Here is a 57212-nt window from a genome sequence, read left to right on the forward strand (position 1 = left end):
GTTATGTAACGGGCACTTCCATTCACAAAAAGGGCTACCACAAGCGAGGCAGCGGCTCGCTTGCTGTTGTACATCAACGGCATTATCGGACTCATAGATTTCAGTAAACGCTATTTTGCGGATTGCCAGCGCTTTTTTGAGCGGTTCGCGACGTTGGTGACCGAAAATATTCGAACTCATGGTATTCCTTACTGAATTTTGTCTGATTTTACTTGAGATAGCTTGGGCTTTTACTGTGATTTTAGCGGCCTTACCCAAGGAACAATAGTGCTATTATTTTGATTTTTATGTGATTATGATTAAAAGTTATCCGAAATGAACTTTTACTTTATCTAATAGAAAGAAAATACCTGATTGTTTTTTATCATTAATCGTAAAAAATGGCTATTGAATGAGCAGGATCGACATTTCGAGTGAATAATCATCCGAAACTGCCTTGTTTGATATATGATTCAAAGAGAATTTAACTAAGGGGTGGTTATGAAAGTACTTCGCGGCCTGGCGCAATACTATGTCGATTTAATGATGAAGCTCGGTCTAGTGCGTTTTTCTCTGTTACTTGCAGCTGCATTGGTTGTTCTCGCCATGATAATGCAAATGGCAGTGACAATTGTTTTAAGAGGGCATGTTGATAGCCTCGACATGGTGGGGTCAATTTTCTTTGGGTTAATCATTACTCCATTGGCCGTCTATTTTTTGTCGGTGGTGGTTGAGCAACTCGAAGAGTCTCGGCAGCGTTTATCGCGAATGGTTGATAAACTTGAAGTTATGCGAAAGCGTGATGCGGATTTAAACATTCAATTGCAGGGAAATATTGAACAACTTAACCTTGAGATTCTCGAACGAGAAAAGGCCGAGCGCGCTCACTTAGAGCTCCTTGAGCAATTAAAACAAGAAATGAAATACCGTGAGCAGACACAGATTGAACTTGAGCAGCAATCTGTATTACTTCGTTCATTCTTAGATGCTTCTCCTGACTTAGTCTATTACCGCAATGAAAATAATGAGTTTTCGGGATGTAACCGAGCAATGGAACTGTTGACTGGGAAAAGTGAAAAACACTTAGTTGGGTTAACGCCATTAGATATTTATGATGTTGAAATTGCCTCCAAGGTTATGGAAACCGATGAAAAAGTTTTTCGTCATAATGTTTCTCTCACTTATGAACAATGGCTGGTATATCCAGATGGCCGTAAAGCCTGTTTTGAGCTCCGTAAAGTGCCTTTTTATGACCGAGTTGGCAAACGACATGGCCTGATGGGATTTGGGCGTGACATAACGGAGCGTAAACGCTATCAGGAAGCGTTAGAGAACGCGAGTAGGGAGAAAACTACCTTTATTTCTACAATCAGCCACGAGCTTCGTACACCCCTTAACGGCATTGTTGGTTTGAGTCGAATTTTATTAGACACCGATTTAACTTCGGAACAATCTAGCTATTTGAAAACTATTCATGTTAGTGCCGTCACTTTGGGTAATATATTCAATGATATTATTGAGATGGATAAAATTGAACGCCGTAAAGTTCAGTTAGATAACCAGCCAATTACATTATCTGAATTTGTGAATGACTTAGAGAATTTAAGTGGGTTATTGGTACAGCCAAAAGGGCTTAAATTTGTCATGGACGTTGCGCCTGCATTACCCAAAACGGTTTTAACCGATGGGACTCGTTTACGGCAAGTCCTATGGAATTTAATTGGTAATGCAGTTAAGTTCACGCAGAAAGGTGAAGTGAAGCTTAGTATTTGGCAAGAAGCTGAAAATAAATTGTTTTTTAGAGTTCAGGATAGCGGCATAGGCATACCGAAAGATGAGTTAGATAAAATCTTTGCAATGTATTATCAAGTAACAGATTCTGCTGGTGGTAAACCCGCTACGGGGACGGGGATTGGGCTTTCTGTATCTCGTCGCTTAGCACAAAATATGGGAGGCGATATACAAGTTGAAAGTGAAATAGGCCAAGGTTCCACTTTTACTTTATCCATTACAGCGCCAGTTGTTGAAAATAATGTTATTGAACAGCAAGATCCTGAAGACGATTACCCATTGCCAGCATTGCATATTCTACTCGTAGAAGATATTGAACTGAATATTGTTGTTGCTTGTTCTGTATTAGAAAATTTAGGCAACACGGTCGACGTGGCAATGAATGGTAAAGATGCCCTCGAGATGTTTGCCCCTGGGGAATATGACTTAGTTTTATTGGATATTCAATTACCTGATATGACAGGCTTAGATATCTCAAGGCAACTAAAACAGCAGTATGATAAGCAAGACCTGCCACCATTAATTGCATTAACTGCAAATGTTCTCAAAGATAAGAAAGAATACTTTGATGCAGGTATGGATGGCGTATTGAGTAAACCATTATCAGTTCCTGCATTGACCCAAGTTATTGAGCAATTTTGGGGTGAGCAATCTGTTCAACCTGAAGAAGCATCGAATGACCGTGAGGCTTCAAGTGTTGATGAGTCAATATTAGATTGCGATATGCTAGAGCAGTATATTGAATTAGTTGGCCCTAAGCTTATTTATGATGGGCTAGATGTCTTTGAAAAAATGCTTCCAGGCTACTTAGCTATTCTTGACTCGAACATGGTGGCTAAAGACCAAAAAGGCATTGTTGAGGAAGCCCACAAAATCAAAGGAGCGGCAGGCTCTGTTGGCTTAAAGAACTTACAGAAAATAGCACAACAGATTCAATCTCCTGAATTACCAGCATGGTGGGACAATGTACAGGAATGGGTGGATGAACTAAAACAAGATTGGAAAGCAGATATAGAAACTTTGAGAAACTGGGTTGATGAACGTACAAAAAAATAACCCCAACCGAAGTTGGGGTGCGCGAATACTGCGCCAACACCAGGGAAATCGTTGATCTGCATGTGTTTTTTGTTTTTTGCAAATCATTAAATTAGGTATATCACTGTAAAGGGCAACATCAAGATACCAAAATTTAGCGAATCTGTTACAAGATTCATTAAAATCTGTGATGAAGATTGATGTTTATGCACCTTAGCGCTTGAGAGATAATTTACTACAAATGGAGGAAGATATGAAATCAATTGCGGTTATTTTAAGTGGCTGTGGTGTTTTTGATGGAAGTGAGATCCATGAGTCAGTGCTAACTATGTTAGCTTTGAGTCAAAATAATGCTGAAATTCACTTTTTTGCACCTGATGAGCTACAACCTACTGTTATTAATCATATGACTGGGGAGTCTAAATCAGAAAAACGCAATCAAATGGAAGAATCTTCACGTATTACACGTGGGAAAATATCGCCTTTGTCATCAGCTGATGCTTCAACGCTAGATGCCCTCATAATTCCTGGTGGTTTTGGTGCCGCAAAAAATTTATGTGATTTTGCAGTTAAAGGAAGTGAGTGTGTAATTAATAAAGAACTATTAAGTTTAGTACGCCAAATGCACCAACAGAAAAAGCCGCTAGGGCTGATGTGTATTGCTCCTGTGATGCTTCCTAAAATGTTAAATACATCAGTAGTACTAACTATTGGTAATGATAGTGAAACGATTGCTCAAATAGAAATTATGGGAGGAAAGCATATTGAATGTGCTGTTGATGACATTGTAATTGATGAAGTTAACCGAGTTGTTACAACACCTGCTTATATGCTGGCTCAATCAATTTCTGAAGCAAATACGGGCATTAATAAGCTTGTTAAGAAAGTATTGGAAATGGCGTGATTATTTGAATGCGAACTATTGTTTCTAAATTATGGCACTGGTTAAAGAAGATCACATTTTCATTACTTGTGGTGTGGATTTGTTCAGTCGTTTTATTTAAATACATACCAGTGCCTTTTTCTGCGGTGATGATCGAACGACAAATTACCGCATGGGTAAACTTAAATTTTTCTTACGTATCTCGTTCTGAATGGGTAGACGAAAATCACATTTCTCCGTATGTTTATTTAGCGGTAATTGCTGCAGAAGATCAAAATTTTCCTCATCACTGGGGTTTCGACCTTGATGCAATCGAGCGTGCTTACAAACACAACTTGAGCAATAAACAAACAATTAGAGGGGCTTCAACTATCTCCCAGCAAACAGTAAAAAACTTGTGGTTATGGGATGGGAGAAGCTGGCTAAGAAAGGGCCTAGAGACAGTAATGACTCCTGTTATGGAGCTGTTGTGGTCAAAGCAAAGGGTTTTGACTGTTTATCTTAATATAGTTGAGTTTGGTGATGGAGTTTTTGGGGTTGAAGAGGCTGCAAATAAATTCTTTAATAAGCCTGCTAGCAAGCTCTCAATGAGTGAGGCTGCGCTATTAGCTGCAGTTCTTCCTAATCCTCATAGATATAGCGTAAAAAAACCATCTTCTTACGTCCTCAAAAGGCAAGCTTGGATCTTGAATCAAATGCACTTATTAGGAGGTAAGAATTATCTGAAAATAAACCAATTGATGGATGAATAAGAAAAAAGCCATGGTTTTTCTCTCACGGCTTTTGTATTTATAACAATATATTATTGTTTATGATTAATTAAGATAAGTGAAAGCAGTCGTTACTCGACGAACACCATCTGTTTCACTGGCGATTTTAGCCGCCGCATCACCTTCTTGCCTTGTTAAAACACCTAGCAAGAAAACCTCACCATTTTCAGTAATAACTTTTACACTACCAGATTTAACACTATCACTAGCAAGGATTTTAGATTTCACTTTGGTTGTTAACCAAGTGTCTTTTGAAGCAGTACCCAAATCAACGGGCTCTCCACTACGGACTTCATTATAAACTGCGATGGTGCCATCAACGTTAGAGGCTATTTGTTTTGCTCGTTCAGCCCAAGCCATATCAGGGCTTTGGCCAGTTAACAGCACATTACCTTTATAAGCGGTCGCAATGATACGAGCCTTACCTGTGATATCCTTATCTTTATTCAGTTGTCCACTAACCCTAGCTTCTAAGGTCCCATCGTCAACTTGTTGACCAACTGTACGAGGGTCTGTGGCACTTTTCGTTGCAACGGCCGCAGAACCTACGACGGCAGCCCCTATACAGCCTTGTAATAGAACAGTACTGATGACTATGGCAAAAATTGGTATTAATCGCATTTTGTCTCCTTAATCGTCCTGATGTGGGAAAAGAGTATTATCTATGAGGTCACACAGACAATTTACAGTAAGAAGATGAACTTCTTGAATTCGAACACTTCGTTGGGATGGAATACGAATTTCAACATCTTGGGGGCCAAGTAAACCCGCGAGTTCCCCTCCGTCATAGCCTGTTAAGGCGACAATTGTCATGTCTCTAGTGACTGCAGCTTCAACAGCTTTAATAATATCACTGCTATTACCATGGGTTGAAATTGCCATCAAAACATCGCCATGCTGGCCTAATGCTCTAACTTGTTTCGCATAAATTTCAGAAGGTTGCTTACTACCCGAAATGGCAGTTAACACGGCATTATCGGTATTAAGTGCTAAAGCGGGTAAGCTAGGGCGCTCGGTTTCAAAGCGATGGATCATACTCGCAGCAAAACGTTGTGCGGTAGCAGCGGAAGCGCCATTACCACAACATAAAATTTTGTTGCCATTGAGTAAAGACTGAACCATCATCATCGCGGCTCTTGAAATGGCATCAGGCAGCGCTTCAGCGGCTGCTATTTGAGTTTGGATGCTTTCAGTAAAGCAAACTTTTATTCGGTCTAGCACGAGTTTTTCCTTTGTCGCCTCGATATAATTCAAATCATTTTGTGTATTACCATTATATTTGAATTATAGCGTTGTTGACTGCATGAACAGTGTATAAAGCTGACTATCTTATCTGTTAATAAACATCATTTTCGTTGAATGCATTTTGTACCCAGTCAAACCGGTTTCCCGTGATGGCACAGATATCAAAACGGCATGCGCTAGTTTCAAAACTTTCTTGTCTTTTTGAGAGCCAAATTTTAGCAGCAGCTAATAGTTTTCGACGTTTGTGCCAGTTTACTGATAAAAGTGCATCTCCATAGTCACAATTTTTGCGAAAACGAACTTCAACAAATACCCAACCTGTATTATCTCGCATGATGAGGTCGATTTCTCCGCCTCGGTTCCTTGCATTACGTTCGACAAATGTTAATCCCTGTTGTTGCAGGAAAGCGAGTACTTGGTTCTCATAGTACCGGCCTGTTAACCATTGTATGGCTTTTGGCATAATTTTCATGACGTCCTTGTCTGAAAAAAAGTGAAGTATTGAATGATGCTATTGCGCCGAAACCACTTTACCTTGTTTAAATTGCAGCCAAGGTAATTCTCGGTACACCACACAGTTTGGTGTTGTGCTTAAGATCCCGGATGCGCCATTGATACGAAATTGCCCAGATTGTTGCAGCTTGTCGTAATTGTTGGCTAAAGACCATGCATCAATACCCATGGCATATAAACGGAATAAAGAGTAATCATTACTCAGCTTTTGTTGAGCTTGTTTACGTAAGTTATTGTTTGCGCCTGCGAGTAAAGGGATTTCGCTAAATTTAACGCCATCCATTTCAAAGCGATAGTCTGCACCAGACCCTGCTTGGTTACTACGGGAGCTTGTATAAAGCGCAGGACGAGAGCGGGAGCTAATCGCCATTTCAATCATTGGTTTGATTAAGGTGAGCTCATCACGAGTAGCAACAATATAAACGCTGTCAATCGCCCCTGTTGAATCGATATATTGTGGATCTATTGATTGTGTATCTATCGACTGTGTACCCGCATTCACTGGCGTTCCAGTCATACGGATCCCTGTACCACGATTAATTGACTCTTTTAAAGAAGGGACTGAGCCAAAGGTTTGCATTAGAACGGTCCCGCCGCCTTTTTCTTGCCACCCTTGGGCAAAGGCTTTGGCTATCCTATCACCGAAAGCATTAGCGGGAACTAATACCAATGGCATTTGCTTGCCCTCAGCTTTCATGTAAGCCGCTGCATTTTGTGCTTCATCTTCTGGCGATAATGAAAAATAGCAAAGATTTGGTCGAGGCTGTAATTGGTTCGCATCAAGTTCATTGAGCGCGAGCACACTGACAGGTGCCCCCATTTGGGTAATGGTTTGAACATCACTTTTTAATAATGGCCCAACAATGAGATTAAAGCCTTCATTTTTTGCTTGTTCAATGAGCTCAGGCATTTGCTTGTTTGTCGTATCAAACACCTTGACGCTTTGGGTGTTCACAGGGGCGGCATCGATACGCAAAGCGGATGTCACTACATCGCTATCGCTAGTAGTAGGGGCATTACCTGTGGTTGCCGCAACTTGTTCATAGATTTGGTCGAGGACATCATTTCCACTACTCGCTGGTGTTACGGCAGCTTGAGGGGCAGACCCTTGAGGTAGGCCTTTTTGCGCATCCATAAAGCCTTGCATGATCGCTTGGCCAAATACTTGCCCTTGGCCACTCATGGGTAAAAATAAAGCAATCTTAGGGGTTTTACCCACTTGAGGTATCATGGCTTGCTGCAAAAGAGTCGGCGTTGTCGTTACTGCTGGGTTATTTGAATAACGCATTTTCCAATCGTTATAGCCAGCGAGTAAGGCATCTGTGTCATCTCGGTTATTTTGATAAATATCTAAAAGATCGACCCAGCCTTGGAGAATATTTTCATCGGCACCAACGCCATGAATTTGTTCTGGCGTTAACTGTGTTAACATCTGCCATAACCCATCAATATTAGCTTGGCGTTCAGCGGCTGTTTTTAATAAAGGTTCTTGGCTAATGTAGGCGCGTATCGCCTCCATTGAAGGCTTACCTTGTGCAGCATCGATGATTGCTTGGTAATGGCTAGCATTATCAGATGTGCTTTGCTCAGGCGTTTTTTGGGTTGACGGAAAATATTCCGAGACAATTTGGCACCCTGACAGTGCAAATGTGGACAGCATTGCTGTGCACATTAACCCTTTTTTCAAATGCAAAAAAATTGAAGGACGCATACTGTATCCAATGGTGTATTTTTCAATTGCTTAATTTTAAACCGGCTATTTGGATGAAACAATGAACCAACCTAATCAAGCTGTGGTTATGGCATCCACGCTGTATATCGTTCCTACCCCAATTGGTAATATGAAGGATATCACGCAACGCGCGTTGGATGTTCTTAAACATGTTGACCTTATTGCTGCAGAGGACACTCGGCATTCAGGCATTCTATTACAGAATTTTGCGATAAATGCACGGTTGTTTGCTCTGCATGATCATAATGAACAGCAAAAGGCAGATCAATTAATTAGTCGACTTCAACAAGGCGATAGTATCGCATTAGTCTCCGATGCTGGTACACCTTTAATTAATGATCCGGGTTATCATCTCGTCAATCGTTGCCGCGAAGCGGGTATTCGAGTTGTACCTTTACCGGGGCCTTGTGCCGCTATCACTGCGTTATCTGCCGCAGGTTTGCCCTCAGACCGTTTTTGTTATGAAGGATTTTTACCCGCAAAAACAAAAGGCCGTAAAGATGTTTTACAATCACTCGAACAAGAAACTCGCACGCTGATTTTCTATGAATCAACCCACCGTTTGTTAGACAGTTTAGCAGATATGGTGGAAGTCTGGGGACCGGAGCGCCATGTTGTTTTAGCGCGAGAAATCACTAAGACGTGGGAGTCCATTGAAGGCCGCCCCGTAGGGGAGTTGCTCGCTTGGGTAAAAGAAGATGAGAATCGTCACCGCGGCGAAATGGTGTTAATTGTTGAAGGATATAAGAAGCCTGAAGATGATTCAGCAATTTCACCGGATGTAGTTCGTACCTTGAATTTATTACAAAAAGAGTTACCACCGAAAAAAGCGGCTGCAATCACGGCTGAAATTTATGGCCTCAAGAAAAATATGTTGTATAAATTGATGCTTGATAATCAAGCTGATGAATGATTCTTGAGCAAATAGACGAGTTCATTTATATAAGTGGTAAATGAAAGTCGTTAGAGTCTGTACAAGACACAGTAAAGTGCCTATAATTCGCCGCGGAGTTGGCCAGACAACCGCTGCTTTATCGTAGTCCCTTCGGGAGACGGGGAGAGGGGAGGAAAGTCCGGGCTCCATAGGGCAGGGTGCCAGATAACGTCTGGGAGGCGCGAGCCTACGACTAGTGCAACAGAGAGCAAACCGCCGATGGCCTGTTTACAGGATCAGGTAAGGGTGAAAGGGTGCGGTAAGAGCGCACCGCGCGACTGGTAACAGTTCGTGGCACGGTAAACTCCACCCGGAGCAAGACCAAATAGGGGTTCATATGGTGCGGCCCGCATTGAACTCGGGTAGGTTGCTGGAGCCAGTGCGCAAGTGCTGGCCTAGATGAATGGTTGTCCATGACAGAACCCGGCTTATCGGCCAACTCCCTTTTTTCTTCATATTTCGCGCTGTACCTTTGTTGGCTGCATTTAGCAACTCGAGTCACATACTGGTGTATGCTCCTTTTTTTCGTCATACTTCAAGCTGTGCCTGTGTTGGCTTCATTCGTCAACCCTAGTCACATACTGGTGTATGCTCCTAGGGATTTCCTCATTTTGCCGCCGTGGCACAACTCGAATTATTTAGAAAAAATCATAATCTTTTTATTTAATATCAAAATACTTATCTTGTTTGTCTTCACCATTCGCTGTATCAAAGTATCAAAGTATCAAAGTATCAAAGTATCAAAGTATCAAAGTATCAAAGTATCAAAGTATCAAAGTATCAAAGTATCAAAGTATCAAAGTATCAAAGCATCAAATCATCAAATCATCAAGATCATAACCCTCTGATGCAAATCAATACGCTCTCTGAATATGTAAATAGAATAGTGGTATTTATAATGCATGTTAAAGAGATGTGCGGACATGATAGAAAAACCACGTATAAGGTACCAACGTCGCCCCGGTACAACAGGAGGAAAGCTCCCTTGGAATGATTGGCGAAACGCGTCAACTTGGCGTAAATTTGTACAGGTAACACTGTTAGCAATTAACCTTTATATCGGTATTACTTTCTATTACTGGGTTCGTTACTATGAAACGGGTGGGGCAACCCTTTATCTTCCTCGCCCTGGTGGAATTGAAGGCTGGCTGCCGATTGCTGGGCTAATGAATTTAAAATATACGTTGGAAACGGGCAGCTTTCCTGTCATTCATGCGGCCTCAATGTTTCTTTTAGTTTCTTTTATCGTGATTAGCTTGCTGTTCAAAAAAGCATTCTGTTCATGGATGTGCCCGATTGGCACAATATCAGAGTACACAGGTAAGTTAGGGAAAAAACTCTTTCGTTATCAAAACCAAATCAGTTTACCTAAATGGCTCGATATCCCTTTAAGAGGCCTAAAATATTTATTATTAGGTTTCTTTCTTTATATTGCATTTTCCATGTCTGCGCAGATGATCCAATATTTTATGATGTCCCCTTATGGGATCATTATTGACGTAAAAATGTTGGATTTCTTTCGCTATATTAGCTTATTTGCGCTTATCACTGTGGTCGTTTTAGTGGTGGCAAGCTTGTTTATTCGTAACGCTTGGTGCCGTTATTTATGTCCTTATGGTGCATTATTAGGGCTATTTTCGTTATTTTCACCGTTTAAAATTCGCAGAAATAGGGAAAGCTGCATTGATTGTGGAAAATGTGCGAAAAATTGCCCGTCACGGATCCCTGTCGACAAGTTAATTACGGTAAAAACAGTGGAGTGCACGGGATGTATGACGTGCGTGGAATCTTGCCCTGTTGCATCAACGCTAGATTTTTCATTGCAAGTGCCAACAAAAAAACGTCAGTTTCGGTTATCGGGTATGCTGATGGCCATTTTAACCTTAGCAATTTTATTTATAACCATTGGAATTGCCATGTATTTTGGCGTTTGGGGTAGCCCAGTGCCTGATAATTATTGGTTTCATATTATACCGAATGCAAGAACGATAGGTCATTAACTCATAGTAAAAAATCCCCCGCTCATATTTGATGAGTGGGGGATTTATTGTTTCGTCATTGTGACAATGACTTATATTATAACGTCTCGCTTATATTTATTTTCTTACTTACTACTCACTACCGCATCAATTAACCGCTTGCTTAACCATCTGCAATAATTGACGCACATCTTCTGGACGAGTATTGCCCGATTCTTTATCAATGATTGAACTATAAATATGAGGAATGATTTTCTTCACGCCAGCATCGAGGGCAATTTGCAAAATTTCGGCAAAATTATCTAAATCAATACCGCCTGTAGGCTCTAAAGAAAAATCAAATTCAGCACACGCTTTGGCGATGGCTTTATATTCTTCAATATAAGTTAGCCCTTTCATATTAAAGAATTTAACAGAGTCAGCTCCCATGTCTTTAAGCATCATAATGGCAGTTTCAATCGGCACAATGCCATCTGGCGCTTGAGAACTTAGTGGGCCAGTTGAAATTTTAACCATACCAACGGTACCTGTTGGTGAAATCAATGCGTTAACGAAGGTTTCATTTTGGCCTAACAATGCACGGCTAATCGGTGCACCAGTAAAGACTTGGTTTACGTGCTGTGGCTGAACTTCTTTTGAAATCAACGATACCATAGTGGATTGGTTTGGATCGCCAGCACCAAGGCCAACAGATAACGCATTATCCGTTTCTTGTGCATAAATGCGCATATCAGCAATCGCGCTTTCTAAGTCAGGGTAATTTTTAGATAAAACACCAACAACAACAAAGGTTTCTGCTGCGGCATAGATATCTTTTGCATTTTGATGGCTGCCCGCCAAAACGTTTAAACAGACACGGTCACGATAAAAATTCGGTGACAATTTCATCTTAAATTCCTTCTACTAACAAACGAATATTCTTTGAAATAACATTAAGTTGCTCAGTACTGACACTACGAATGTCAGCTTCTACTTTTCCTTCGTTGGCTTTGTATTCACGGAAGTAAATCGCGGTATCACCTTGCTTTAATTCAGCCATGATTTGGTAAGTGGTTTTGCCTATCGTTTTTTCATCAAAGCTAATTTCAGTGCGAGCAATATCACGTCCCGCAGCATCCCAGACGATTTGGGCGGAGATACCTTTAATCGCATTTAAATCGCTGATGAATTGACTCATTCGATTGACCATCTCTGCGCCCGTCTCTTTTGTCGCAGTGAGATACTGTTCGATAGCAAGGGTGAGGCCCAAAATACCTTCTTTGCCCACTTTCATCGCACGGCCAATACCTTGGCTTTGGCGCTTTACCCACTCAACATACTGTTTTTTACCGATAACAAGGCCGCTTGTTGGGCCTTCAATCGCTTTTGCGCCACTGTAAATCACAATATCACCACCAGCTTGGTAGTAAGCCGTGAGCTCTTCTTCAGCAGCAGCATCAACAATCAGAGGGAGCTGGTGGTCATGAGCCACTTTGGCGGCTTGTTCAACTGTCAACATGCTTTTTTGTACGGTATGGTGCGATTTGATATACAAAATAGCAGCGGTATTGGGGGTGATTTTTGCAGCTAATTGAGCAGCGTTGCACTCATTAGCAAAACCCGCTTCTACCACTTTACCACCACCTAAGCTCACCATTGTGTCGACAGGGGCTCCAAAGTTAACGTTATGGCCTTTAGGTAAAATAATTTCACGTGGAACCACTTTGTCGGATGAATGCAAATTGAGCAGTAAATCATCGTCATCTTGTACAATGACTGCCGCAACCGCTTGTGCAATACCAGCAGATGCACAGGAAACAACAACTGCAGCTTCAACGTTTAATAGACTAGCAATGTATTCGCCAGTTTTGTTAACTAAGTCTTTAATTTCAAAATAATTATTTAGGCCGTAAGCAACACGTTCGACAACTTCTGGCGTTGGCGTTGAAACACCAAGGATTGTCATGCGGCCAGAAGCATTAATAACGTGTTTTAACTGATATTTATCATAAATCGATTGCATGTTCGGATTCACCTTGTGCATGAATAATGTGTTTTCCACCGACGATAGCGGCCAACGGTACGAAGCGGTGTGTGCCTATACGCTGTTCGCCTTCTGCATCGGTGAGCTCAGTTTGCTCTTCTTTGAGGTCAAAAAGGGTAATGTCGGCATCAAAGCCTGGCCTTAAATACCCTTTCGCTGGCAAAGATAAGAAATTGGCCGCTTTTTCGGTCACACAGCGAAGCACTTGTTCCGCACTAAAACCCATACACAGGAATTTAGTCATCACAAAAGCGAGACTATAAACTGGGCCATTAACGCGGTTGCGGTGGTAAATATCTGAACTGATGATGTCAGGGTAAGTGCCGATACGCATTGCTTGTTCGGCAACTTTAAAGCTGAAACTTTCACCACCATGGCCAACATCCAATATGACACCGCGCGCTAAAGCGCGAGCAATTGACGGTTTTAGATAGCCATCTTCGCCTAAAATTTTATTGGGTTTACCGTTAAAGCAGTGAGTGATGATATCGCCGCGCGTCAGTAAGTCAGCGACTTCATCGATATCCGGTGGGTTGTTGCCAATGTGTACCATGAGTGGAAGATGATGTTTTTTTTGCATTTCTTTGGCTTTAACCAGTGGGGCAATGCCATTTTCACCCACCACGCTTTTACTCATACGGGCTTTCATACCAACGACAAAGCCTGAGTGGCGTTCGATAGCGTCTTGAAAGCAGGTTTCATTGATGTTGTTCATATCGGACAGTTCATTTTGTGCAATGATGCCAATACGCGAAATATTCAGTAGAGAAAAGACATTCGTTTTTGATTTCTGGGTGAGCTGATAAAATTTATCAATATCATCAGCACCGACACTACCTGCATCAACCAGTGAGGTAACTCCGCCAGCGGCTCCTGCTAAATCAGGGTCATCGAAGTAAATAGGTGACTCAACAAAGCAATGAGCATGAGAGTCAATCCACCCAGCACTGACATAAGTTTTTCCTTGTAGGTCAATGACTTTTTCGGCTTGCTGATTATTCGCTAATTCAGGGCCTGCCGCTTCGATTTTTCCATCTCTAATAAGAATGTCGATTATGGTGCCATCGATACATTTGCCATGCTTGATGATTAGGGTGTACATAGTTGTCCTCTTTATGATGTCAACCGCAGCGTTGTTGGTTACTCTTATGCTACTCTTTGAACTATTTCGAGCCTGTTTTTAATGATGTTATTTAGTAACCCGGAGCAGATGCTCCGGGAGGATACGAGTTAGGCGACGATTGGGAAGAAATAACCGAACAACATCGCCCCTAAAATTGCCCCGCCGGCAACGGGTTTTTGCCATACATAGAAAATCAATGCGCCAATTAAAGAGCCAATTCCGATTGGAATGGATGCGGCCATCGCGGCTAAAATAATTAGTGGACCTAAGAAACGGCCGGAGGTATTACCCGCACCCATCATGACGTCAGCACCAAAGGTTGAGTTAGCCTGAGCAATCGTGAATTTACGTGCAAATACAATCAGTAAGCCGATTAATACGCCAAGAAATAAGCCAGTTAGTAACGACATCCAGAAGTTAGTGACTAAAAAATCCCAACCCGCGGCTAAAAATAAGGCGGGAACACCGAGGCCAATACCGGTTTGTAGCGCGCCACCGATATCTAAAATACCTACCAGTGAGCCTTCGATAATCCGAGCAAATAGGAAACTCGCACCAAATGCGGCAACCGCACCATAAACTCCGGTATCTAAGCCCGCACGTAACATGGCGACGAACGCCACTTCGTTAAATGCTCCAAAGCCGTAGACGACATACATGTGGGTACCTGCGAAGATCCCCGCTGATAACAGCCCAACAAAAATCGGGAAGGACCATTCTGCATACCAAAAATCTTGTTTGTTAATTTCAGTTGTCATGATTATTTCCCGCTCAGCAGACCGTGGACGTATTCAAGCCACAATGGTTTATCTAGGTTGAAAGAGGTGATCATCTTCAGGTCGAATTCACGGAAGAAGCCGCTAAGAACAAACAGCAGAACGACTGTTACCATCATTGTGCGAGTGATACGGTTCCAGCCGTTGTCATCAACGCCTTTACCGATCAAGATACCTAAAACTAAACCAGGGATGGCATTACCCATGATTAATTGGGCACAACCACCAAATAGCGTTGCCCAGAAACCTGAACGGCGGCCTGCATCCATAGCGGCTAACCAGAAGATAACTGGCATCACTGTGTTAACGAGCAAGTTTGCGGCAGGCACTAGTACGTTAATGGCTGTTGTTTGCAGAGCAGCCGGAACTGCAGAAGCGGTAGTGTTCAAGAAGGCAACAACGAGTGCCCCGATGATGGCACAAGCGATAGCCATTTTTTTCGGGTTATGCAGTGTGTCAGCAACGCTACGGTTTTTGGTTAGTAACGCTGCGGCCCCCCAGTTTGGGATGATGCGGTGGTCAACGTCTTGTGTAAATGCCCCTGCAGCAACTGACGATGCCCATGCGTTAAAGAAGAACCCTAAGCCGAAAGAAAAGTGAGATGCGGGATCTCCTTCACAAGCGTTCAGCTCACCCAATGTACGGAATGCCCCCATGCCCTGTATGGTTGGCGCGTGGAACATACGCGCAGCCCCTGCGCCTAAGCCAAAGCCGCAGAGCCCACCGATGATTAGGGATATACCCAATATTTCTAAAAAAGATGCAGTTTCACTCATGGAATTAACTCCAGACCTGATTGCTATTATTGTTCTGTAAATGGTATTTCGTTGACAGAAAGTAAAGTGACATCCAGCGAAACGTCGAGTACAACACGAAAATGTTCACGTTTGCGTGGCAAAAAGAGAAAGAGAAATTTTTCTGTCCGCGAATGAGAGTGAGCACTAATCACTTCAACATCCTTTGGTTCTATCCGTAGGATGATGTCTGTGCTGTTTTTAAGTACGGTTTTTTGAATTGAATTTAAGGCGTCAGCTATCGCTTTTTGCTTAGTGTCGCCTTGCCGTATTTTTTATTGAATGCTTTTACCAAGCGCTCGCCTAACTCTTCCTTGTCCATAAAACCGAAACCTAATACATTGCAACCGTCTGCAATCGCGGTTTCTCCCTCTTCAATAGAGCGCATCCCATAGCGAGCTTTATAGCCATATTTCGTTTGAGCGGTAATTGCGCCAGCGCCACCACTACCACAAAATGAGATACCTAAATCAGCTTGCTCTGCGTTCATGACATCACCGAGTTTCATGTCAGCAGCGACACCCGGAACAACAACAGCTTTACCACCGGCAGCTTCAACACCTGCAGCCACTTTTTGGCCTTTACCTAAACGGTCACCGATAACAACAACTATCTGTTTCATAAAATATTCTCCAAATCCTACAAAATTAGTAATTAATCATTTGAACGTGCGACTTCAAAGTGAACAGAGAGTAAATAGGTCTCTTCAGGTGCTAAACCGGGAAGTGTGTCAACGACCCGTTGTGCGAGCGTAATCGAATGTTCAGAAATTTCATCGAATAGGCTGATATCGACTTCTGGTAAGGCTTCACCCGTTTTTGCTCTACCGACCATGGCACGTAAATGAGACTCCAACATTTGTTGTTGTACATCTGTGGTATAGCAGCCCTCCTGCTTGAGCCAGTCAGTAATCACTGCTAGCAGTTTTTGTGTCACCTCATCAATATCAAGGTTATGTTCTAACATTTTAAAAACGACAACTGATTCACTCATAACTATTTAAAATCCAAAGTAATATTGCAAGTTAGACTACTCTGTTCCTTCATGTCTTATACATTAGACGCTTATTCGTATTTTTTGCAGGCAGGGAATTTCCACTTGTAAGTGGAAATTGTTTGGAAGCTAACGAGTGTATATTTGGTGTGTTTTTTGTTCTATTTGGAAATTAAGTGGAAAAATTGACATTAATCAACTCTCTAAAAAGGATAAAAATAACAATACTGTGAATAAAATATGTTATTTATCAATTGATTATTTTTTTAACTAAAAAATGGAAATAAAAAAATGAACTGGAAAGGAAAGTGGAAATTATAAATGGAAATTATTTTACATTAGTTGTAATTGCTTCCACTTAGTCGTTTTGTGTGTAAAACAGGCCGTTTAGGATAGGAAAATATTTGTGAGAGTTGTGCTTAGGATCACGTAAAAATCAGCAACCTCCTCTTTTCCGCTAAAAAGTGGAAGTTGCTATCAAATTAAAGGATACGCGCTAAGCTATCTTTAGCTATCACCTGGAATTCATTGAAATTTTTGACACTGACTAAGCGACGAGTCGTTTTTTCTTTTACAAAGGTAACGAATAAATCATAAATAGCCATTGCTTCTTCATAGTCTGTTTTACTTATCGCGAGTAAGAAAATGACATAAGCGTTCTCTTTGGTTTCTTTATTCCACTCAATGCCTTTGGGGGCGACAACGGTTGCAACTACCGTTTTATTGGCAAGTAGCCCTAAAGAGTGGGGCAATGCAATGCCTTCCCCGAGCAATGTGGAAACAATTGACTCACGCTCTTGCAGTGAAGGGTAAAAATCGGGTGTGACATAGCCTTCTTGCTGTAATTTATGGCAAACCATTTGAAAGAGCGCTTCTTGGCTAATTTTTTCATTAATGACCATGAAGAACCGTTCATCAAAAAAACGCTCAATAATGTAAGGGCGGGTTTGGTCAACCATCGCTAGGCGGCCAACTTGCTCTAGCTGATAGGGGGTCGGAAAAGGCGCGATTTTAATGACAGGCTTGTTTTTCTCTGAAATTCGCACCGTGGTAATGACGAAATCTTCAGAGACTTCATCCAAGGACTCGTACTCTTGTAACGTTAACCCTCTGCTAAATTTGAGCTGTGGAAATTCACGCATGATTTTAGATTCAACCACGCGAAACGTGGAGTTTCCTGCATCTGTTACCACCAGTACTTCCGTTTGTCGTATTGAGCCTGCGCCATAATTTCTTTCAAGACTGACACCGATATGCACCGCTAAATAACCTAATTCGTCCTCGCTGATTGGATGAGGGAGTAACTGCTTGCTGGCACTGGTCAATGCGCTTAGTGTGACGTCATAGGCAAAAGGATAATATTGTTTTATATCAGAAAGTAATGGATTTGGTGTGGAAATATGGTATTGCAAGCGAGTGATCAACGCAGCGAGATGCGTATTGAGATCTTTTTTGAGCTTTTCATCGTTACGCAAATCATAATTATATAATTCATTAATGTAATTTAAAATATATTCGCATAGCTCATTATGCGTTCCATTTTTTTGCGTGCTAGAGTCTTGGTGACTAATGCGTTGGGCGATAATTTGGTCATGTAAATAGCTAAGTTCTGCCCCTGAAAGGTCATTACCAAGGAAGTAGATTAATCCTTTAGATATTTCACCACAGGCTTTGCGGATCGCTTCTTCACTGTCATCATCTTTGACAGCGGTGGTGAGTTCATGGCCGCGAGTGATGCGTAAAATAGTGACTGCACAATTAAAAACCAAGTACAAATGCCCTTCATTACTAATACGAATATCAAAGCGATTCATACTGTTATGCAAAACTTTATCGATGTATGTCAGGTCTAAATTATCAAGGCAATCAGGACGGAAAGTGGATAAATCAGGCGTTATCTGTGCGGAATAACGACGCCATAAAGTTTCGGTCATACAAGCTCGAACCGCCCACTCGCTACCGTTTAAACGAATGCCTTGATGAGGAATACTTTCTAACGCAATTTGGTATTTCTGAAGCTGTTCTCGCACCGCGCCCATATCTTGCTGTAATGTACCGCGGCTGATAAACCACTCTTCAGCGATATCATCAAGCTTTACGGGGAGTGATAGCATTAAGAGCTTTAATAGCAGCGCATCAATGCGCTCTTTGCTCGTACGAGGAATATGATTGTCTTCATCATTTTGCTGCGTAAAAGTGGCAAATAGGGCTTCATCTTCAATTTTCAATCGGTAACCACGACCTCGCTCATACACAATATGTGCACTATATGGCTGTATCAATTCATTGATTTCATTGATATCAGAACGAATAGTTCGAGTAGAAACCGAAAAGTTTTTTGCTAATTCGTCTTGAGGCACAACCTCATTAAGAATTTGAGCAAGAAAATTACGTGTTTTTTGCTCGCTAATGGCAGGACTCTAACACAAGCGTGTCAATATGTAGGATATGTAAATCATGAAATTTGCGAATCCGTTCGCAAAATTCATGCTGTTATAGCTGGAAGGGAGGAGTTTTTATTCCCCAAGGTCGATTAACAGGCCTCTAAACGGTTTATCTGCACTAATGATGACTTGATTATCGTCTTGGATAAACGCCCCGTCATTGCAATTCATTCCTAACTGCTCGCCTTTTGGTGTACGCAATGTTGCTCCACCATGTATAGATTGAAGGAATGAGTTTCTTCCTTTTAGCGTTATCGCTGATGATTCATTGGCCGCCAAATGAATTTGGGTGATCCAAATTTGTTGACGTAATTGAATACTTTCCTCCTCCCCATCAGGAGATGCGATAAGTTTATTCTCATTTTCATTAATGGTTATTTTTTGCAAAGGTAACGATTCTTGCTGTGGGCAAGCATTTAGCCAGAGCTGTAAACGCGTTAGCGGTGTTTTGGGACACACATTTTGTTCACTGTAGCTGAGGTCTGGGCGCGGTGAAAAACGCACACATTCACCTTCATTCGCTTGGATAGTATTACCTGAGCTATCACGATACTCCGCATGCCCTTTTAGGATGATATTTAAGATATCGACATGTGGGTAGGTTCTTGGCTGTAATGCATTTTGTGGCGCGATAACTTCTTGATTCAGCACTCTGAGTGTTTTAAAACCCATAAAGTCTGGGTCAAAATAATGACCAAATGAAAAGGAATAACGCGCTTGTAGCCAACCATAATCAGCTTTGCCGCAATGATTAGCGGGTCTTAGTATCATCATAATGGTTAACCCCCTATCGAAAATAAATAAGTTAATAATCTATTGTTATAATAAATAGCTGGACGTTGAATTGTTAGCCAGTTAATCTGTTTCCCTTGTTCAAATTTCCTGAAAGAGAAGCTTCATGAGTAAAGAGAGAGCATTAACACTTGAATCATTAAGGGTTATGGATGCAATCGACCGCCGTGGTAGTTTTGCTGCAGCCGCTGAAGAATTGGGGCGAGTTCCTTCTGCGCTGAGTTATACCATGCAAAAATTAGAAGAAGAGCTCGATGTCATTTTATTTGACCGTTCAGGGCATAGAACTAAGTTTACTAATGTCGGTAGGATGTTACTTGATAGAGGGAGGATCCTACTTGAAGCCGCTGATAAGCTAACATCTGATGCAGAAGCCCTGGCAAAAGGATGGGAAACGCATTTAACCATCGTGTGCGAGGCGCTAGTTCCTGTTCATTCTCTTTTTCCGCTGGTGGAACGATTGGCGGAAAAATCAGAAACACAGTTATCTTTAATTACTGAGGTTTTAGCGGGCGCATGGGAGCGCCTTGAAAGTGGTAAAGCGGATATCGTGATTGCCCCTGATATGCATTTCCGATCATCTTCAGAGATTAACTCTAAATCGTTATATACCATTAATCATATTTACGTGGCGAGCCCGGATCATCCCATTCACCAAGAGCCAGAACCGTTATCTGATGCGACTCGAGTGAAGTACCGTGGGATCGCAGTGGCTGATACCGCACGTGAGCGGCCTGTGATAACGGTGCAGTTGTTGGATAAGCAACAACGATTAACGGTGTCGACGATTGAAGATAAACACAATGCACTGTTGGCCGGCCTTGGTGTTGCGACGATGCCGTACCCAATGGTTGAGCAAGATATTCGTGAAGGGCGTTTGAAGGTGGTTGGCGCTGAGTTTAGCCATGAGACGAATATTATTATGGCGTGGCGTAGAGATAGTATGGGGGAGGCTAAGTCGTGGTGTCTCCGAGAGATCCCAAAATTATTTAGAGTGTAAACTCGTTATATTTTGAGCCGTAGGGGTGTTGGCTTCATTGAGTCACCCGAGTCACATACTTATGTATGCTCACGGGATGACTCAATTTGCCGCCTACCTACAACTCAAACTATTTAGAGTTTACGAGTAGGGTTTGCTGGTTGCGGTTCAAAAGAGTAAAACTATCTCAGTCATAGCTCAGTTGTAGCACGAATTATTTAGAAGTTAGCCCGTAGCTGAAAAAATAAATTGAGACTCATTTGCTGCCTACCTACAACTCAAACTATTTAGAGTTTACGAGTAGGGTTTGCTGGTAGCGGTTCAAAAGAGTAAAACTATCTCAGTCATAGCTCAGTTGTAGCACGAATTATTTAAAAGTTAGCCCGTAGCTGAAAAAATAAATTGAGACTCATTTGCCGCCTACTTACAACTCAAACTATTTAGAGTTTACGAGTAAGGCTTGATTATGCAGCCCCCTAAAACAATAACTGAAAACTCCTTACCTAAATAAATTTCCTTCAGCTGAGCCAAAACCTTTATTTTAGGCAAAAAAATACCTCCCGAAGGAGGTACAAATTGGACAAAAATAAACTAAATCAATAAGGGTGTAATGAAATCGGAGTTACCATTTTTTATTTAATAAATGGTCAATACTAAATTTCCCTGGGCCAGTCACAGCTAACAGTAAGAAACCGCCTGCAATAGTAAAGTTTTTCATAAACATTAAGCTGTTTGGTGCCACGCTAAAGTCGATATGGAACAGTAGCGCCGTTAATACGGTAAAGCCTGCAGTAAATAGGGCAACAGTTCGAGTTAAGAAACCGAACAGAATGGCTAGGCCACCACCAAGTTCTAATAAAATGGTTAACGGTAATAAAAAGCCTGGAACACCCATTGCTTGCATGTATTGCTGTGTTCCTGCGTATGCATCTCCCAGTTTTCCATACCCAGCAACAATGAACAGAATTGGCATCATAATACGAGCTAACAATACCGCACCACTTTCTAAATTTTTCATTAAGATTCTCCAGACTAATAAGCCATTAAATATAAATTATTTGCGATATGTGTCGCTTTGTAATGTTGTTTTCAGCACAAATAGGCAAGAAAACATTTGATGGACTTATAGTAGTCATTTGCTTTTTCAATAAAAAGCAAAGCTTATTAACAAAGATAGTCAAAAAAATTGAATGGAGATGGAGAGAGAACTAGCTAAAGTGATGAGTTTTAATTTAACATATTGATTTTAATTGAAACTATTTCTTTCCTGCATTGATCGTACTTTGAATTGTTCTTGCTATGCCCCACATCGTGAAGGCTTTTTTCCCTAATTGGAGTATGCGCTGTGGTCTTTTCAGTGAATAAATTGAAAGCAGGCCTGTTGCCGCAATAAATAAAGGGCGGAAGGTAACCAAGGTTTTCCATGTGCGGTCATAAGGGGCTGTCACATGTAGCCAATCTTCAGAACTTGCAGCAAGGTCGCTCCGTTGCTGCTCAATTCTGTTGAGTAATCGCTGTTTTTTTGCGGCAAGTAATTGGCGTTTATTTCTGGTCATTATCCTTACCTGCTAATGCACTTGCATCTTGGCTTAATTGCTCCCGTGTGGAGCTCAATAAGGTAGATTGCTTCGCTTTTTTGAGGGCCCAAATAGCAAAAATAATGGCGAGTAGAACTAAACATCCTGTTGTTATCGCCAGTGCTTGATAACGATAAACAGGGTCTACAGACCAAAAAATGAGTCCAATTAGACACATTAGACCAAAAGCAGTAAAAAGAAGCGCTAGCCCAACTAACAATAGCAGTTGGATAAAATTAACTTTTTCTTCTTCAAGCTCAACAGCAATGAGCTGAAGGCGAGTTTCAACAATATTAACGGTGATACTCGCGATACGCTGCAGTATTTCAAGGACCCCTTTACCGGGGCCCTGACGTTGTTGATTTTGTTCCATAAGTCATTAACGTTTCGCGAGAAGTACGCCAAGAACCACACCAACAGCAGCACCGATACCGATACCAGTCCATGGGTTTTCTTTGACATAGTTGTCTGCGCGGCCCGCAATTTCTTTAGTTTGTTCAGTGATCCTTTCAGTCGTTTGACCGAGTTTAGCGCGAGATGAGCAAAGTGCGTCTTTCGCTTTGGATTTCAAGCTTTCAATCTCTTCTTTCGATTTCTCGCCTGTATCATTCAATACAGCTTCAAGAGAGTCAGCTAACGCTTTGAGTTCTGCGCGTAGGCCTTCTGATGAATGATTTGATGACATGTAGAACCTCCTATCAATAGAAAAGAAACTTCACTGTATTAACAATAACCGTTTTTACATTAAGTGCAATGAGTTATTCAACAATAAATTGTGGGCTCAGAAAAAATGTAAAAAACAGTATTAAGGAAAATATTTTTATTTTCAGTGGTTTATCTTTGTTGGGGTGAGCCGAAATATTGAGAGGTAAAATTAAGTAAAAATGAAAATGCGAGAACAGGGCGTTCCCGCACGGAGGATTAATTTACTTTTTTATTTGAAAACTTTTTCTTGACGACAACGGCAATGCTACCAATTAGGCCAAGGATCAGTAGCCCTACAGGGATCAACATCAAAATATTCATAATATGATGTTCATATTGTAGGAAAATCGGGCTTTTACCAAAGCCATAACCAATCGCAGTCAAAATTAACACCCACAGTAAGCCACTTAACCAATTAAATACTTGGAAACGACCATTTTGCAAGCCTGCAAGGCCTGCGATAGTTGGAAGTAGTGTTCTGACAAAAGCTAAAAAACGGCCAATTAATAAGGCAGCGAGGCCATGACGGTGGAACAAGCCATAAGCGCGTTGGTGGTAGTGTTCAGGTAAGTGCGCTAGCCAGCCTTTAACAATTCGTGTGTTACCCAGCCATCGCCCTTGTATATAACCAACCCAGCAGCCTAAACTGGCACCAGCGGTTAAAATGACGATGGTGAGCGGATAACTTAACGCGCCTTTAGCGATGAGTACACCAACTAAAATCAATAAGCTATCACCAGGTAAAAACGCTGCAGGCAATACCCCGTTTTCAAGAAACAAGATAGCGAACAGCATGAAGTAAATCGACCACACTAACGCTGGGTTAGATAAGGTGACATAATCTTGGTGCCAAAGGGCGAAAAAAAGTTCTTTAACTAATTCCATTAATGTTTCCTAAACGGCAATAACAGCAACAAACTTGTTGTTGGGCAGGGAGAAATGGATTAAGTGAATGCCAAAGTGAAAGTAGTGTTTCCTCAGGCTGTTAGTGTAAAGCACGCTCACTTTAACAAAACAGAAAATAACTAAACAGCAAATTTTAAGCTTATTTTTAGAATTCATTTAAGTTTTGGTTTATTTTTACAATTTATCGTGTGGTATGTAACGATGTAAAGTGCTTAAAAACGGCGTTTAGCCTGTTTTTTTCTCAGAGTATGCGAAATATACTGGTTAATTTATCTTTTAATGTAAAAAAATAACGATAAAACAATAACGGCTAATTATTGCATTTTAAGACTATTTACCGTATCTTATCGCCATAGCAAAGGGGAGTAACTTCTTCTTGTCGGTTTATCGTCATTACGGTGTACATATTACACCCGGTAGCCGAGCACCACAGTTCCCTATTTTTGGGGTGTTTGTGTTGTAAGTGAGACCTTGCCAGAAGGCGGGGTTTGCTCATAATTTACAACCAAAAGAAATAACTTGTGGTTAACGAATTTTAAGCGGCTGATGTCTTCTGGATATCAGCCGTTTTTTGTTTTTAAGGGAAAGGAAAATGCACTCAGTTGGTAACCCAATTTTATGGGGTAGTTTTGCCGTTATTATTTTACTTATGTTACTCATTGATTTGTTCTGGCAAGGGAAACACAAAGGCCAAGCAATGTCGATGAAACAAGCTGCGGCTTGGAGTATTGTGTGGGTAACGCTTTCACTGCTCTTTGCAGCAGGCTTTTGGTGGTATCTTAATGAGAACGTAGGACGTGAGTTTGCCGATAGCCAAACCATGGCGTTCTTAACGGGTTATTTATTAGAAAAAGCATTAGCTGTCGATAACGTATTCGTCTGGTTAATGTTATTTAGTTATTTCGCGATCCCAGCCAATTTACAGCGTCGCGTGTTGGTTTATGGAGTATTAGGCGCTATCGTACTTCGTACGATTATGATTTTTGCAGGTAGTTGGTTAGTCACACAATTTAGCTGGATTTTATATGTATTTGGCTTGTTCTTGCTATTTACGGGTTTGAAAATGGCTTTTGCTAAAGAAGATGACTCGCCAATTACAGATAAACCGTTAGTAAAATGGGTTCGTTCTCATTTACGCATGACAGATGAATTACATGGTGAAAAATTCTTCATTAAACGTAATGGCATTTTATTTGCGACCCCACTTATTTTAGTACTGATCTTAGTTGAGATTAGTGATGTGATATTTGCAGTGGACAGCATACCCGCTATTTTTGCGGTAACAACTGACCCATTCATTGTTTTAACATCGAATTTATTTGCTATTTTAGGCCTGCGAGCCATGTACTTCTTGTTGTCTGGGGTTGCTGAGAAATTCTCAATGCTAAAATACGGTTTAGCGGTGATTTTAAGCTTTATCGGTATAAAAATGCTATTGATTGATATTTTCCACATCCCAACACCGATTTCATTGGGCGTGATTGCGTCAATCTTAGTCGTAACGCTAGTTATTAATGCTATTGTTAATAAACGCAACGAAGCAAAAAATTAATTTACCTTTTTCATTTTTTTCATTTTTTAAATCCTCTGCTGTAAAAGCAGGGGATTTTTTTTAACCCTCTGAAAACACTCAACCATTTTGTTCATGCCATTCTACTATAAGAAACAAAACTCTATTGAGATCACAGTTATGTAAAATGTTTGTTAAACAAAATCAATCATTGTGTATATTTTGAATAATTGCCTTTTCAGGCGACTATTATTCCTTATACTTGCTGTGCAAACACATTTAATTCCTAATAAAGATAAATAATATAGGTCTATTATGGATACAAATAAAACAGGGTTATGGCGAGTTATTAGCCAAGGTAGTCTAGTCAAGCAGATACTGGTTGGCTTGATAGCAGGTATTTTGCTTGCATGGTTATGGCCATCTGCTGCAAAAAATGTCGGGTTGTTAGGGGATTTATTCGTTAGTGCATTAAAGGCTGTTGCGCCTGTATTGGTATGGGTATTAGTGATGTCATCCATTGCTAACCACCGCCAAGGGCAAAAAACCAATATCAAACCCATACTGGTCTTATATATTTTGGGAACATTTTTTGCCGCGGTTGTCGCCGTTATTGGTTCTTTCCTATTTCCATCAAATTTAGTGTTAGTGGTCGGTGATACACAGCTAAATCCTCCGGGAAATATTGCTGAAGTGTTAAAAGGTTTGCTAATCAATATATTTGCGAACCCTATCGATGCACTGATTAAGGGCAATTATATTGGTATTTTAGCGTGGGCGATTGGGTTGGGTATTGCACTGCGCCATGCAAATGAAACCACAAAAAATTTAGTTCATGATTTTTCTAATGCAGTAACACAGCTGGTACGTGTTGTGATCCGCTTAGCGCCTTTAGGGATTTTTGGCTTGGTTGCTTCAACTATCGCAACGACAGGTTTTTCAACCTTAAAAGGTTATATCCACGTTCTCGCAGTTTTAATTGGCTGTATGTTGATCGTTGCTTTGGTTGTTAACCCACTGATTGTCTATTGGAAAATGAAGCGCAACCCATACCCATTAGTTTTAGCTTGCTTACGTGAAAGCGGGGTAACGGCATTCTTTACGCGTAGTTCCGCAGCGAATATTCCTGTGAATATGGGGATGTGCCGTCGTATGAATCTGCACGAAGATACCTACTCTGTTTCTATCCCATTAGGCGCAACCATCAATATGGCAGGCGCAGCGGTAACGATTACAGTGCTGACGTTAGCCGCGGTACACACTTTAGGTATTCCTGTTGATATCCCAACAGCATTACTATTAAGTGTAGTGGCCGCAGTCTGTGCGTGTGGCGCTTCTGGGGTTGCGGGCGGCTCACTGTTATTGATCCCATTAGCTTGTAACATGTTTGGTATTTCAAATGAGATTGCGATGCAAGTGGTTGCGGTTGGTGTGATGATTGGCGTGTTACAGGATTCAGTCGAAACAGCGCTTAACTCTTCAACTGACGTGTTATTTACTGCGGCTGTGTGCATAGCGGAAGATGAAAAACTGGCTAACGCTGAAGCACGGTTATCTCACCGCGATTAATTGTGTGAACCAAAAGAAGGGCAGGGACTGTGAAAGCAATCTCTGCCTTTTTTTGGGATATGTGATAAACCCTAGCGAAAATCCCGAACAACGGAGCAGAAAAATTAAAGCTGATACGCAATTTTCATACCTTGCTCGATAGCGCGGCGCGCATCCAGCTCCGCGGCGACATCAGCACCACCAATAACATAGGCATTAATCCCACGTTCTGCTAATTGTACTTTTAATGGGCGGTAAGGCTCTTGCCCTGCACATAAAATCACATTATCAACGGGAAGGCACTGGATTTCATTTTGATAACGAATATGTAGTCCTTCGTTATCAACTCGCATATATTCAACACCATTTAGCATCTGCACGCCCCGCTTCATTAGGGATAAGCGATGCACCCAACCGGTTGTTTTACCAAGGCCCGCCCCGACTTTACTGTTTTTACGCTGTAATAAGTACAATTGGCGAGCTGATGACATAAGGGATTTTTGTGGGGGAAATACGCCACCTTTTGAATGGATCGTGGTGTCAATATTCCACTCCTTATTAAATAGTGATGAATCTAAACTGCTACTTTTTCCTTCTTGGGTTAGCAACTCGGCAACATCAAAACCAATCCCCCCAGCCCCAATAATGGCGGCACTTTTCCCCACTGAACGTTGTTTGGTGATGACATCGATATAAGAAATGACTTTATGGTGGTCAACCCCTTCGAGCTGGATCTTTCGTGGAACGACACCCGTTGCAATAATGACCTCATCAAATCCAGATAAACAGTCAACATCGGCTTGTTGTTCAAGGCGCACATCAACATTTAATAGTTCCAGTTGTCGGCAGAAGTAACGAATAGTTTCATGGAATTCTTCTTTACCGGGGATTTGCTTCGCGAGGTTAAATTGCCCACCTATGTGGTTAGACTTTTCAAACAAAGTGACGCGATGCCCACGTTTTGCTGCATAAATTGCACAAGATAACCCGGCAGGCCCTGCGCCAACAATTGCGACAGATTTGCTCTGTGGGGCTTTTTCGTTAGGGTAATCCATTTCCCTAACGGCTTGTGGGTTAACCAAACAACTGGCGAGTTTTCCACTAAAGATAAGGTCGAGACAGGCTTGATTACAACCAATGCAGGTATTGATTTCATCAGCTCGATTTTCTGCTGCTTTACGGACAAATGCTTCATCAGCAAGAAACGGCCGAGCCATTGAAACCATATCTGCTTGATGATTGGCAATAATATGTTCTGCAACAAAGGGGTCATTGATGCGATTTGTGGTTATCAGCGGAATATTCACTTTTCCCATTAATTTTTGCGTAACCCAACTAAACGCACTACGGGGAACTTGTGTTGCTATCGTAGGTACTCGAGCTTCGTGCCAACCAATACCCGTGTTGATCATACTGGCACCTGCGTTTTCAATTTGTTTGGCAAGAAATTCAACTTCTTCCCATGTTGAGCCTTCTTCGACTAAATCCAACATGGAAAGTCGATAAATAATGATAAAGTTTTCCCCAACGGCTTCCCGTATTTGTCGCACGATTTCAATGGGAAAGCGAATTCGGTTTATGTAACTCCCACCCCATTCATCAGTTCTATGGTTGGTACGCTTGGTAATGAATTGGTTAATTAAATAACCTTCGGAACCCATAATTTCAACACCATCATACCCAGCTTGCTGAGCTAGCTTGGCTGTTGTCACGAAGTCATCAATCGTTTTTTCAACTTCATCAGTTGAAAGTTCTCGAGGGGCGAAAGGAATAATTTCTGCTTGAATAGGGCTTGGCGCAACTAATTTAGGGTGCAGCCCATAACGCCCTGCATGCAAGATTTGTAAGGCGATTTTACCATCTGCTTGGTGGACGGCATCCGTGATTTGTTGATGAAATGAAAGCTGGTTTTTATCGTTTAATACCGCGCCATGAGCGGTAAGCGCCCCTTCTGGATTGGGGGCGATACCACCGGTAATGATGAGGCTGACACCATTTTCAGCGCGTAGGCGGTAAAAATGTGCTAGCCGCTCACTGCCTTGTGGGTGTTCTTCAAGCCCAGTATGCATTGAACCCATCAAGATGCGATTTTTTAGGACGGTATGGCCTAAATCAAGTGGGGTAAAAAGGTGTGGGAAATTGCTCATTATTATACTCCCATTCGGGATTTCATTAACAGGTCAGATGAGTTAACTGTAGCGTAATGAAGGGGTAATTTGGTAAAGATGTTAAAATTTTGTGATTTTTATCATATGTTTTCGGTTAAATAGCTGAGTGTCATAAAAAAATAGGTGTTTTTTTGTTTTTATGTCATAAAAAGAGATTAAAAAAAGAAACACACAGCATAAAGAGCAATATAGGGAAACCATGATGAAAGAGATTTGCCAAGCTATTACTTTAGAAGGTGAATACGTTCGCCTTGAACCTCTATCTCACCAATATGACGTCGAACTGGCAGATATCATTCGGCGAGATGGGCTGCATAATTTGTGGTATGCCTTAGTGCCTGAGCCTGAGCATTTCTCTCAAGATGTGGAAAAGCGCCTAGAAAATTTCCAGAAAAAGGAATGCTTACCTTTTGTGGTGATCGATAAACGAAGCGATAAACCAGTGGGTATTACTTCTTATAACCGTGTGGACCATGCAGTAAGGCGGGTTGAAATCGGGGCCACTTGGTATGGAATAGAGGTGCAACGTACCGCATTAAATACAGAGGCTAAATATTTGCTGTTAAAACATGCCTTTGAGGAATTAGACTGCGTTGCAGTGGAGTTTCGTACACATTTTTTAAATAGCCAAAGTCGCCGTGCCATTGAACGTTTAGGGGCTAAGCTCGATGGTATCTTGCGTAATCATATGAAAACTAAAACGGGTGAACTGCGTGATAGCTGCGTATATAGCATTATCGAGTCAGAATGGCCGTCGATAAAACACCACTTAGAATGGCAGATGGTAAAACCGCGCTAAGGCTAGGTGTGGGGAAATAGCCCACCGAAAGGTGGGCAATGTTAGCTATAAATACTCATGCATTGGTTTGGTCATAAATACATTATTTGGCATTTTTTCTGTGGTGGTATAGCCTGCTGGGCTATTAATCAGTGCAGGAATGCGGTTCACTAAATTTGCACAGGTTAATTCTACGGTTGCTGGGTTATTCACCTCAATTGAGGTGTCGGGTTCACCAATTAACTGCCAGCTATTTTTATCACACTCATCCGCTGTTAAGATTTTCCCAATACACTCTGTTTCGAGGGTAATACCTTCTGCGGTTTCGGTGATCACCACTGCAGATAAGCCTAAGACATCCCCTTTTTTAACAGTCATTTTGAGCGTTTCGGAGTAAATATCTTGCTGGGCAATTTGCGGTACACAGCGCTGAGTTTGGCTGGTGATCGTTAACCCAAGGCGGCTACATAGCCAGCCGTTTTGTGTCCACATATACGGTGGTGCATATTCACCGCTTTCGATTTTCTGCGAAATAACATCGTAAGGTAAGTCATTATAGTTACCAATTTGTTTGTCGAACTCATCAACAGTTAAACCCGCACCGTGACCGACAGCAAGAGCGATACCGTAATCTTCAACGTTATAGCAGCTAGAACCTTTAATTTTCACCAATTTGTGCATGGAGCCTGCTAAGGTGTCAATGAGTACGCCCCAATACATATCAGGGTAGCCACTGCCCGCAAGAGTACAATTGTTTTCTTTGGCTAATGCATCAAGCTTTTGTGTAATTTCAGGTGATGAATTCCATGGGTAAAGAGCTTCTTCTCCGGTTGAAATGGCGTTTACACCATGACGAGCAAATAGGGAGAATGCGTCTTCTAAATCAGCCATGGTACTCAATGTTGCGATGATGCCAACATCAGGCTTTAAGGTTTCGAGGGTTTTATCTGCTTCATGTAGCGGTTGTACTTTTACCCCTGTTGGCGTCGTTCCTGCAATTTCACCTATATCTTTGCCAATAACGGCTTCATTGATATCAAAAGCCGCCACAACTTCAGCACCATGCTCTTGCAAGTAACGGATCAAAAATTTACCCATTTTTCCGCAACCATATTGAACTGCACGTACTTTTTTCATCATTATTGTCCTATATGCGAATTATCTATAGACCATATTGTGAGATTTGAATATAAAAAATATTGTTCTATATCAATTGTTTGAATAAAGAATTTTTAATAAAATTGATTGCAATTATGATGTTGTTTTTATTGTTAATTTGATATTGGTGAGAGTTAAATATAGATAAAGTGCGAGAAAGTGATTTAAATAAAAAATAGCAGGGCTCATTAAAATTGCAAAAAACGACGTTCGAATGATAGTAATAGCCTGTGCTATCGCATTGAATTATAAGAAAGGTAACTAGGTTGAACACAATTTCATCATACGGTTTCGAAACACTAGACCTAAGCTAAAACTACACGTATAATCCTCTCCACTTTGGCCCCTTAGCTCAGTTGGTTAGAGCAGTCGACTCATAATCGATTGGTCACTGGTTCAAGTCCAGTAGGGGCCACCAAATTTTAGCTGTTAAATCAGCGCATTAAGCCACTTCTTAGCAAGTGGCTTTTTTGTTTTTCTAAAACATATCACGCTAATGACTCACCAAAATACTTTTGTAATTCATCTCGGCTTTTAATTTCTTGTTAATCCGTATACTTACTGGCTTTTTGAAGCTATGTGATGGATGTTGTAATCCTTTTTGTGACCTAAAAATTGAAATCATTTTTATATTCTTTTACTTTTTCTTCAGGAGCATTCCAATCACCATCGAATACAGTGTAAGTAATATATCCTTTGTCGAGGTATCCAGTATCCGAATTATCATTTCTCATTTTTAATGCTTCAGGATTAATGAATTGCTTAGTTTTTCCTTCGGCGGTTATTTCATATAAAACTTGTGGTGAAACGGTATATTCGTTTTCAATAAACTTTACGCCTTTAATTTTATCTTTAGGCAGTGCAGGGTAATTAATGCTTAATCCTGATCTCGCTGGAAGTACTTTCTCGCCAGCCTACCATTTTTTATTTAAATTATCAACGAGATCAACAATATAAGTGACTGAATCAGGCCAATATTTTTGGGTGCTAGGCCAACCTGATTTTATTTCTTCTTCAGTCATAATATAACCAATACTTGCGGCTATCGCTGGGTAGCCAAGACGTACAGCGCGAGCTGCGGCTGAGACCGTTCCTGAATTAAGTTGCGAGGCTCCGGTATTTGGGCCATCGTTGACTCCAGAAATTACAAGGTCTGGTGGTGTTTCCCGTAATAATCCCTGCAAACCAAAATCCAGTGAATCTGCAGGAGTACCAGGGAAGCAATAAGTACGCTCATCGACTTTTTTAACATCAAACTCTTTCCCTGCTTTGAATGTAATAGCAGTCCCTATTCCGCTTTGATTTGTTGCTGGACCGACAAGCCAAACATCATAACCTTTTGCATCTAATTGAGACTTTAATTCAGTTAGGCCAAATGCCTCACATCCATCGTCATTAACTAATAAAATACGCATTTTATCGTTGCTGGCTTGAGCTTGAAGTCCTAATAACGTTAATAAACTAATAGCTAAAATTGTTTTTTTCATTTTGCCCCTCGACACATGATTAGTGGTATTAAAATATATTGAATTTATAATCAAAAATAATATCTGCGGCGATAGCATTTCTTCGAATATAGTGGCCACTATCATCAAAAACAGGCTGTACGCGGTTTCCTTGTACTTGATATAACCAAGCTTTGGTTAATTTAGTAAATATCGTAAAGTTTTTTAAGCTTGGATCACTAGGTTGCCAAGCATTGATGAGATTAATCTCACCTGTTTTAATTTTATTATTTTTAAAATCAAACTGACCGTAATTTAATTGTACTGCAGAATAAAAATCTTCAGCATATTTATAATCAATAAGCCCTGTTAGAGCTAATTCACCATCACGCTGATAGTGATAAGCGGCAGATGACATAGGCTCAATACGCCAACGTGCATTTCTCAAAGGATGCCTGTCAAAATAACCGAGTGACCCGTCATTTTTTGAAGCATCAGTATAGCCAATACCCAGTTTCATACCTAAGGCATCATGTTACCATCTAACAGTACCTTCATAGACCCAAGAGGTGCCATTAGCGGCCTGCTGTGCGGAGGGCATATCTTTATATAATTCTAAAGGGACATTACCAAAAGCTTGGAACCCAAGAGTGATATTAGAATAAGGCATATAGCTTAGTTCAAGAACATGACGGTCAATGAAATCTTTCGCATAGCCATAATTATAACTGGCAGTGAGTTCTTTTGTTTTATAGTTGATACCACCCGCTGCGATATATTCAACAGGGGTTTTATTTGCACTATGGAATTTTTCTTTATTCGGGGTAAAGCGTTCCATAACTCTATCAACATATAGCGTATCGATTGAAAAATCCTGATATTTCAATGTGCCATCGAAAGAAACGCCTCATGGTTCAGGGCCAGCAACCAGTGGGGCAACACCTTTTAAGCGTTATAAATTATGGCCTTATTTAGGCGGTGTTAGAACTCCACTGACTGTGTCATGCCTAGTCATACACAGCAACCAAATAGTATTCGCTCCCAATATGTTAGTGTCATTGATATTGCCCCTACAATTTTAGATGCAGCGGGAACTTCATTTACAACAGAGGTTGATGGGGGAAAACAAATTCCTGTGGCAGGTAAATCTTTCTTGGGAACACTAAATTCGGATGACGCAAAAACCCGTGACGTGCAGTATTTTTAACTGCGTAGTCAGCGAGCTATTACTCAAGGAGACTGGAGAGCTGTCGCATTACACCGTTACAACACCAGCTATGATGATGACCAATGGCAACTGTTCAATACAGCAGAAGATTTTTCTGAATCAACCGACTTAGCGAAAAAGTACCCAGAAAAACTGAAAGCATTGCAGCAATTATGGGGGGATGAAGCAAGAAAATATAGCGACCCAGCGGTCGTGGATCCTTCTGAGTTCTTCTACAACTTTAATCGTATGGAAGATGGTTTTATCAGCGATTAAACTGATAAATTCACTGTTATTGTTAAAATAGCCACAAGAATTGCTTTGTGGCTATTTCTATTGAGCGAGTATTGTTAATGTGTTTTTCATATTTTATTGATCTCAAGTGAAGTTTTTTTTATGTCTTCGCGGGAAAATATCCTCAGTGTATTAAGAGGGTGCACGAGTGAAAAACGGTATACAGTTACGCATCAAAGGGAAAGTGCAAGGTGTAGGTTTTCGCCCCTATGTTTGGCAATTAGCGCATCAATGCCAACTTTTAGGTGATGTGTGTAATGATGCTGAAGGGGTGCTGATTCGTTTATGTACTGATTCGGATCCCACTGAATTTACTCAGTTATTGTACCAACACTGTCCACCGTTAGCCCATATAGAAAGTATTGAACTGCAACCTTTTCAATGGGATAAATTACCCGACGCATTTACTATTCGCCGTAGTGGCGAAGGTAAAATGGATACTCAAGTCATCCCAGATGCTGCTACTTGTGATGCATGCCAACAAGAGCTTTTTGCTCCATCGAATCGACGTTTTCATTACCCGTTCACAAACTGCACGCATTGCGGCCCTCGCTTCACGATTATTCGTCGTATGCCTTATGATAGGCCCAATACTGCAATGGCCGATTTTCCTTTGTGTCCTAATTGCTTAGTGGAATATCAATCCCCCGCAGATAGGCGTTTTCACGCACAACCCAATGCCTGTGCGGTGTGTGGTCCTGAAATTAAATTGTGCGACCCATCAGGAAAAATGATCGCAAATAAAGAGAATGCATTAGTCTTGGCAGTTCAGCAGTTATTGGCCGGGAAAATTGTTGCTATTAAAGGGATTGGCGGTTTTCATCTTGCTTGTGATGCAAGTAGTGATGAGGCGGTAGAAGCTTTACGAGGGCGTAAATGCCGCCCAACCAAGCCGCTGGCGGTTATGATCCCATCACTGAATTGGTTAGAGCAGCACAATATGCCGCTGAGTGATGGCTTACGTGCATTATTAAAAAGCTCTGCCGCTCCGATAGTATTGATTAAAAATTGGAAAAACCCTGTATTAAGCCAATATATTGCGCCAAATCTAGCGGAAATCGGTGTTATGTTGCCTTCTAACCCATTGCAACACCTATTGATGGCACAAGTTAATCGCCCATTAGTGATGACGTCAGGAAATGCATCAGGGAAGCCCCCTGTGTTGAGCGAGCAAGCTGCGCTGGTTGATTTAGCCAATATCGCCGATGTTTGGCTCACTCATAACCGCGATATTGTCCAACGTGCAGATGACTCATTGGTGCGTTATCATGATGGACAAGCGGAAATGCTCCGCCGTGCACGGGGCTATGTCCCTGATGCGATTGATTTACCTGAAGGGTTTGAAAATTCCCCATCAATACTGGCTTTAGGGGCTGATCTTAAAAATACCTTTTGTTTATTGCGAGACAAAAGTGCAGTCATGAGCCAACACCTAGGCGACCTTGATGATATGGATATTTTTGAGCAATATCAGTCTGCGATTGCATTATTTGAATCTATTTATCGTTTTACGCCAACCGCTATAGTCTCTGATATGCATCCTAATTATGTGAGTACGCGCTATGGCGAGGCGTTATCACAGCAATTACGGATCCCATTGATAAAAGTGCAGCATCATCATGCACATATTGCTGCGGTAATGGCTGAGCATGGTTTGCCATTAAATGGAAGTAAAGTCATTGGGTTAGCTTTGGATGGTTTGGGGTATGGGGATGACCACCGGCTATGGGGAGGTGAATGCTTACTAGTGGATTATAAATCCAGTCAATATCTAGGAGGCTTGCCCCCAGTTGCACTGCCGGGAGGGGAATTAGCTTCTCGGCAGCCATGGCGTAATTTCCTTGCGCATTGTTTACAATTTGTTCCCCAGTGGCAAAAGCAAGAGAGCGCCGCTTATTTAATGTCATTTCCTTGGCAAGGCTTACAAAAGGCGATTGAGAAAGGAATTAATAGCCCAACGGCTTCATCTACTGGGCGGCTTTTTGATGCGGTTGCTGCAGCGTTAGGTATTTGTACGGCACAAACCAGTTGGGAAGGAGAGGCTGCTTGCCAACTGGAAGCGATTGCCATGAAATCACCCGTGAGCGTACATCCGGTCACTATGCCATTAGTGGATCAACAATTAGATTTACATACATTTTGGCAACAATGGATAGCGTACTGTGCGCCTAAACCACAACGGGCACATGCCTTTCATGTGGCATTAGCGCAAGGTTTTGCTGAGCTAGCACGGAAGTCAGCGAATCAATATGGTACTAAGACAATTGTTTTGTCAGGTGGCGTGACCCATAACCAATTATTGAGAAAACTATTAGTGAATAACCTATCTGAGTTCGATGTGCTATATGCAAAACAATTTCCCATGGGAGATGGTGGGCTATCATTGGGGCAAGTCGCTATCGCTTCTGCGATGTTGAAAAATTAATCTATTACTAATGGGCAGTATTATATTTATAGGGTTGTATACCGACCTGTTTTTTCAGCTTTTCATTTTAATAGATTATATTTTATTTTTGATATTGATTCTTATTTAACATATTTGTTTTTATATTAATGATTGGGTTGTTATTAATACACCTATTCCGCTTAATTAATTATATTAAGACAATGAGTTTAAGTATCACAATGAAAAATAAATGCTTTTTTATTTTAAATGATGTGATGTATAACGCAGTATTGAAAATAAAATCTATTTATTTATATTTTAATTTTTGTTTCAGTACGGGTTACTGAATCGATTTTTCTAGCAAATATATAAAAAAAATAAAATTTCTTGTTGCCTTTTGATGAAGATCAAATGATTTAGGAGCGGTAGGAATAGGATCTTATTTTATATTTATACATCAGGTTACTTAAATAAGAATTTATTTCATTAGAGTTAGTTTTGTTTGCTTCTTAAATAGATAAATACAAGCAAAAAGCGTATTCATCATTTGTGCATAGGGCTTTGTGGTATTTATAACTTTAAGATAATAAACAAAAATTCTCTCCTAGTGAATAGGTTTTAAGCCACCCATAATAATAGGAAAAAAGAATGATAGGAGATAACTCTATTATTTCTTCGCATGGCATTAACCGCCGTGATTTTATGAAGTTATGTACAGCACTGGCTGCGACAATGGGATTAAGCGGGAAGGCTGCTGCCCAAATTGCGGAATCTATTAGTGACCCAGCTCGACCTCCTGTCATTTGGATTGGCGCCCAAGAGTGTACGGGGTGTACGGAATCTTTGCTGTGTTCAACCCATCCAACTTTGGAAAATTTAATTCTCGATACCATCTCATTGGAATACCACGAGGTGTTGTCTGCCGCCTTTGGTGAGCAAGTTGAGCAAAATAAACATGATGCAATTGAAAAGTACAAAGGAAAATATGTTTTAGTTGTCGATGGTTCTATCCCATTGAAAGATGGTGGTATTTACTGCATGGTGGCGGGGAAACCGATTGTTGAGCATATTCGTGAAGTGGCTGAACACGCTGCGGCTGTGATTGCGATAGGTTCTTGCGCTTCGTGGGGCGGTGTTGCTGCGGCAGGTGATAACCCAACAGGAGCTGTGGGTTTAGATCAAGTCATTAAAGATAAAACCGTTATTAATATTCCAGGCTGCCCGCCTAATCCACACAACTTCCTTGCGACGGTCGCACACTTAATTACGTTTAATCGCCCACCAAAATTGGATAGCAAAAATCGCCCAATGTTCGCGTACGGTCGATTAATTCATGAACACTGTGAACGTCGCCCTCATTTTGATGCGGGCCGCTTCGCAAAAGAGTTCGGTGATGATGGCCATCGTGAAGGTTGGTGTTTATACCATTTAGGTTGTAAGGGACCTGAAACGTACGGTAACTGCTCCACATTGCAATTCTGTGATGTTGGCGGTGTCTGGCCTGTGGCAATTGGTCACCCTTGTTATGGCTGTAATGAAGAAAATGTAGGGTTCCATAAAGCTATCCACCAACTAGCAAGTGTTGAAAACCCAACACCACGTGTGGATAAACCGGATGTGAATAACCGCGAAGGTGGCCAAATTTCATCTACAGCTGTGGGGTTAATTGGTGGTGTTGTCGGGTTAGTGGCTGGGGTTAGCGTGATGGCGGTACGTGAATTAGGTCGTCAAAAACGCCAACAAGATACTGACTCACGGGGAGAATAACCGTGAATAGACGAAATTTTCTTAAACTCTCCGCTGGGGGAGCATTACTTGCGGGAAGTTCACCCAGCTTGGCGGGGCCTGAAAACCGCCCGCCAATTCCTAATTCTTTGGGGATGCTATATGACTCGACCCTGTGTATTGGGTGTCAGGCGTGCGTGACAAAATGCCAAGATATTAACCACCCAGAACGTAACCCGGTCGGGGAACAAACTTGGTCAAATAATGACAAACTCACCCCTTATACCAACAATATTATTCAGGTTTGGAGCAGTGGAACAGGCGTTCATAAAGACCAAGAAAAAGACGGTTATGCCTACATTAAAAAGCAATGCATGCATTGTGTTGACCCTAATTGCGTGTCGGTTTGCCCTGTTCAAGCGCTGAAAAAAGACCCAAAAACCGGCATTGTTCATTACGATGCCAGCGTATGTACTGGTTGCCGTTATTGCATGGTGGCGTGTCCATTTAATATCCCGAAATATGCCTACGATGACAAATTTGGTGCAATTCATAAGTGCGAGTTATGCAACCAAAAAGGTGTCGAACGTTTAGACAAGGGCGGTTTGCCCGGTTGTGTCGAAGTTTGCCCAACGGGCGCAGTAATTTTCGGGACGCGTGAAGAATTACTCGCGGAAGCCAAAAAACGCTTAACACTCAAAGTGGGGGATGAGTACGGCTACCCAAGACAAACCTTACACAGCAATGACCCAAATGTGATTAAAGTGCCGAAATATGAGTCCCATGTTTATGGCGAACTTGAAGGCGGTGGTACACAAGTCATTGTTCTTTCCGGTGTGCCATATCAAAACCTTGGGCTACCTGAATTGGAGCAGTTGTCCACAGGGGCGCGTTCTGAATATGTGCAGCACACGCTTTACAAAGGCATGGTACTGCCATTGGCCGCGTTGGCAGGGCTGAGTTTCTTGGTGTATCGCAATACCAAGAATGACAAACACGAAGGAGATGACTCAAATGACGACGCATCATAAAGAGCAGCCGCTAGGCGGGCGTTTAGTCAGTTGGCCAATCATGGTCTTTGGGCCCTTAGTGCTGATTTGTGTCATCTTGATAGTTAAACGCTTGGTCTTCGGCTTAGGCTCAGTTTCTGACCTAAATGGTGGCTATCCTTGGGGGATCTGGATTGCTTTTGACTTGCTGATTGGAACCGGTTTTGCTTGTGGCGGTTGGGCGCTGGCTTGGGCGGTGTATGTATTTAACCGCGGTGAATATCACCCGTTAGTGCGCCCTGCATTATTAGCCAGTTTGTTCGGGTACTCTCTCGGTGGCTTGTCTATCACTATTGACGTAGGTCGTTACTGGAACTTGCCTTATTTCTACATCCCCGGTTTCTTTAACACCAACTCAGTGCTGTTTGAAACCGCAGTGTGTATGACGATTTATATCGGTGTGATGGCATTGGAATTTGCCCCTGCACTGTGTGAGCGCTTTGGTTGGAAGGTTTCGTTAAAGCGACTGAATAAAGCGATGTTTTTTATTATTGCTCTTGGCGCATTACTGCCGATGATGCACCAATCGTCTATGGGTTCATTGATGATTTCGGCGGGGTATAAAGTCCACCCTATTTGGCAAAGTTATGAAATGCTGCCACTACTCTCATTACTGACTGCATTCATTATGGGCTTTTCCATCGTCATTTTCGAAGGGTCATTACTCCAAGCCGCGTTGCGGGGGCAAGGCGCTGATGAACGGCCGCTGTTTGTTCGTATCACTCGGATCTTGCAGGTATTGTTAGTGCTGTTCTTGGTCTGCCGTTTCGGTGAACTAATTTATCGGGGCAAGTTGCACCATATCTTCAATACCGATTTCTACGCCATGATGTTCTGGATAGAAACCGCATTAATGGTTTTCCCATTGATTATTTTCCGCATGCCATCATTGAGAAATGATTCACGATGGTTATATGCAAGCGGTTTGAGCATGTTGATTGGGGCTGCCATGTGGCGGATGAGCTATTCCCTCGTTGCATTCAACCCAGGGGGCGGATATGACTATTTCCCAACAACAGAAGAACTTTTAATTTCAATAGGTTTTGTGGCAATAGAGGTATGCGCTTATATCTTATTGATCCGCTTATTACCTGTTATTCCAGCATTGAAAAAAACAACGATGAGCCATTCAGAGGCCCGAGGTAAAGCATGAGCCAACGTATAACAATAGACCCAGTCACTCGTATCGAAGGTCACTTACGTATTGATTGTGAAATTGAAGATGGAAAAGTCACCAAGGCTTGGGCTTCAGGCACGATGTGGCGTGGTATGGAAGAGATAGTCAAAGGGAAAGACCCCCGTGATGCATGGATGATTATGCAGCGCATTTGTGGGGTTTGTACCACGGTGCACGGTATTGTGTCGGTACGCACTATTGAAAGCGCTTTAAATATTGATGTGCCAGTGAATGCGCAGTATATCCGTAATATGATTTTAGCCGCGCACACCATTCAAGACCATATTGTCCATTTTTATCAATTATCTGCATTAGATTGGGTGGATATCACCTCTGCATTGAATGCAGACCCAAATAAAGCAGCAGAAATCTTGAACGGCGTTTCGACGTGGCCATTGAATAGCCCAGAAGAATTCACGCGAGTTCAAGATAAAATTAAAAAACTGGTTGCCAGTGGGCAATTGGGTATTTTTGCCAATGGGTATTGGGGGCACCCAGCGATGAAATTGTCGCCGGAGGTGAACTTAATCGCCGTAGCTCACTATTTACAAGCCCTTGAATGTCAGCGAGATGCCAACCGAATTGTAGCGTTATTAGGGGGGAAAACACCGCATATTCAAAACCTTGCCGTTGGTGGTGTCGCAAACCCTATTAACCTTGATGGTGTCGGGGTTCTGAACCTCGAGCGTTTGATGTATGTAAAATCCTTTATTGACCGTTTAGGGGATTTCATTGAGCAAGTGTATAAGATTGATGCCGCAGTGATTGCTGCGGGCTACCCTGAATGGCTCGAAGTCGGCCAAGGCGCAAAACATTACATGTGTATGCCTGAAATGCCAATGGACGGTAAAAATGGGAGTTTCCTATTACCGGGTGGTTATCTGGAAAACAGCGATTTTAGTACTTATCGCCCCATTACTAGCCATATGGATGAGTATTTGATCAACGGCATCAAAGAAAGTAGCAAACATGCATGGTACAAAGAAAATGAGCCACAGGCTCCATGGGAAGGCACCACCAACCCAGATTACACGGGCTGGGACGATGACGGTAAATACTCATGGGTAAAAGCCCCAACTTTTTATGATAAAACCGTCGAAGTCGGGCCGCTTGCTGACTTGTTGTGTAAATTAGCGGCAAAACATGAGCCGACAGAAAAACACTTTAATGATGTGGTAAACCTGTACCAAACACTGACAGGCAATACGATTAGTGTGGATCAACTGCATTCAACATTGGGCCGAATTATCGGACGTAGTGTTCGCTGCTGTGTGCTGAATGAAACTCTGTCTATTCAATGGCAAGCGCTGGTCGATAACATAGGAAAAGGCGATTACACCACCTTTGTAAAACCCGTATTCCCTGAAAATGCCACTATTAAAGGTGTTGGTTTTGGGGAAGTCCCACGTGGTTTATTGTCGCACTGGGTTGTGATCAAAGACGGTAAAATTGAAAATTACCAAGCGGTAGTGCCATCCACTTGGAACTCAGGCCCGCGTAACTTCAATGATGAGCCAGGCCCTTATGAGCAAGCATTGGTAGGAACTCCTGTCGCTGATCCCGCTAAACCCCTTGAAGTGGTGCGAACCATTCACTCATTTGACCCTTGTATGTCTTGTGCTGTGCACATTGTTGACCCAGAAGGTGGCGAAGTCACTAAGGTTAAGGTGCTGTAATGCGTATTTTAGTTTTAGGTGTTGGCAATATATTGCTGAGCGATGAAGGGATTGGGGTACGCATCGTTGAGGCTTTAGAGCAGCGCTATCACCTGCCTGAATGCGTGGAAGTGCTAGATGGTGGAACGGCGGGAATGGAATTGATTGGCCCGATGGCAGATAGAGACCATTTGATCATTGCTGATGTTGTGTTATCGAGCCAGCAGGCTGGCTCGATTTTAGTCTTGCGCGATGACGAAGTTCCTGCACTGTTTACGCGTAAAATCTCCCCGCATCAACTCGGTTTATCAGATGTGCTATCCGCTTTGCATTTAACCGATGAATTCCCACAGCGGCTAACATTAGTTGGCGTTGTGCCTGGATCCCTCGAACCGCATATCGGTTTGACGGCAATAGGGCAGGCCGCTTTAGAGCCAGCTTTACAAAAGGTTATTGAGGTTTTGCGAAGCGAAGGCTTGGAAATCATAGCGAAAGAAGAGAGTTTGCATGCCGGATGACATCTTAGGTTATGAAACTAACCCTCGGCCTCTAGTTGAGGCCGCATTTACGCGAGTTGCTGAACAATCGATGCATGATTTGTCATTTTTGCATCCGGCTATGCCTGTGCACGCCAGTGAGTTTGCTCTGTTTGAAGGGCAATGGGTGGGCGTGGTGATCACGCCTTGGATGCTCAGCGCGATTATTCTACCGGGGCCTGAACAATACTGGCCTCGTCGCGTGGTCGGTGACAAGGTTGGGCTAATCCTCCCCTATGGTGAAATGACGTATACCGTGGGGGAATTAGACGGCTTGACCCAATATTTTGCTTGCTCATTAATGTCGCCATTAGAAAAGAAACTGACACCAGAACAAGGTATTCACCTAACGGATGATTGCCAGCGAATATTGTTATCGCTTCCAGTGAGTGACCCAAATATTCCTCAAGCACCTGAACGTAGAGCATTGTTTGCCCGCCACTTAAGGGGGCAGGATGCATGAGGTTTCGTTATGCCAAAGTACGATAGAAATTATTGAACAGCAGGCGAAAAAAAATGCAGTTAACCGAGTCACCGCTGTTTGGCTTGAAATCGGTGCGCTCTCTTGTGTTGAAGAGAGTGCCTTTCGCTTCAGTTTTGACGTCGTTTGTCGTGGGACGGTTGCAGAAGGCTGCCAGCTCCACATTATTTACCAGCCCGCACAAGCATGGTGTTGGGATTGCAGTGAAATAGTGGAAATAGATAGCCACCAATCGGTTTGTCCATGCTGTCAGGGGTTGAATCTGAAAGTGGAAAGTGGGGAGCGTTTACGCATCAAAGAGTTGGAAGTGGAATAGCTTTTTGAGGTGAGCTTGAGGTGTATCAACCAGACTCTATGGATTATGTATTAATCTAATTTAACAATTTAGCTGTTGGGAGTGAAACTTATGTGCAGTACTTGTGGATGTGCATCGGGAGAGCGCAAAATCGAGGGTGATGACCATCACGGCCATGCTCACGACCACCATCACGATCATCATCACGACCATGACCACCATCACGGCCATGATCACGACCATCACCATGATCATGAACCTCACGGGCAAACGGTGATCATTCATCACCATTACTATCATCAAGGTGATGTTCACAACCACTATCACCAATATGAACCCGCACCTGCTGAAAGCAAATCTAAAAAGCATAAACACAAACATAAGCACAAACATATTTACCAAACCGCAGAGGCAAGTTTTAAACCGGCTGGCGAACATCATGACCTTGATTATGGACACGGTGAAGCGGGTACCCATGCACCGGGGATCAGCCAAAAACGCATGCTACAAATCGAGATGGATGTATTAGATAAAAATAACCATCTGGCAGAGCATAACCGTGAAGATTTTAACCAGAAGAATATTTTAGCGCTAAACCTCGTTTCTAGCCCCGGTTCAGGGAAAACCACGTTGTTAACAGAAACGTTGTTAAGGCTGCGTGACAAAATCAATTGTGCAGTGATTGAAGGTGACCAACAAACTACCAATGATGCACAGCGGATCCGCGAAACGGGTGTGCCTGCGATTCAAGTGAATACAGGAAAAGGCTGCCACCTAGATGCACAAATGGTGCACGATGCAACAGCGCGTTTAGAGTTAGCCGATAACAGCTTATTATTTATTGAAAATGTGGGGAATTTAGTTTGTCCTGCTAGCTTTGATTTGGGCGAGCGCCATAAAGTGGCGGTGCTGTCGGTCACGGAAGGGGAAGATAAACCCCTCAAATACCCACATATGTTTGCGGCAGCAGATATCATGTTATTGAATAAAATTGACTTATTGCCATACCTGAATTTTGATGTCGAAGCCTGTATTGCTAATGCCAAACAGGTGAATCCCAATATCCAAGTTATCCAAGTGTCTGCGACATGCGGCGAAGGGATGGATGCATGGCTGGCATGGTTGGAGACACAGCTATGTGCTTAGGTATTCCGGGCAAAATAGTTGCCGTTGGTGAAGACATTCACCAACTCGCTCAAGTGGATGTTTGTGGTGTAAAACGCGATGTGAATATTGGCCTCATTTGTGAAGGAGAAACCGCTGATTTATTAGGCCAATGGGTATTGGTACACGTCGGTTTTGCCATGAGTATCATCAATGAAGAAGAAGCGCAATCCACTTTGGATGCGTTAACCGCGATGAGCCAGCTAGACCACGAGGTCAGCGATTTTAGTGGTTTAAATGCAGGAGCGGCAGATGCAGTACGTCGATGAATTTCGCGACCCTGTTCTTGCAAAAGCGCTGTTGGCGCATATTCATCAACGGGTGAATGAAATACCCCAAGCGAAACGACGCCCATTACAACTCATGGAAGTCTGTGGTGGCCATACCCACGCGATTTTTAAGTTTGGTATTGACCAGTTATTACCCGCTGAAATTGAGTTTGTTCATGGGCCGGGTTGCCCTGTTTGTGTATTACCAATGGGACGCATTGATGGCTGTATCGAAATTGCGCAGCGCCCAGAGGTTATTTTTTGTACTTATGGCGATGCAATGCGTGTGCCGGGGGAAAAGGGGTCTTTACTCGACGCCAAACGCAATGGGGCGGATGTCCGTATCGTTTATTCACCGTTAGATGCTTTGGCATTGGCAGAGCAGCACCCTCATCGGCAAGTGGTTTTCTTTGGCTTAGGCTTTGAAACCACAATGCCGAGTACGGCAATTACCTTGCAGCAGGCGAAGCGACGCCAATTAGCAAATTTTAGTGTATTTTGCCAGCACATTACGATCATTCCCACCTTGCGTAGCTTACTTGAGCAACCGGATGTCCGTATTGACGGTTTTTTAGCACCGGGACACGTGAGTATGGTGATCGGGGCGCATCCCTACCAATTTATTACCGAAGACTTTCATAAACCCTTGGTGGTCACAGGGTTCGAACCCTTAGATATTTTGCAGTCATTAGCCATGTTAGTTGACCAAATCGCTGATGGCCGTTGTGAGGTAGAAAACCAATATAAACGTGTTGTGGCCGATGAAGGTAACCTGTTGGCAATGAAGGCGTTAGAAGAAGTTTTTGAACTCAAACAAACCAGCGAATGGCGTGGATTGGGGGAAATTGCAGGTTCAGGGGTTCAATTAACTCAAGCTTATCAGTTTTTTGATGCCGAGAAGCGTTTTCAGGTACAACCTCATAAAGTGGCGGATGACCCGCTAGCTCGTTGTGGCGAAGTATTAACAGGGCGCTGCAAACCCAACGAATGTACGTTGTTTGGGCGCCGTTGTACGCCACAAACCGCTTTTGGTGCACTGATGGTTTCTTCTGAAGGCGCCTGTGCAGCTTATTACCAATATCGTCGGGAGGTATAAATGAGTAATCATGTGGTGACGATGGCACATGGTAGTGGTGGGCAGGCTATGCAGCAATTGATTGAACAGTTGTTCTTGCAGGCATTTGCTAACCCAGCGTTGAATGAGCGGGAAGACCAAGCTCGGCTAGCACTGGCGGAAATGACCGCATTGGGCGACCGTTTAGCATTCAGTACTGACAGTTATGTTATCGACCCAATTTTTTTCCCGGGCGGTAATATTGGAAAACTGGCTGTATGCGGTACAGTGAATGACGTCGCAGTCAGTGGTGCGATACCCAAGTATCTTTCTTGCGGCTTTATTTTGGAAGAAGGTTTTCCACTTTCTGAACTTACTTTAATTGTGGAATCGATGGCTGCAACGGCAGCAGCGGCTGGCGTGGCTATTGTGACAGGTGATACTAAAGTAGTACAGCGCGGTGCGGCAGACAAAATTTTTATCAATACAGCAGGTATTGGCGTGATCCCGACCAATATTCAGTGGGGAGCTCAGCATATTCAAGTGGGGGATAAAGTGATTGTCAGTGGTACGTTGGGCGACCACGGAGCAACTATTTTAAACCAACGCGAACAGCTCGGGTTAGAAGCAGAACTTTGCAGTGATTGTGCAGTATTAACACCATTAATCGCCCCGTTACGTGAAATTGGCGGCGTTCGAGCATTACGAGACGCAACTCGTGGTGGTGTAACGGCAATACTACATGAATTTGCCCAAGCCAGCGGCTATGGAATTGCTGTTAATGAAGGCGATTTACCTGTCTCTTCTGCGGTTAGGGGCGTATGCGAGCTATTGGGTTTAGAGCCGTTAAACTTTGCGAATGAAGGCAAATTAGTGATTGTGGTGAAACCTGAAGCGGAAAATGCAGTCCTTGCTGCACTACACCAACACCCATTAGGGAAAGATGCAGCCACGATTGGCTGTGTGACTGAGCAAAAACAAGTCAAATTAGTTGGGATCTTCGGTACATCAAGGTTATTAGATTTACCCCACAGTGAGCCTTTACCGCGCATTTGTTAATTGGGCACCCTATAGATAAAACCTATAGGGTGAACAAATGTATTAACGTCTTAACATGCCTTTATCGATAATAAACTCGATAATGGTTTCTAAGCCGACTTTTTTCTTTAAGTTCGTAAACACATAGGGTTTCACTGGGCGCATTCTTGCTGTATCCGCTTCCATGACTTCTAATGAAGCCCCGACATACGGTGCAAGGTCGATTTTATTAATCACCAGTAAATCGGAATGCGTGATCCCCGGGCCGCCTTTACGTGGGATTTTTTCCCCTTCAGCGACATCAATCACATAAATGGTTAAGTCTGCCAGTTCTGGGCTAAATGTCGCACTGAGATTATCGCCACCGCTTTCCACGAATACGATATCGAGGTTTTTATGGCGCATGGCGAGCTCTTCAACTGCGGCTAAATTCATTGATGCATCTTCACGAATAGCCGTGTGAGGGCAGCCACCAGTTTCAACACCAATAATGCGGTCTGCATCTAATGCTTCGGCACGGGTTAAAATTTTGGCATCTTCTTGGGTGTAAATATCATTGGTGACAACGGCAATTTGGTAAGTGTCGCGCATGGCTTTACATAACACTTCTAATAATGCAGTTTTTCCTGAGCCAACCGGCCCACCGACACCAATTCTTAAGGGTTGATTATATTCTTGCATAGCATTTTCTCATGAACGAAAAAGTCGTGTGTATTGGGTTTCATGCCGACTACTGGCAATAATTTGTGCTGGGGTAAAGCTGCCAATATCGTCTATTGGCCAGATTGCCGATTGCGTGACCACCTCGGGTATGCGTTCAGCAAGGGTAAATAAGATGTTTTGCCCTGCGCTTTGCCCTAAAGGGATAAGCTTAACACCTGACATCACTGTGTTTTCAAGCCAGCCCCATGCATATGCGGCACATAATTTTTCAACGTCAATCTGCCAATTTACCGCAGCGAGGGCGAAGGCCATTAGCTGAGTTTGTTTAACGCAGCTCAATGTGGTTGTATCAAGCTCAATACCCAGCTGAGGTAGCAAACGGGCAAATGCAATGCCGCGCTGGCGCTCCTCTGACCGTAGTTCTTTGGTTTCACGGCTGGCAATTATAAATTCACACCAATAGGAAACTTTTTCCATATCAGCACTCAATAAGTGGGTGTGAATTTGCCGTAAAACAGGGAGTTCCAATGTCGCAATCGCATGGGTCATTTGTGCCGTTAACCAGCTTGCTAGCGTTTCAGGCGTGGTTACCCAGCCTTTTTCAATGGCCCACTCTAAGCCTTGGGAATAGGTAAATGACCCAACAGGCAAGGACGGGCTGACTAATTGATATAAACGCAAATCCGCTAACATGGATAAACTTCCAAAATATGATTAATGGTGATGATGATCATCGTGATCGTGATGATGGTGGTGATGCCCACCGGATGAACCACCATAAGCCCCCGGCTCTGGTTGGTATTTTTCCAAACCAACACTGACGGTCGCACCAAGCACACGAGCCATATCATCTAAGACATGGTCATGAAAATAACGACACCAGCCTGCTTCGATTTGCAGCGGTACGTGGCGGTTACCTAAGTGATAACAAACACGCGCTAACAGAAGAGGGTCATCACTATAAACGGTTGATACTTGCTCTTTTGCCGCTTCGATGGTGACTAACTCACCCTCTTCAGTGGCTAAGATATCGCCTTCTTTAAGCACGGTACCACGTGGCAGAAACAACCCGGCTTCTTGGCCATCGCTTAAGGTGACTTTTAAGCGGCTCTTTGTGCGCTCATCCATAGTCAAACACAAGGATAACTCAGTGTGTGATGCTTGGTGGTTATCTATAATTTTAATGAATTTTTTCATGTTCGAGTTCTTTCGTCGGGGTCAGAATAAAAAGTAACGTTGTGCCATCGGCAGCTCAATTGCAGGCTCACAAACTAATGGAATACCATCGGCTTTTACGATGTAAGTCTGCGGGTCCAGCTCAATATGCGGCACATAACTATTGTGGATCATGGATGCCTTGCTAATATTTCGGCAGCCTTCCACACGACCAATTTTGCTCTGCAAACCGAGTTTTTCAGGCACGCCAGCATCAATCCCCGCTTTCGACATAAAAATCATCGACGTTTGGTATTTGGCTTTACCTAATGTGCCAAACATTGGACGGTAGTGCACAGGTTGAGGCGTTGGGATAGCCGCGTTGATATCTCCCATAGGGGCATAAGCAACCATGCCGCCTTTCATGATCAAGGCGGGCTTGATGCCAAAAAATGCGGGATCCCACAAGACGATATCCGCAAGTTTACCTTTTCCAATCGACCCGACCTCATGGGCAATACCGTGGGCGATAGCGGGGTTAATGGTGTATTTCGCCACGTAACGTTTGATGCGGTTATTGTCGTTTTCTGGTGTATCGCCTTCTAAAGTTCCTCGCTGTAATTTCATTTTATGAGCGCATTGCCAAGTACGAGTAATCACTTCACCAACACGCCCCATGGCTTGTGAGTCCGAAGACATGACTGAAATGGCGCCCATATCATGCAAAATATCTTCAGCGGCGATGGTTTCACGGCGAATACGGGACTCAGCAAATGCCACATCTTCAGGAATGGACGGGTCTAAGTGGTGGCAAACCATCAACATATCCAAATGCTCATCAACGGTATTGATGGTGTATGGCATGGTTGGATTAGTTGACGCAGGCAGAATATTGGGCTCTCCCACCGATTTGATCACATCAGGGGCGTGGCCGCCACCAGCACCTTCGGTGTGGAACACGTGGATCACACGCCCAGCGATGGCTTTTACGGTTTCTTCATAAAAACCGCCTTCGTTTAATGTATCGGAGTGGATGGCGACTTGGACATCCATTTCATCAGCCACATTCAAGCAGTTATGGATAGCCATCGGGGTCGCGCCCCAGTCTTCGTGGATTTTCAAGCCGATTGCTCCCGCTTCAATTTGTTCGCGGATAGCCTCGGGTTTACTGACGCAGCCTTTCCCAAACAAACCGACATTAATCGGCAGCTCGTCCACCGCTTGTAACATGCGGTACATATTCCAAATACCAGGCGTGACGGTCGTGGCATTGGTGCCCGCGACAGGGCCGGTTCCGCCACCAATAAAGGTGGTGACGCCTGACACTAAGCCTTCTTCAGCCTGTTGTGGGCAAATAAAGTGAATATGGGTATCAACGCCACCCGCGGTGATAATTTTGCCTTCGCCTGCAACCACTTCAGTACCGGGGCCAATCACGATATCGACATTCGGCTGCACGTCAGGGTTGCCAGCTTTACCAATACCCGCAATGCGGCCATTTTTAATGCCAATATCGGCTTTAACAATGCCCCAATGGTCTAGAATAATGGCGTTGGTGATTATCACATCAACGCATTGGTCGCTGGTTACTTGGCTTTGTCCCATACCGTCACGAATGACCTTACCGCCACCAAATTTGACCTCTTCACCATAAGTCGTGAAATCTTTTTCAATTTCTAAAAATAATTCTGTGTCTGCTAAGCGTAGGCGGTCACCCGTTGTTGGGCCAAACATATCCGCATAGGCTTGCCGTGAGATGGTTTTCATGATTATTTCTCACTCTCTAATTTTCCCATGATCTTGCCATGGAAACCGTAAATTTCTCTTTTACCGCTAAATGCGACTAACTCAACAGTGCGACTCTGTCCGGGCTCAAAACGAACGGCCATTCCCGCAGGGATATTTAAACGAAACCCAAGCGTGCCTTCACGTGCAAATTTTAGCGCTTCGTTCGCTTCGTAAAAATGGTAGTGAGAGCCAATTTGTATCGGGCGGTCGCCTGTATTTGCGACGAGGATTATTTGGGTTTCTCGGCCTGCATTGAGTTCGATGTCACCTAAAGCTTGATTGACTTTAATTTCACCGGGGATCATGTTGCCTCCTATACAATTGGGTCGTGGATAGAAACCAACTTTGTGCCATCAGGAAATGTACATTCCACTTGGATGTCTTTGATCATTTCTGGCACGCCTTCCATTACTTGCTCTGCGGTTAACACGGTTCTGCCTTCGCTCATTAATTGGGCAACCGTTTTGCCATCGCGGGCACCTTCCATAATCGCACAACTGATTAGCGCGACCGCTTCAGGGTAATTGAGCTTTAATCCACGCGCTAAACGCCTTTCTGCGACGAGGCCTGCCGTAAAAAGCAATAATTTATCTTTTTCTCTTGGGGTTAGTTCCATTTTTTGCTCCTAAAAAAACGTTTATGTTGCCCAAATACGCGGTGGCTCAGGGCAATAACCTAACCAGTATTGCCTTGTTGCCTGCCAAATATGGGCAAAACAGGCCATCATTGGCTCGGTTTGGGAGCCTAATAGCCGCAAAACTAAAATACCATCCACATCAGTTAGCCCATACTCAAGCGGCCTAGCATCTGTAGAGAAAAAACAGGCCAAGCTATCTTGAAGTTCAGCTTTCAACTCATCGCTGGCGGGGTAGATATACAAAGAACCGACCATGGGAAACTCACGCATGACAGCCGACTGTTTTTGAGAACCGTCGATAAAGATAGATTCCGCCAGGGTGAGCTTGTCATCAATATAAAACTGCAATCGGCCCCGAATATTACCGTTGTCGAATTGCTCGTTTAATACTGGGCGGCCTAAACACTGGATTTCCCAGCCGATAAATTTTGATGAACTTGCGATCCGCACATGGGTCTCTAAGCGAACTTGCGCCTCAGGGAAAAAAATGTTTTCTTGAGGTAACCACTCTAAGAACCCATTAGGTGCCACGGTTAAGGTTTGTACTTGCCGTGCAACACCGCCTGCACTACGATAAAATTTTGTCGCTCCAGGCGTGGTCAATAGCGCATGGGCGTGTGGTTGAACATCAATATTGATAAGAAGTTTATCCCCCCCGACAACGCCACCGGGTGGATGAAGTAAATACGTGTGTGCAATTCCTTGCTCGGGGTAGAATGGCCGCTGAACCATTAAAGGGCCGATATGTTGTTTATCCGTTAAGCGGGTGACGCCACGTTTTAGTTCATATCGTAAAAAGATTTCAGCTAACCAGCCTGATCCTGAAAAATCAGACATACTTTCTCCTGCAACTCAGTCAACTAAAAATACGCGAACATGTTTAGCTATAGCCCAAACAAAAATTGGGTACTTATGATGTAAAAGCTAATGCAAGTAGGGTAGGATGAGAATGAACACTAAAATTATTATTATGCAGTGTTGTCAGCTACATTTGTCTGCCGCGCGATTCTACACCTTATATCGAAATTTGCCTTTCAATTAAACAGCATTTTATTTAGAAAATATAACAACCATCAAAATAACAGTAAAAAATGAGCGTATATCTATATTGCGATTTCAGCGTAACAGGACTATATTCTCAGCCGCACTGATATGGGGTGGAGATGTTTACGACGTTACCTTATATCTATTCAACAATCCCTTTTCTTGGGAAGTCATTCTGACATTAACGGCAGTTTATAGAGATTATGGAATATAAATTCTTTCTTTCGAAAAGCCAAATGGTGTTAAAAGCGTTTTATATTGAAAGCGCGATGATAGCCATGCTAACTGGCGCGAAAGGAAATATCGTGATCAATGGCCAATCCATTGAAATTGAAAGCGATGTCACCTTAATTATTCCTAAATACAGCCAAGTTTCCTGCAATATTGTGTGTAACACCGTGAAGCAGCCGCTTGAGTTACACACCTTGTCGATGTCAGCAGAAGAATTACAAGCGGTATTTTTATTACTGAAAACATTGATGAAGTCTGGTGCGCCTCTGACTAGCCACCAACCGATTTACCATATTTCTCCCCCAGAAACCGTGAGAGATAACTTTAGTTTGTTAAAACAATGCTTACCATTAGAAAAACAGAGTGAATCCCAAGAAGCATTGTTAATGAAACAGAGCCTATATTTTATTTTAATGGCAATATATCAAGAAGGTATCGATATTCTGAATCTTTTTCGTTTCAATTATGATGAACCGAAAAACCAAGCGATTACCCATTTGATAACTCAAGAACCGCAAAAAAAATGGCATTTAGACGATGTTGCGAAAGCGTTATTTACGACACCTTCAACATTGCGCCGCCATTTGAACCGCGAAGGGGTGTCTTTTCGTCAATTATTGTTAGATGTTCGCATGGGGATGGCGTTGAATTATTTGACGTTTTCGAACTATTCTGTTTTTCAAATTAGTCATCGCTGCGGCTTTGGTAGCAATGCTTATTTTTGTGATGTTTTTAAGCGAAAATATAATATGACACCTTCCCAGTTTCGGTTGCAATCAAGGCAGTCGAATGACCCTAATTTTATTACTAATTTATCCTTGCGTTCTAACCCAATTGAATTTGACAAAGAAATAGATGAGTAGTTGTTAAGGTAGGTCAAATAACGACTTAATTTTAGCGGTTTCTCGATTAAATTCGCTGTTCTATTGATGTAGCGCCTAGCAATCAAGACATTAAATTTAATATAACTCATATTTGCTACCTTACACTTAGTAAATATCTCACCGATAGCGACATCAATGAAAATAACGACATTGGTGGTTTGAAATAAAAAATAAAACCTATCTATAGAGGGATGTATGATTAAAAATATCGTTGCAGCAATGTGCCTGATGGGGCTCACACTGCAAGCACAAGCAGTTGAACCGGCTCAATCACAAACTTTACGTTTAGCGATTGGTTCAGAGCCAACTGAGGGTTTTGACCCCATGCTCGGGTGGAGCCACGGCAGCTACCTACTGTTGCATAGCCCATTACTGAAACAAAAAGCTGACCTTTCATGGCATAGCTATATGCTTGAAAGTTATCAACATAATGCAGATGGTAAACAGTGGACACTCAAGCTGAAAAAAGGCTTAAAATTTTCCGATGGCTCTCCATTGACCGCCAAAGATGTGGTTTTTACCTATAACAATGCCGCAGCAAGTGGCGGTAAGGTGGACATGGGCAACTTTGCCAAAGCAGAGGAAATTGACCCACTCACCGTAAAAATCACGTTATCTTCCCCACAAAGTACCTTTGTGAATGTACTAGGCTCGTTAGGGATTGTTTGTGCCGATAAATATGATGCGAAAACCTATGCACATAACCCGATTGGCGCAGGCCCTTATCGCTTAGTCGCATTCCAGCCGGGGCAGCAACTGATTGTTGAGCAAAATCCATATTATGCAGGGCCAAAAAATGCCTTTGGTAAAATGGTCTTTGTTTTCCTTGATGAAGATGCGGCCTTTGCTGCAGCACAAAGCAATCAACTGGAAATCGTCCGTATTCCCGCTGCGGTAGCGGCAAATGCCAATAATGTGAAAAATATGAAATTGGTTGAACGCTATAGTGTGGAAAATCGCGGTATCTCTTTCCCAATTCCACCTGCGGGTGAGAAAGATGCTCAAGGTAACCCTATCGGTAACGACATCACTTCTGATGTTGCTGTCCGTAAAGCGATTAACTATGCACTTGACCGTAAACTATTGGCAGAATCCGTATTGGAAGGTTTTGCCGTACCGGCTTATACCGGCGTCGCGGGGCTGCCATGGAATAACCCAGACTCCGCTTTTAAAGATGGCGATCTTGAGAAAGCGAAATCCATTTTAGAAGAGGCGGGGTGGACGCTAAACAAAGATGGCTTAAGGGAAAAAGACGGCAAAGTGGCTAAGCTAACCTTATGGTATGCGAGTGGCGATACCACACGCCGCGATTTGGCTCAGGCTATTCGTTCAAGTTTAAAACCGATTGGTATCGAAATGGACTTAAAATCGGGGAGCTGGGAAACCGTTGAACTCAATATGCATGCGAATCCAACACTGTTTGGTTGGGGAAGCTTAGACCCGATGGAAATTGTCCATAATTACAGCAGCAAGGCTGCGGGTGTTGGCTTTTACAACCCGGGTTATTATAAAAATGCTGAAGTCGATCAATTGATTGAAAAAGCGTTAGCGCAAGCTGACCAAGACGCAGCGATCCCGTTATGGCAACAAGTGGATTGGAACGGTAACACGGGGGTGGGTATTAAAGGTGATGCCCCATGGGCTTGGTTGATGAATCTGCAACATATTTATTTACTGAATAATTGTGTTGATTTAGGCACCAGTGCCCCTGAAATTCACGGCTCTTGGTCAGTGTTAAATAATGTCGATGAATGGGCGTGGACCTGTCAGTAATGCGAACCGCACTCGGGCTTTTATTACGATTTATTTGCTTATTAACCGTAACGGCAGCAGGAATTTTTATCCTGCTGAGTTACTCGCCTATTGATCCAATAAAAGCCTATATCGGCAATGACTTACTGCACGTTCCCCCTGAGCAATATGCGCTCATTGCTGCTCGATGGGGGCTTGATCAGCCACTGTGGGTTCAGTTCTGGCGCTGGTTTTCGCAAGTCTTACAGGGGGATTTGGGCTATTCCATGCTCTATAACACCCCAGTAATTCAAGTGATTGCTGACCGCCTTGTGCCTTCTTTAGCCCTACTTATTAGCTCTTGGCTGTTCTCTGGCGTTGTTGGTTTTGCGTTGGGTTTGGTCGCGGGACGTTATTTAAACCGCTGGCCAGACAAACTTATTTCAACGTTATGCTATTTACTTGCTTCAATTCCTGTTTTTTGGGTGGGTTTGCTGTTGTTGTCTCTGTTTGCGGTGACATTACAGTGGGCGCCGATATGCTGTGCTTGGCCGATAGGCTTGGATGAGCAAACGGCAACATTTTCACAAAAACTTCATCATCTGGTTTTACCTGTCATTGCGTTGGGTATGTTAGGCGTCGGCAATATCGCACTGCATACACGTGCCAAAGTGGTTGAGGTGATGAGCAGTGAATTTATTCATTATGCACAAGCCCAAGGAGATAAAGGCTGGTCGATGATAGGCTTTCATGTCCTAAAGCATGCCATCACCCCCGCAATTTGTTTACAGTTTGCGTCTATTGGTGAGTTATTAAGCGGGGCATTATTAGCAGAGAAAGTTTTTGCCTATCCAGGCTTAGGTCAGGCGACGATTGATGCGGGGCTACGTGGAGACATTCCCTTGTTGATGGGGATCGTGATGTTATGTGCTGCGCTAATATTTTTTAGCAATACGGTAGCCGACAGCTTGCTAAAAAAAGTGAATAAGGGAGTGATGAGGTAGTCATGACATATAACCCGAATCGCGCTTTGCTTAAGTTAGCTTTCTCGTTGCTTTTATTGGTCATCGTCAGTATCTATGCGTTTGGTTTCTCCCTCAATGATATTGAAATGAATTTACTCGATAGGCGGCTGCCTCCGTCGTGGGCACATCTATTTGGTACAGATAATTTAGGGCGTGACTTATTTGCCAGAACCTTTCAAGGTGTGGCAACCAGTTTGCAAATCGGCCTTATGGCTGCCATTACCAGTGGTTTTATTGCACTTGTCATGGCGGGGTTATCTTCAATAAGCAAAGCCATGGACTATGTGGTGCGTGGTATTATTGATGCCATGTTGGCATTACCCCATCTTTTATTGCTGGTATTGATTTGTTTCACGTTGGGAGGCGGAAAAATGGGGGTTATTTGGGCGGTTGCACTAACGCATTGGCCAAAACTAGCCTTAATTTTACGTTCGGAGTTACAACGAGTTAGCCAGTCAGATTACATTATGTTATCTCAACGTATTGGTAACAGTGCATTTTATCGCTGGCGCTATCACTACTTACCCATGATTTTGCCGCAATGGATGGTAGGAACGTTATTAATGTTTCCCCACGCAGTATTACACAGCGCAGCATTAAGCTTTTTAGGTTTTGGTTTATCGCCCCATGAGCCCTCACTGGGCATTTTATTGTCTGATGCGTTGCGTTATCTCAGCACAGGAGCTTGGTGGCTGGTGGTTTTTCCAGGCGTTGCCTTAGTTGGATTAGTGTTATTATTTGACCAATTTGCCAAAGCCTTGCAGCAGTTATGGTTGAAGGGGGCCGTATGTTGAGTCTTGATAATCTCACCGTGGATGTCGCGCAATTTCGTTGGTTAGGGCGTAAACGTTGGGCGCCATTACTACAAGGGATTTCCTTGGATATTCAGCCCGGTGAGATGGTTGCATTGGTAGGTGGGAGCGGAGAAGGTAAGAGCTTGTTATTACAGAGTGTTTTGGGGTTGCTTCCCCATAATATGCGCTGTCGTGGCGGTATTCACCTTAATGGTAAAAAACTGACCGAACAAAACAAAGCGCAGCACCGTGGTAACGCATTATGTTATATCCCTCAAGGGGTTAGCGCACTTAATCCGTTAATTCGTATCGGCCCACAATTAGAACGTGCCGCTGTGTTAAGTGGTCAG

58 protein-coding genes, 1 tRNA gene, 1 other RNA gene and 1 pseudogene (2 of these 61 running past the window's edge) are annotated in these 57212 nt (G+C 42.8%); 29 read left to right on the forward strand and 32 right to left on the reverse strand.

Features of this window, described 5'->3' with window-relative positions:
* Positions 1-180: the beginning of an FAD-dependent oxidoreductase gene (locus G6Q48_RS02405; RefSeq protein ID WP_166264325.1), read on the reverse strand. Its footprint begins 1227 nt before the window's first position; 180 of the gene's 1407 nt are visible here — the first part of the coding sequence; its start codon is at positions 178-180; the stop codon falls past the left edge of the window.
* A gap of 300 nt (positions 181-480) precedes the next feature.
* On the opposite strand from G6Q48_RS02405, the gene arcB reads away from it, so the two are divergent.
* The 3 genes from arcB (at position 481) to mtgA (ending at position 4440) form a co-directional block, all read left to right on the forward strand.
* Entirely contained in the window at positions 481-2826 is a 2346-nt protein-coding gene (gene arcB, locus G6Q48_RS02410) for an aerobic respiration two-component sensor histidine kinase ArcB (RefSeq protein ID WP_102137915.1), read from the forward strand.
* A gap of 232 nt (positions 2827-3058) precedes the next feature.
* The gene (gene elbB / locus G6Q48_RS02415; RefSeq protein WP_102137914.1) at positions 3059-3709 is read left to right on the forward strand and encodes an isoprenoid biosynthesis glyoxalase ElbB; all 651 of its coding nucleotides are present in this window, start codon (positions 3059-3061) and stop codon (positions 3707-3709) included.
* A gap of 8 nt (positions 3710-3717) precedes the next feature.
* Positions 3718-4440, forward strand: coding sequence for a monofunctional biosynthetic peptidoglycan transglycosylase (mtgA, locus tag G6Q48_RS02420; protein ID WP_166264327.1), 723 nt, complete (start codon positions 3718-3720; stop codon positions 4438-4440).
* A gap of 63 nt (positions 4441-4503) precedes the next feature.
* Here the strand turns inward: mtgA and dolP are convergent, their stop codons facing one another.
* The 4 genes from dolP to G6Q48_RS02440 all read right to left on the reverse strand — a co-directional run bounded on the left by dolP (position 4504) and on the right by G6Q48_RS02440 (position 7927).
* Positions 4504-5079, reverse strand: coding sequence for a division/outer membrane stress-associated lipid-binding lipoprotein (gene dolP, locus G6Q48_RS02425; RefSeq protein WP_102137912.1), 576 nt, complete (start codon positions 5077-5079; stop codon positions 4504-4506).
* Between the two features lie 9 nt (positions 5080-5088).
* Entirely contained in the window at positions 5089-5679 is a 591-nt protein-coding gene (diaA, locus tag G6Q48_RS02430; protein ID WP_004908326.1) for a DnaA initiator-associating protein DiaA, read from the reverse strand.
* Positions 5680-5794: 115 nt separating this feature from the next.
* Positions 5795-6175 carry a YraN family protein gene (locus G6Q48_RS02435; protein ID WP_102137911.1) on the reverse strand — a complete coding sequence of 127 codons (381 nt, stop codon included), beginning with the start codon at positions 6173-6175 and terminating at the stop codon, positions 5795-5797.
* Positions 6176-6214: 39 nt separating this feature from the next.
* Complete coding sequence (locus tag G6Q48_RS02440; protein WP_166264329.1) at positions 6215-7927, reverse strand: penicillin-binding protein activator; 1713 nt, start codon at positions 7925-7927, stop codon at positions 6215-6217.
* 61 nt (positions 7928-7988) lie between these two features.
* On the opposite strand from G6Q48_RS02440, the gene rsmI reads away from it, so the two are divergent.
* The 3 genes from rsmI to G6Q48_RS02455 all read left to right on the forward strand — a co-directional run bounded on the left by rsmI (position 7989) and on the right by G6Q48_RS02455 (position 10882).
* Complete coding sequence (gene rsmI, locus G6Q48_RS02445; protein ID WP_166264331.1) at positions 7989-8861, forward strand: 16S rRNA (cytidine(1402)-2'-O)-methyltransferase; 873 nt, start codon at positions 7989-7991, stop codon at positions 8859-8861.
* Between the two features lie 94 nt (positions 8862-8955).
* An RNA gene (gene rnpB / locus G6Q48_RS02450) (RNase P RNA component class A) lies at positions 8956-9329 on the forward strand.
* A 476-nt stretch (positions 9330-9805) separates the two neighbouring features.
* A complete protein-coding gene (locus G6Q48_RS02455; protein WP_166264333.1) occupies positions 9806-10882 on the forward strand; it encodes a 4Fe-4S binding protein in 1077 nt (358 codons plus the stop codon).
* A gap of 126 nt (positions 10883-11008) precedes the next feature.
* Here the strand turns inward: G6Q48_RS02455 and dagF are convergent, their stop codons facing one another.
* The 10 genes from dagF to G6Q48_RS02505 form a co-directional block, all read right to left on the reverse strand.
* Positions 11009-11749 carry a 2-dehydro-3-deoxy-phosphogluconate aldolase gene (gene dagF, locus G6Q48_RS02460; protein ID WP_102137907.1) on the reverse strand — a complete coding sequence of 247 codons (741 nt, stop codon included), beginning with the start codon at positions 11747-11749 and terminating at the stop codon, positions 11009-11011.
* A 1-nt stretch (position 11750) separates the two neighbouring features.
* Complete coding sequence (locus tag G6Q48_RS02465) at positions 11751-12863, reverse strand: DgaE family pyridoxal phosphate-dependent ammonia lyase (protein ID WP_166264335.1); 1113 nt, start codon at positions 12861-12863, stop codon at positions 11751-11753.
* Positions 12847-13986, reverse strand: a complete 1140-nt coding sequence (locus tag G6Q48_RS02470; protein WP_166264337.1) for an amidohydrolase/deacetylase family metallohydrolase — start codon at positions 13984-13986, stop codon at positions 12847-12849. The genes G6Q48_RS02465 and G6Q48_RS02470 overlap by 17 nt, the downstream gene beginning before the upstream one ends.
* Positions 13987-14114: 128 nt before the next feature.
* Positions 14115-14765, reverse strand: a complete 651-nt coding sequence (locus tag G6Q48_RS02475) for a DUF4310 family protein (RefSeq protein ID WP_004258187.1) — start codon at positions 14763-14765, stop codon at positions 14115-14117.
* A 2-nt stretch (positions 14766-14767) separates the two neighbouring features.
* The gene (locus G6Q48_RS02480) at positions 14768-15559 is read right to left on the reverse strand and encodes a DUF4311 domain-containing protein (RefSeq protein WP_166264339.1); all 792 of its coding nucleotides are present in this window, start codon (positions 15557-15559) and stop codon (positions 14768-14770) included.
* Between the two features lie 26 nt (positions 15560-15585).
* Positions 15586-15849 (reverse strand): DUF4312 family protein, encoded by a 264-nt coding sequence (locus G6Q48_RS02485; protein WP_166264503.1) that lies wholly within the window; start codon positions 15847-15849, stop codon positions 15586-15588.
* Positions 15816-16199 carry an SFCGS family glycine-rich protein gene (locus G6Q48_RS02490; protein ID WP_166264341.1) on the reverse strand — a complete coding sequence of 128 codons (384 nt, stop codon included), beginning with the start codon at positions 16197-16199 and terminating at the stop codon, positions 15816-15818. Before G6Q48_RS02490 ends, G6Q48_RS02485 begins: the two co-directional genes overlap by 34 nt.
* A gap of 32 nt (positions 16200-16231) precedes the next feature.
* Positions 16232-16570 carry a transcriptional antiterminator gene (locus G6Q48_RS02495; protein ID WP_102137902.1) on the reverse strand — a complete coding sequence of 113 codons (339 nt, stop codon included), beginning with the start codon at positions 16568-16570 and terminating at the stop codon, positions 16232-16234.
* Between the two features lie 482 nt (positions 16571-17052).
* Positions 17053-18930, reverse strand: coding sequence for a BglG family transcription antiterminator (locus G6Q48_RS02500; RefSeq protein ID WP_242685773.1), 1878 nt, complete (start codon positions 18928-18930; stop codon positions 17053-17055).
* Positions 18931-19086: 156 nt separating this feature from the next.
* Entirely contained in the window at positions 19087-19788 is a 702-nt protein-coding gene (locus G6Q48_RS02505; RefSeq protein WP_166264343.1) for a pirin family protein, read from the reverse strand.
* A 124-nt stretch (positions 19789-19912) separates the two neighbouring features.
* Between G6Q48_RS02505 and G6Q48_RS02510 the strand changes: the two genes are divergently transcribed.
* Positions 19913-20806 (forward strand): LysR family transcriptional regulator, encoded by an 894-nt coding sequence (locus G6Q48_RS02510; RefSeq protein WP_166264345.1) that lies wholly within the window; start codon positions 19913-19915, stop codon positions 20804-20806.
* Positions 20807-21407: 601 nt separating this feature from the next.
* Here G6Q48_RS02510 and G6Q48_RS02515 read toward each other — a convergent pair.
* The 5 genes from G6Q48_RS02515 to G6Q48_RS02535 form a co-directional block, all read right to left on the reverse strand.
* Positions 21408-21803: a DoxX family protein gene (locus tag G6Q48_RS02515; protein ID WP_102137898.1), complete on the reverse strand. Its 396-nt coding sequence runs from the start codon at positions 21801-21803 to the stop codon at positions 21408-21410.
* A gap of 238 nt (positions 21804-22041) precedes the next feature.
* The gene (locus G6Q48_RS02520) at positions 22042-22341 is read right to left on the reverse strand and encodes a YqjK-like family protein (RefSeq protein ID WP_102137897.1); all 300 of its coding nucleotides are present in this window, start codon (positions 22339-22341) and stop codon (positions 22042-22044) included.
* Positions 22328-22735, reverse strand: a complete 408-nt coding sequence (locus G6Q48_RS02525; protein ID WP_166264347.1) for a phage holin family protein — start codon at positions 22733-22735, stop codon at positions 22328-22330. Before G6Q48_RS02525 ends, G6Q48_RS02520 begins: the two co-directional genes overlap by 14 nt.
* 6 nt (positions 22736-22741) lie before the next feature.
* A complete protein-coding gene (locus tag G6Q48_RS02530) occupies positions 22742-23047 on the reverse strand; it encodes a DUF883 family protein (RefSeq protein ID WP_166264349.1) in 306 nt (101 codons plus the stop codon).
* A gap of 236 nt (positions 23048-23283) precedes the next feature.
* The gene (locus G6Q48_RS02535) at positions 23284-23952 is read right to left on the reverse strand and encodes a DedA family protein (RefSeq protein WP_102137894.1); all 669 of its coding nucleotides are present in this window, start codon (positions 23950-23952) and stop codon (positions 23284-23286) included.
* Positions 23953-24565: 613 nt separating this feature from the next.
* On the opposite strand from G6Q48_RS02535, the gene G6Q48_RS02540 reads away from it, so the two are divergent.
* Complete coding sequence (locus tag G6Q48_RS02540) at positions 24566-25525, forward strand: TerC family protein (RefSeq protein WP_102137893.1); 960 nt, start codon at positions 24566-24568, stop codon at positions 25523-25525.
* A gap of 273 nt (positions 25526-25798) precedes the next feature.
* Entirely contained in the window at positions 25799-27052 is a 1254-nt protein-coding gene (gene sstT / locus G6Q48_RS02545; RefSeq protein WP_102137892.1) for a serine/threonine transporter SstT, read from the forward strand.
* A gap of 104 nt (positions 27053-27156) precedes the next feature.
* On the opposite strand, the gene G6Q48_RS02550 is transcribed toward sstT, so the two are convergent.
* Positions 27157-29178 carry an NADPH-dependent 2,4-dienoyl-CoA reductase gene (locus tag G6Q48_RS02550; RefSeq protein WP_166264351.1) on the reverse strand — a complete coding sequence of 674 codons (2022 nt, stop codon included), beginning with the start codon at positions 29176-29178 and terminating at the stop codon, positions 27157-27159.
* A 223-nt stretch (positions 29179-29401) separates the two neighbouring features.
* Between G6Q48_RS02550 and G6Q48_RS02555 the strand changes: the two genes are divergently transcribed.
* The gene (locus G6Q48_RS02555; protein WP_166264507.1) at positions 29402-29998 is read left to right on the forward strand and encodes a GNAT family N-acetyltransferase; all 597 of its coding nucleotides are present in this window, start codon (positions 29402-29404) and stop codon (positions 29996-29998) included.
* A 45-nt stretch (positions 29999-30043) separates the two neighbouring features.
* Here the strand turns inward: G6Q48_RS02555 and G6Q48_RS02560 are convergent, their stop codons facing one another.
* Complete coding sequence (locus G6Q48_RS02560; protein WP_166264353.1) at positions 30044-31117, reverse strand: NAD(P)H-dependent amine dehydrogenase family protein; 1074 nt, start codon at positions 31115-31117, stop codon at positions 30044-30046.
* A 359-nt stretch (positions 31118-31476) separates the two neighbouring features.
* Here G6Q48_RS02560 and G6Q48_RS02565 point away from each other — a divergent pair.
* A tRNA-Ile gene (locus tag G6Q48_RS02565) sits at positions 31477-31553 on the forward strand.
* A gap of 190 nt (positions 31554-31743) precedes the next feature.
* Here the strand turns inward: G6Q48_RS02565 and surE are convergent.
* The 3 genes and pseudogenes from surE to G6Q48_RS02580 form a co-directional block, all read right to left on the reverse strand.
* Positions 31744-32622, reverse strand: a pseudogene (surE, locus tag G6Q48_RS02570) (5'/3'-nucleotidase SurE).
* Positions 32623-32650: 28 nt separating this feature from the next.
* The gene (locus G6Q48_RS02575; protein WP_166264355.1) at positions 32651-33100 is read right to left on the reverse strand and encodes a hypothetical protein; all 450 of its coding nucleotides are present in this window, start codon (positions 33098-33100) and stop codon (positions 32651-32653) included.
* 15 nt (positions 33101-33115) lie between these two features.
* Positions 33116-33418 carry a hypothetical protein gene (locus G6Q48_RS02580; RefSeq protein WP_102137884.1) on the reverse strand — a complete coding sequence of 101 codons (303 nt, stop codon included), beginning with the start codon at positions 33416-33418 and terminating at the stop codon, positions 33116-33118.
* Between the two features lie 165 nt (positions 33419-33583).
* Here G6Q48_RS02580 and G6Q48_RS02585 point away from each other — a divergent pair, with 165 nt between their 5' ends.
* The 13 genes from G6Q48_RS02585 (at position 33584) to hypE (ending at position 46931) form a co-directional block, all read left to right on the forward strand.
* Positions 33584-33787 (forward strand): hypothetical protein, encoded by a 204-nt coding sequence (locus tag G6Q48_RS02585; protein WP_166264357.1) that lies wholly within the window; start codon positions 33584-33586, stop codon positions 33785-33787.
* A 442-nt stretch (positions 33788-34229) separates the two neighbouring features.
* Positions 34230-36506: a carbamoyltransferase HypF gene (gene hypF / locus G6Q48_RS02590; protein WP_166264359.1), complete on the forward strand. Its 2277-nt coding sequence runs from the start codon at positions 34230-34232 to the stop codon at positions 36504-36506.
* Positions 36507-37115: 609 nt separating this feature from the next.
* Entirely contained in the window at positions 37116-38234 is a 1119-nt protein-coding gene (gene hybO, locus G6Q48_RS02595) for a hydrogenase 2 small subunit (protein ID WP_102137882.1), read from the forward strand.
* 2 nt (positions 38235-38236) lie between these two features.
* Complete coding sequence (hybA, locus tag G6Q48_RS02600) at positions 38237-39223, forward strand: hydrogenase 2 operon protein HybA (protein WP_094961065.1); 987 nt, start codon at positions 38237-38239, stop codon at positions 39221-39223.
* Positions 39207-40394 carry a Ni/Fe-hydrogenase cytochrome b subunit gene (gene hybB / locus G6Q48_RS02605; protein WP_102137881.1) on the forward strand — a complete coding sequence of 396 codons (1188 nt, stop codon included), beginning with the start codon at positions 39207-39209 and terminating at the stop codon, positions 40392-40394. The genes hybA and hybB overlap by 17 nt, the downstream gene beginning before the upstream one ends.
* Positions 40391-42094, forward strand: coding sequence for a hydrogenase 2 large subunit (hybC, locus tag G6Q48_RS02610; RefSeq protein WP_102137880.1), 1704 nt, complete (start codon positions 40391-40393; stop codon positions 42092-42094). The genes hybB and hybC overlap by 4 nt, the downstream gene beginning before the upstream one ends.
* Complete coding sequence (locus G6Q48_RS02615; RefSeq protein WP_166264361.1) at positions 42094-42591, forward strand: HyaD/HybD family hydrogenase maturation endopeptidase; 498 nt, start codon at positions 42094-42096, stop codon at positions 42589-42591. Before hybC ends, G6Q48_RS02615 begins: the two co-directional genes overlap by 1 nt.
* On the forward strand, positions 42581-43072 hold the full coding sequence (gene hybE / locus G6Q48_RS02620; RefSeq protein ID WP_166264363.1) for a hydrogenase-2 assembly chaperone: 492 nt from the start codon (positions 42581-42583) through the stop codon (positions 43070-43072). Before G6Q48_RS02615 ends, hybE begins: the two co-directional genes overlap by 11 nt.
* Positions 43065-43406 carry a hydrogenase maturation nickel metallochaperone HypA gene (hypA, locus tag G6Q48_RS02625; RefSeq protein WP_166264365.1) on the forward strand — a complete coding sequence of 114 codons (342 nt, stop codon included), beginning with the start codon at positions 43065-43067 and terminating at the stop codon, positions 43404-43406. Before hybE ends, hypA begins: the two co-directional genes overlap by 8 nt.
* 90 nt (positions 43407-43496) lie before the next feature.
* Complete coding sequence (hypB, locus tag G6Q48_RS02630; protein ID WP_166264367.1) at positions 43497-44531, forward strand: hydrogenase nickel incorporation protein HypB; 1035 nt, start codon at positions 43497-43499, stop codon at positions 44529-44531.
* Entirely contained in the window at positions 44522-44818 is a 297-nt protein-coding gene (gene hybG, locus G6Q48_RS02635; RefSeq protein ID WP_004257928.1) for a hydrogenase maturation factor HybG, read from the forward strand. Before hypB ends, hybG begins: the two co-directional genes overlap by 10 nt.
* Complete coding sequence (gene hypD / locus G6Q48_RS02640) at positions 44802-45914, forward strand: hydrogenase formation protein HypD (RefSeq protein WP_102137875.1); 1113 nt, start codon at positions 44802-44804, stop codon at positions 45912-45914. The genes hybG and hypD overlap by 17 nt, the downstream gene beginning before the upstream one ends.
* The gene (hypE, locus tag G6Q48_RS02645) at positions 45915-46931 is read left to right on the forward strand and encodes a hydrogenase expression/formation protein HypE (protein ID WP_166264369.1); all 1017 of its coding nucleotides are present in this window, start codon (positions 45915-45917) and stop codon (positions 46929-46931) included.
* Positions 46932-46973: 42 nt separating this feature from the next.
* Here the strand turns inward: hypE and ureG are convergent, their stop codons facing one another.
* From ureG to G6Q48_RS02680, 7 genes are read right to left on the reverse strand one after another with little or no spacing between them, the layout of a single operon-like run.
* Entirely contained in the window at positions 46974-47591 is a 618-nt protein-coding gene (gene ureG / locus G6Q48_RS02650) for an urease accessory protein UreG (protein WP_004908472.1), read from the reverse strand.
* Between the two features lie 9 nt (positions 47592-47600).
* The gene (locus G6Q48_RS02655) at positions 47601-48266 is read right to left on the reverse strand and encodes an urease accessory protein UreF (RefSeq protein WP_102137873.1); all 666 of its coding nucleotides are present in this window, start codon (positions 48264-48266) and stop codon (positions 47601-47603) included.
* A gap of 21 nt (positions 48267-48287) precedes the next feature.
* Positions 48288-48770 carry an urease accessory protein UreE gene (ureE, locus tag G6Q48_RS02660; protein WP_166264371.1) on the reverse strand — a complete coding sequence of 161 codons (483 nt, stop codon included), beginning with the start codon at positions 48768-48770 and terminating at the stop codon, positions 48288-48290.
* A 21-nt stretch (positions 48771-48791) separates the two neighbouring features.
* On the reverse strand, positions 48792-50495 hold the full coding sequence (gene ureC / locus G6Q48_RS02665) for an urease subunit alpha (protein WP_102137871.1): 1704 nt from the start codon (positions 50493-50495) through the stop codon (positions 48792-48794).
* 2 nt (positions 50496-50497) lie between these two features.
* Entirely contained in the window at positions 50498-50821 is a 324-nt protein-coding gene (locus G6Q48_RS02670) for an urease subunit beta (RefSeq protein WP_102137870.1), read from the reverse strand.
* Positions 50822-50829: 8 nt separating this feature from the next.
* Positions 50830-51132, reverse strand: a complete 303-nt coding sequence (locus tag G6Q48_RS02675; protein ID WP_004908484.1) for an urease subunit gamma — start codon at positions 51130-51132, stop codon at positions 50830-50832.
* 21 nt (positions 51133-51153) lie between these two features.
* Positions 51154-51990: an urease accessory protein UreD gene (locus G6Q48_RS02680; RefSeq protein ID WP_166264373.1), complete on the reverse strand. Its 837-nt coding sequence runs from the start codon at positions 51988-51990 to the stop codon at positions 51154-51156.
* A 410-nt stretch (positions 51991-52400) separates the two neighbouring features.
* On the opposite strand from G6Q48_RS02680, the gene G6Q48_RS02685 reads away from it, so the two are divergent.
* From G6Q48_RS02685 to G6Q48_RS02705, 5 genes are all read left to right on the forward strand, one after another.
* A complete protein-coding gene (locus G6Q48_RS02685) occupies positions 52401-53291 on the forward strand; it encodes an AraC family transcriptional regulator (protein ID WP_102137868.1) in 891 nt (296 codons plus the stop codon).
* Between the two features lie 240 nt (positions 53292-53531).
* On the forward strand, positions 53532-55085 hold the full coding sequence (locus tag G6Q48_RS02690; protein WP_242685775.1) for an ABC transporter substrate-binding protein: 1554 nt from the start codon (positions 53532-53534) through the stop codon (positions 55083-55085).
* Entirely contained in the window at positions 55085-56047 is a 963-nt protein-coding gene (locus tag G6Q48_RS02695) for an ABC transporter permease (protein WP_166264377.1), read from the forward strand. Before G6Q48_RS02690 ends, G6Q48_RS02695 begins: the two co-directional genes overlap by 1 nt.
* A gap of 2 nt (positions 56048-56049) precedes the next feature.
* Complete coding sequence (locus tag G6Q48_RS02700) at positions 56050-56862, forward strand: ABC transporter permease (RefSeq protein ID WP_102137865.1); 813 nt, start codon at positions 56050-56052, stop codon at positions 56860-56862.
* Positions 56856-57212, forward strand: partial view of an ATP-binding cassette domain-containing protein gene (locus G6Q48_RS02705; RefSeq protein ID WP_166264379.1) — the 5' portion only. It continues 420 nt past the right edge of the window; 357 of the gene's 777 nt are visible here — the first part of the coding sequence; it begins with the start codon at positions 56856-56858; its stop codon lies beyond the right edge, outside the window. The genes G6Q48_RS02700 and G6Q48_RS02705 overlap by 7 nt, the downstream gene beginning before the upstream one ends.

Origin of the sequence: Providencia sp. M-27, from assembly GCF_011077905.1 — a bacterium.
GTDB classification, from domain to species: Bacteria; Pseudomonadota; Gammaproteobacteria; order Enterobacterales; family Enterobacteriaceae; genus Providencia; species Providencia huaxiensis.

Excerpts from the sequence above, each read along its gene's own strand:
- G6Q48_RS02670 (WP_102137870.1), bottom strand. The coding sequence starts at position 50,821 with ATGATCCCCGGTGAAATTAAAGTCAATCAAGCTTTAGGTGACATCGAA.
- hypB (WP_166264367.1), top strand. The coding sequence starts at position 43,497 with ATGTGCAGTACTTGTGGATGTGCATCGGGAGAGCGCAAAATCGAGGGT.
- G6Q48_RS02540 (WP_102137893.1), top strand. The coding sequence starts at position 24,566 with ATGCACTCAGTTGGTAACCCAATTTTATGGGGTAGTTTTGCCGTTATT.
- ureG (WP_004908472.1), bottom strand. The coding sequence starts at position 47,591 with ATGCAAGAATATAATCAACCCTTAAGAATTGGTGTCGGTGGGCCGGTT.
- G6Q48_RS02555 (WP_166264507.1), top strand. The coding sequence starts at position 29,402 with ATGAAAGAGATTTGCCAAGCTATTACTTTAGAAGGTGAATACGTTCGC.
- hybC (WP_102137880.1), top strand. The coding sequence starts at position 40,391 with ATGAGCCAACGTATAACAATAGACCCAGTCACTCGTATCGAAGGTCAC.
- G6Q48_RS02580 (WP_102137884.1), bottom strand. The coding sequence starts at position 33,418 with ATGGAACGCTTTACCCCGAATAAAGAAAAATTCCATAGTGCAAATAAA.
- G6Q48_RS02655 (WP_102137873.1), bottom strand. The coding sequence starts at position 48,266 with ATGTTAGCGGATTTGCGTTTATATCAATTAGTCAGCCCGTCCTTGCCT.
- G6Q48_RS02505 (WP_166264343.1), bottom strand. The coding sequence starts at position 19,788 with ATGATGATACTAAGACCCGCTAATCATTGCGGCAAAGCTGATTATGGT.
- G6Q48_RS02435 (WP_102137911.1), bottom strand. The coding sequence starts at position 6,175 with ATGAAAATTATGCCAAAAGCCATACAATGGTTAACAGGCCGGTACTAT.
- G6Q48_RS02575 (WP_166264355.1), bottom strand. The coding sequence starts at position 33,100 with ATGAAACTGGGTATTGGCTATACTGATGCTTCAAAAAATGACGGGTCA.
- G6Q48_RS02475 (WP_004258187.1), bottom strand. The coding sequence starts at position 14,765 with ATGACAACTGAAATTAACAAACAAGATTTTTGGTATGCAGAATGGTCC.
- G6Q48_RS02515 (WP_102137898.1), bottom strand. The coding sequence starts at position 21,803 with ATGAAAAATTTAGAAAGTGGTGCGGTATTGTTAGCTCGTATTATGATG.
- G6Q48_RS02535 (WP_102137894.1), bottom strand. The coding sequence starts at position 23,952 with ATGGAATTAGTTAAAGAACTTTTTTTCGCCCTTTGGCACCAAGATTAT.
- hybO (WP_102137882.1), top strand. The coding sequence starts at position 37,116 with ATGATAGGAGATAACTCTATTATTTCTTCGCATGGCATTAACCGCCGT.
- G6Q48_RS02550 (WP_166264351.1), bottom strand. The coding sequence starts at position 29,178 with ATGAGCAATTTCCCACACCTTTTTACCCCACTTGATTTAGGCCATACC.
- ureC (WP_102137871.1), bottom strand. The coding sequence starts at position 50,495 with ATGAAAACCATCTCACGGCAAGCCTATGCGGATATGTTTGGCCCAACA.
- G6Q48_RS02440 (WP_166264329.1), bottom strand. The coding sequence starts at position 7,927 with ATGCGTCCTTCAATTTTTTTGCATTTGAAAAAAGGGTTAATGTGCACA.
- G6Q48_RS02675 (WP_004908484.1), bottom strand. The coding sequence starts at position 51,132 with ATGGAACTAACCCCAAGAGAAAAAGATAAATTATTGCTTTTTACGGCA.
- dagF (WP_102137907.1), bottom strand. The coding sequence starts at position 11,749 with ATGAAATTGTCACCGAATTTTTATCGTGACCGTGTCTGTTTAAACGTT.
- G6Q48_RS02480 (WP_166264339.1), bottom strand. The coding sequence starts at position 15,559 with ATGAGTGAAACTGCATCTTTTTTAGAAATATTGGGTATATCCCTAATC.
- ureE (WP_166264371.1), bottom strand. The coding sequence starts at position 48,770 with ATGAAAAAATTCATTAAAATTATAGATAACCACCAAGCATCACACACT.
- G6Q48_RS02560 (WP_166264353.1), bottom strand. The coding sequence starts at position 31,117 with ATGATGAAAAAAGTACGTGCAGTTCAATATGGTTGCGGAAAAATGGGT.
- hypD (WP_102137875.1), top strand. The coding sequence starts at position 44,802 with ATGCAGTACGTCGATGAATTTCGCGACCCTGTTCTTGCAAAAGCGCTG.
- G6Q48_RS02495 (WP_102137902.1), bottom strand. The coding sequence starts at position 16,570 with ATGAGTGAATCAGTTGTCGTTTTTAAAATGTTAGAACATAACCTTGAT.
- G6Q48_RS02455 (WP_166264333.1), top strand. The coding sequence starts at position 9,806 with ATGATAGAAAAACCACGTATAAGGTACCAACGTCGCCCCGGTACAACA.
- hybG (WP_004257928.1), top strand. The coding sequence starts at position 44,522 with ATGTGCTTAGGTATTCCGGGCAAAATAGTTGCCGTTGGTGAAGACATT.
- G6Q48_RS02615 (WP_166264361.1), top strand. The coding sequence starts at position 42,094 with ATGCGTATTTTAGTTTTAGGTGTTGGCAATATATTGCTGAGCGATGAA.
- G6Q48_RS02470 (WP_166264337.1), bottom strand. The coding sequence starts at position 13,986 with ATGTACACCCTAATCATCAAGCATGGCAAATGTATCGATGGCACCATA.
- hybB (WP_102137881.1), top strand. The coding sequence starts at position 39,207 with ATGACGACGCATCATAAAGAGCAGCCGCTAGGCGGGCGTTTAGTCAGT.
- hypA (WP_166264365.1), top strand. The coding sequence starts at position 43,065 with ATGCATGAGGTTTCGTTATGCCAAAGTACGATAGAAATTATTGAACAG.
- G6Q48_RS02520 (WP_102137897.1), bottom strand. The coding sequence starts at position 22,341 with ATGACCAGAAATAAACGCCAATTACTTGCCGCAAAAAAACAGCGATTA.
- G6Q48_RS02700 (WP_102137865.1), top strand. The coding sequence starts at position 56,050 with ATGACATATAACCCGAATCGCGCTTTGCTTAAGTTAGCTTTCTCGTTG.
- elbB (WP_102137914.1), top strand. The coding sequence starts at position 3,059 with ATGAAATCAATTGCGGTTATTTTAAGTGGCTGTGGTGTTTTTGATGGA.
- G6Q48_RS02465 (WP_166264335.1), bottom strand. The coding sequence starts at position 12,863 with ATGCAATCGATTTATGATAAATATCAGTTAAAACACGTTATTAATGCT.
- G6Q48_RS02525 (WP_166264347.1), bottom strand. The coding sequence starts at position 22,735 with ATGGAACAAAATCAACAACGTCAGGGCCCCGGTAAAGGGGTCCTTGAA.
- G6Q48_RS02685 (WP_102137868.1), top strand. The coding sequence starts at position 52,401 with ATGGAATATAAATTCTTTCTTTCGAAAAGCCAAATGGTGTTAAAAGCG.
- G6Q48_RS02680 (WP_166264373.1), bottom strand. The coding sequence starts at position 51,990 with ATGTCTGATTTTTCAGGATCAGGCTGGTTAGCTGAAATCTTTTTACGA.
- hypE (WP_166264369.1), top strand. The coding sequence starts at position 45,915 with ATGAGTAATCATGTGGTGACGATGGCACATGGTAGTGGTGGGCAGGCT.
- sstT (WP_102137892.1), top strand. The coding sequence starts at position 25,799 with ATGGATACAAATAAAACAGGGTTATGGCGAGTTATTAGCCAAGGTAGT.
- arcB (WP_102137915.1), top strand. The coding sequence starts at position 481 with ATGAAAGTACTTCGCGGCCTGGCGCAATACTATGTCGATTTAATGATG.
- rsmI (WP_166264331.1), top strand. The coding sequence starts at position 7,989 with ATGAACCAACCTAATCAAGCTGTGGTTATGGCATCCACGCTGTATATC.
- G6Q48_RS02585 (WP_166264357.1), top strand. The coding sequence starts at position 33,584 with ATGCCTAGTCATACACAGCAACCAAATAGTATTCGCTCCCAATATGTT.
- mtgA (WP_166264327.1), top strand. The coding sequence starts at position 3,718 with ATGCGAACTATTGTTTCTAAATTATGGCACTGGTTAAAGAAGATCACA.
- G6Q48_RS02530 (WP_166264349.1), bottom strand. The coding sequence starts at position 23,047 with ATGTCATCAAATCATTCATCAGAAGGCCTACGCGCAGAACTCAAAGCG.
- dolP (WP_102137912.1), bottom strand. The coding sequence starts at position 5,079 with ATGCGATTAATACCAATTTTTGCCATAGTCATCAGTACTGTTCTATTA.
- G6Q48_RS02695 (WP_166264377.1), top strand. The coding sequence starts at position 55,085 with ATGCGAACCGCACTCGGGCTTTTATTACGATTTATTTGCTTATTAACC.
- G6Q48_RS02510 (WP_166264345.1), top strand. The coding sequence starts at position 19,913 with ATGAGTAAAGAGAGAGCATTAACACTTGAATCATTAAGGGTTATGGAT.
- hybE (WP_166264363.1), top strand. The coding sequence starts at position 42,581 with ATGCCGGATGACATCTTAGGTTATGAAACTAACCCTCGGCCTCTAGTT.
- G6Q48_RS02490 (WP_166264341.1), bottom strand. The coding sequence starts at position 16,199 with ATGAAACAGATAGTTGTTGTTATCGGTGACCGTTTAGGTAAAGGCCAA.
- G6Q48_RS02690 (WP_242685775.1), top strand. The coding sequence starts at position 53,532 with ATGTGCCTGATGGGGCTCACACTGCAAGCACAAGCAGTTGAACCGGCT.